Source organism: Streptomyces sp. NPDC033131 (assembly GCF_055578365.1).
Genome location: NZ_JBVIPA010000023.1, coordinates 85,710 through 143,053, shown reverse-complemented (window position 1 = coordinate 143,053; position 57,344 = coordinate 85,710). Strand labels below are relative to the sequence as shown.

Below are 57,344 nucleotides of genomic sequence, written 5' to 3'. Positions count from 1 at the left end.
GAGTGCGTGTACATGTGGAGACACTGCTAGCGGCGCAGAATGACATGGGGGTTTGCGATGCTTTTCAGCAATACGCACCGGTCGGAAAGCCGGACGCCATGAACGCCCCTCACCCTCCGAAAGTGGCTGGAATCGATTCAACGGTTCCCTCGCCAGCCCACACTGTCGCGCCCGCGCCTTCCGTCTCGGGTACCTCGGGGGTTCTCTCACCAAACGCGCCGGGCGCGCTGCTTCAGGACCGGCTCGCCGGCTGGGTCTCGGACCTCACGACGTTGCACGAACTGACCGAACGGCTGGCCCGCACGGACGCGCTGTCCGAGGCTCTGCAGGAACTGCTGCACGCCGGAGCCGCCCTGGTGGGCGCCCGCCGCGGACTCGTCGTACTGGAACCCGGCGACGGACTCGGCCCCGACACCACCCTCGGCCTGGGCCTCGCCCGCGCCGACCTCGGTCACATCGAGACCGTGCCCCGCAGCTCCCTGTCGTACGGCCGCATCCTCGACGGACTGCCCGGCGGTGACGGCGAGATCGCCCAGCCCGACCTCTTCGCGGAGGACGGGCTCGACCCCCGGCACCGGGAGGTCGCCGCCCGCCTCGGCTATGCCGCGAGCTACGCGCTGCCCCTGACCGCGGAGGCGTACAGCAAGGGCGCCGGCCGGCTCGGCGCCGCCGTGTGGCTCTACGACGAGCCCGCGGAGCCCACCGAACAGCAGCGCCACCTGGTCGGCCTGTACGCGCGTTACGCCGGCGAGCACCTGGCCCGGCTTCTGGAGGTCGAGCGCACGCGCGCGTGCATGGCGACGATCGCCGAGGAACTGCTGCCGTCCCGGCTCCCCCGCGTCGCCGGAGTACGGCTCGCCGCCCGGCACCGCACCGGGCCGCGCGGCGGCGGCGACTGGTACGACGCGCTGCCGCTGCCGGATGCCGCGCTCGGCCTCGCCGTGGGCTCGGTGACGGGGTCCGGGCCCAGCGCGATCGCCGCGATGGGACGGCTGAGAGCGTCCCTGCGGGCGTACGCCGTGATGGAGGGCGAGGACCCGGTCGCGGTCCTGTCCGACCTGGAACTGCTGCTCCGGCTCACCGAGCCGGCCCGCTCCGCCACCGCCCTGTTCGCCTATTGCGAGCCCGCGCTGCGCAAGATCACGCTGGCCGGTGCCGGGCACTGCCCGCCGCTGCTTGTCGGCGAGCGGCGCACCGAGTTCGTGGAGACCTCCGTGTCCGCGCCGCTCGGGATGCTCGCCTGCTGGGAGGCGCCGAGTGTGGAACTCCAGGCGGAGGCGGGCGAGACGGTTCTGCTCTACACCGACGGGCTGCTGCACCGCACCGGCGACCCCACGGACCGCTCCTTCGCCCGGCTGCACGCGGCGGCGGCCGGCGTGCCCAGGGCGCTGCGGCGCGACCCCGAGGCGATCGTCGACCACGTGCTGCGGAGCGTGCTGCCGGACGGGCTGGACGAGGCGGACTCCGAGGAGGACGTGGTCCTGGTCGCCGCTCACTTCGAGTAGTCGTCGGCAAAGCCGTCGGTAACAGGTCTTCCGGCCCTGGGCCCCTTCCGTACGACCGTACGATGGACGGGGTCCAGTGCCGTATCGAGGAGGATGACCGTGGCCGACGAGCTCACCCCGGAGACCCCGGAAGCTGAGTCTGAGGAGCCGATCAAGCAGCGGAAGAACGGCCTGTACCCGGGCGTCTCCGACGAGCTGGCCGAGAACATGAAGTCGGGCTGGGCCGACACGGAGCTGCGCGACCTGGAGCCGATCGCCCAGGCCGCCGAGACCGCCGCCCGCCGCGCCGCGCTCTCCGCGCGCTTCCCCGGTGACCGCCTGGTGATCCCCGCGGGCAACCTGAAGACCCGCTCGAACGACACCGAGTACGCCTTCAGGGCCTCGGTCGAGTACGCGTACCTCACCGGCAACCAGACCGAGGACGGCGTGCTGGTCATGGAGCCCGTCGCCGACGGCCACAAGGCGACGATCTACCTCCTGCCGCGCTCCGACCGCGACAACGGCGAGTTCTGGCTCTCCGGCCAGGGCGAGCTGTGGGTGGGCCGCCGGCACTCCCTCACCGAGGCCGAGAAGCTGTACGGCATCCCCGCCTCCGATGTCCGCGAGCTGGCCGACCACCTGCGCGAGGCCACGGGCCCGGTCCGGGTGGTGCGCGGGTACGACGGCGGCATCGAGGCCGCGCTGACCGACAAGGTCACCGCCGAGCGCGACGCCGAGCTGCGGGTCTTCCTCTCCGAGGCGCGGCTGGTCAAGGACGGGTTCGAGATCGGCGAGCTGCAGAAGGCGGTCGACTCGACCGTTCGCGGTTTCGAGGACGTCGTACGCGTTCTGGACAAGGCCGAGGCCACGTCCGAGCGGTACATCGAGGGCACGTTCTTCCTCCGCGCCCGAGTCGAGGGCAACGACGTCGGCTACGGCACCATCGCCGCGGCCGGCCCGCACGCCTGCACGCTGCACTGGGTGCGCAACGACGGGCCGGTGCGCTCCGGCGACCTGCTGCTGCTGGACGCGGGCGTCGAGACGCACACGTACTACACGGCCGACGTCACGCGCACGCTGCCGGTCAACGGCCGGTTCAGCGAGATCCAGAAGCAGATCTACGACGCCGTGTACGACGCCCAGGAGGCCGGCATCGCGGCGGTGAAGCCGGGCGGGAAGTACCGGGACTTCCACGACGCGGCGCAGCGGGTGCTGACCGAGCGGCTCGTGGAGTGGGGGCTGGTCGAGGGGCCGGTCGAGCGGGTGCTGGAGCTCGGGTTGCAGCGCCGGTGGACGCTGCACGGCACCGGGCACATGCTCGGCATGGACGTCCATGACTGCGCTGCCGCGCGCGTGGAGTCGTATGTCGACGGCACGCTGGAGCCGGGGATGGTGCTCACCGTCGAGCCCGGTCTGTACTTCCAGGCCGATGACCTGACGGTGCCCGAGGAGTACCGGGGGATCGGTGTGCGGATCGAGGACGACATCCTGGTGACGGAGGACGGCAACCGGAACCTGTCCGCGGGGCTGCCTCGCCGGTCGGACGAGGTCGAGGCGTGGATGGCGGACCTCAAAGGCTGAGATTCGTCGGCGGGCAGTTCGTGGCCGATCGCGCCCACGCGGCGGAGCCGCACATGTCACAGCCCCGCGCCCCTGAGGGGGTGGGGGTGGACCTGCATGTGCAGCTCCACGTCGGGGAAGGGCGTCGCGCCGGGCTGGAGCGTGCCCTGCGTGATGCCGTGCGGGACGGGCGGCTGGCGCCCGGGGCGCGGCTGCCCGCGACCCGGCGGCTCGCGGGTGAGCTGGGGGTCTCGCGGGGGACGGTGAAGGCGGCGTACGACCAGCTCGTCGCCGAGGGGTATCTGACCGCGCGGCAGGGGTCGGGCACCCGGGTCGCCCCGCTGCCCTCCGTCGACGCCGCACCTCCTCAGGCCGCCGCACGCACGCGTGTACCGCGTCTCGATCTGCGGCCGGGGAGCCCGGACGTGGGGACGTTTCCGGCGGCGGCCTGGCTGCGGGCGCTGCGGCGCGTCCTCGCGACGGCGCCCTCGCGGGCGTACGACTACGGCGATCCGCGCGGGCGGATCGAGCTGCGGACGGCGCTGTCGGGGTACCTGGGGCGGGCGCGCGGGGTGATCGCGCCGCCGGAGCGGATCGTCGTCACCTCGGGGTATGTGCAGGGGCTTTCGCTGCTCACGCGGGTGCTGGAGGGCGGCAGCGTCGCCATGGAGGATCCCGGGCTGCCCTTCCACCGGGAGGTGGTGCGGCGGGGCGGTGGGCGGGTGGTGCCGGTGCGGGTGGACGAACGGGGCGTCCTCGCCGGGGACTTGGGAGACGCCTCCGCCGTCGTGGTCACGCCGGCGCACCAGTACCCGACCGGCGTGACCCTGCATCCGGAGCGGCGGCGGGCGCTGACCGACTGGGCACGCGCGCGTGGCGGGCTGATCGTCGAGGACGACTACGACGGGGAGTTCCGCTACGACCGGCAGCCCGTCGGCGCGCTCCAGGGGATGGCGCCCGGGCAGGTGGCGTATCTGGGGACCGCTTCGAAGACGCTCGGGCCGGCGCTGCGGCTCGGGTGGATGGTGCTGCCGCCCGATCTGGTCGACGCGGTCGCCGACGCCAAGCTGCACAGCGACCATCACACCGAGTCCATCGGGCAGTTGGCGCTGGCCGAGCTGATCGGGAGCCATGCGTACGACCGTCATGTGCGCGCGTGCCGGTTGCGGTACCGGCGGCGCCGGGACCAGCTCCTGGACCGGCTGGGGCCGCGCCGGCGGGTACGCGGGATCGCGGCCGGGCTGCACGCGCTGGTGGAGGTCGACGACGAGGCGGAGGCGCTGGTGCGCGCGGCGGCGCGAGGGCTCGCCGTGGGGCACCTCGGGGAGCACTGGCACACGCCGGGCGTCGAGGGGCGGACGCAAGGGCTGGTCGTGGGCTACGGGACGCCTCGGGAGGGGGTGTACCCGGAGGCGCTGGACGTGCTGAGGAAGGTTCTGGACGGGGGCTGAGACAGCCGCTCGGCCGTCCTGGATTGGGCCACTGAAAGGCCTGCCCAGTGGGCCTGCCCAGGGATCCACCGCGCTTCTAGCGTCGCTTGCATGACGAACTCGCTCGTCCCGCCCGCGGGGCCACAACGTGTCCTGGCTCTGGCCCAGTTGGCCAACTCCGTCGGTGACGGCGCCTACTACGTGACGTCGGCGCTCTACTTCACCCACGTCGTCGGGCTCGCCCCCGCGCGCGTGGGGCTCGGGCTGACCGTCGCCTGGGCGGTCGGCTCGCTGGTGGGGGTGCCGCTCGGGCGGCTCGCGGACCGGCGCGGGGCCCGCGGCACGGCGGTGCTGCTGGCGCTGGCGACCGGGCTGGCAGTGGCGTCCTTCCTGGTCGTCCGGGACTTCGTACCGTTCGTCGTGGCGGCCTGCGCCTACGCCTCCGCCCAGTCGGGACTCGCCGCCGCCCGGCAGGCGCTGCTCGCGGGGCTGGTACCGGCCGGGGAGCGGACCGGGCTGCTCGCGCATCTCCAGGCGACGCTCAACGCCGGTCTGGCGGTGGGCGCCGGACTGGGCGGGCTCGCGCTGCACGCCGGGACGCGGACCGCGTATCTCGGGGTGTTCGCGCTGGACGCGGTGAGCTTCGTGGTGTGTGCGGGGCTGCTGGTGCGGTTGCCTTCGGTGGCGCTGGTGCGATCGCCTGCGGTGGCGCTGGTGCACAAGGGCCGGGCGAGCGGCCCTGAAGGCGGCCGGGAGCGCCGTGACCTCGGAGTGCTGCGCGACCGTCCCTACGCCCTCCTCACGCTCCTCAACACCGTGCTGCTGCTGCGCATGCCGTTGCTCAGCCTCGGGCTGCCGCTGTGGATCGCGGAGCGCACGGACGCCCCGGCCTGGCTGGTCTCCGCGCTGTTCGTGCTCAACACCGGGGCGGTGATGGTGTTCCAGGTGCGGATGGCGCGCGGGGTCACAGGCGTAGCGCCGGCCACGCGCGCGGTGCGGAGGTCGGGGTGGGTGATGCTGGCGGCGTGCGCGGTCTTCGCGCTGTCGGCGGGCGCGTCGCCATGGGTGGCGGTCGGTGCGCTGGTCCTCGGTGCAGTGCTGCAAGTGGCTGCCGAGATGGGGCAGTCGGCCGGCTCCTGGCAGCTGTCCTTCGAGCTGGCCCCGGCCGACCGCGTCGGCGAGTACCAGGGCTTCTTCGGGACCGGCGTGACCGTGGCCCGGACCCTGGGCCCGCTGGTGCTGACCTCGCTGCTGCTCGGGTGGGGGGCGGCGGGGTGGCTGCTGCTCGGCGGAGCGACGCTCGTGGCGTCGTACGCGATGGGTCCGGCGACCCGCCGGGCCCATGCCTCCCGGGCGGACGTCAGGCTGCCCGCACCGGTGAACTGACCCTCGCCGGAAGCGAGTCCAGGAACAGCGCCCCCGCCAGCAGTCCCGCACTGCCCCTCGGGCTCCACGCGCGCGCGTGGAGGTCGGCGTCGAGGGCGTACAGGGCTTCGCGGCCCGCGTCCGTCGCCGTGCCGCCCGCTTCCAGGATCCCGCGAGCGCCCGCCTGGACGTGCCGCAGGCCGGCCGGGCCCGCGGTGTACAGGAGTTCGGTGTCCTGGAGGGTGGACATCACGGTGAGCAGGGCGTCGAGTTGGGCCTCGTCCTCGCCGGCGCCGGCCGAGCGGGCGGTGGCCAGGGCGTCCAACGCCCGCCGCACGTGCGGGAATCCGGCCCGGGCCTCGCCACGCGCCCCGGCGGCGCCGTACTTCGCCGAGATCGACGAGCCGCGCGAGGGCCGTCGCGGGGCCCGGCGGTCGGGGTGCGCGGCGATCCGCTTGGCGGTCGCGGCCACGTCCTTCGCCGCGGCACGGGGTTCGAGGGCGGCCGCGGCGACCAGCAGGCCGAGCGCCCACAGGGCGCCGCGGTGGCCGCCGCCGGCGAGGCCCACCGAGTGCTCGGTGCAGCGGCCGATCGCGCCCAGATCGGTGCGGAGCCGGGGCGTGGGCTCGCCCGTGCGGCGGGCCGCGGCGGCCATCGCCGCCAGGCCGGGCGTGAGCGCCTTGGCGGACCAGCGCAGGGCGCGGTGGTCCACCCGGGTCGTCCGGGCGCCCAGGTCACGCGGGTCGGGCAGGCCGGGCTTGGGGGCGAGCGCCAGCTGCCCGGTCAGCGCGTCCACGGCGGCCCGGGCCAGTGCGTCGTCCTCGCGGCTGTTCATGCGTTACGAGGACGCCGTGGCGGACGGGGAGGCGCCGTCGCTCGGCGGGGTGCCGATCGGCGCGCCGCTCGGGGGTGTCCCGCCCTCGCCGCCACCCGCGCCCGTGTTCTCGGCGTCGGGGTCGACGCCGAGGGTGAGGGAGCCCTTGTAGCCCTTGGAGGGGTCGCTCCCGTGCACGGCCTTGAGGGTGAGCAGGCCGCTGGAGGCGCCGCCACCGTCGTAGACCATGTCGTCGGCGAGCTCGGTGTAGGTGCCGGAGTGCTTCGCGTAAGGCTCCAGCGTGAAGATCTCCTCGGCGGTCTCGTCGGCGAAGAACAGCTGGCCGGTGTAGTTGACCTTGCCGCCCTCGTAGGTGCCGTCCTCCTTCTCGCCGCCCGTGTGCACCTTGAGGTGGATGTGACAGGTGCGCGGGGTGTACCAGCCGGGGAAGATCGTCTCGAACTTGACGACCCCGTTGGCGTTGGCGATCTGGTAGCCGCGCAGATAGGTGGTGTCGTCGGCGGTCGAGCCGTCCTCGCTCTCGGCGGGCGCGGAACCGCCGGGGTTGGCGGTGGTGTACCCGGAGTAGTAGCCCCAGGCGTCGCAGTGCCAGATCTCGACGGCCGCGCCGGGCACCGGGGTGCAGCCGTCGGTGGCGTCCACGACGGTGAGGCGCAGGGTCAGCGGGACACCGCTCTTGCCCTCGGTGATGTCCTTCCGCACCAGGGCGCCGTCGAGGTAGTACGGCCCCTCGGTGACGCCGGACATCAGGGTCATGCACGCGCTGTCGGCCGAGGTCGCCGAGGCGGTGGCGGCGGTCTCGGCGGTGGTCGTCGCGTCGTCGGCGAAGGCCGACCGGTACCCGGCCACGGCGAGAGTGCCGGCCGCGACCGTGCCACCGGTCACCGCGAGGGCGCGGCGCCGGGTGATGGAGGTGTCCTTGTGGTTTCCCGTCATGCCCATGAACGTAGGAACGACGACCGTCAGGAACCTGGGCCGACGCTGTGCGCAAGCTGAGAATGCGGATCGCGCGTCGTCGGGTGTGGGGCCGGCGCTACACCGCCATCAGCGGCGCGTCCTTCTTCCACTTCAGGATCTTGTCGAAGCTCACCACCGCGCCCCGCCGGCCGGGCTTGTTGCCGATGTGGACGTGGTCGGCGAGTTCCTCGATGAGACACAGACCGCGGCCGTTCTCGTCATCCAAGGGCACCGGACGGGCCGGCGGCCGGGGCGGGGCGGCGGAGAAGCCGGGGCCCGAGTCGGCGACCTCGATGCGGCACTTCTCGCCGTCGAGGTAGGCGGTGACGCGGTACGCCTGCGAGGAATCCTCGGTGCCGCCGTCCCCGCCGTGCTCCACGGCGTTGGCGCAGGCCTCGCTGAGCGCCAGGGAGAGGTCGTAGGAGATGTCGGGGTCGACACCCGCCGTCTCCATGGTGCCGAGCAGCAGCCGCCGGGCGAGCGGAACGCTCGCGGCCTCGCGGCGCAGATGGAGTGACCACCAGATGCTCATGCTCCAGCCTCCAGGCCGCGGCTCGACATACCGTTACGTATTGCCGCGAGTGCACCGGTGTAAGCACACAGTTGACGTGATGCCGCCCATATGGGGGATGTGCCGACGACGGCCATCGGTGTATGTGGGGCGCCTTGTGGCAGAACGTGACCTTCCGGCCGTACACCGCGTACGTCATCTTGTGGACCTGCCGTATGGCGGTCATCAGGCCAGTGCGATGATGAGCCCGCCATGACTGCCCCCCACCCACGTACGGCGCGTGCCGGAGGCGACCTCCGGGTGCTGCGGGCCGCGGTGTTCGCCGCGGTCTGCGTCGTGCTGGCCGCGGCCGGTCATGCCCTCGCCTCCTGCGCCACGCTTCCGCTGTGGACGCTGGGCGCGGGTTTCCTGGGGGCCGTCCTGGTCGTGGTACCGCTCGCCGGACGCGAGCGGTCGCTGCCGGGCATAGCCGCGCTGCTCGCGGTCGGACAGAGCGTGCTGCACGTGGTGTTCGGGCTGGGGCAGCACGGGACGACGGCCGGCGCTGCGGCGGGTACGGCCTCGGCGGTGTCCGACGCCTCCCTGGTCGAGCAGGCCGCACGGCTCGTCTGCGGGACCACCGCGGCGGCGATCAGCCCCGCGCAGGCCCACAAGATCCTCGTCGACGCCCGGCTCCACCCGAGCGCGGCCGCTCCCCCGACCACGACGCACCACCCGGCGGAGGCCCTGTCCACCGCGGCGGGGTCCACCATGTCGCTGCTGCCGTCCCTGCCGATGCTGCTCGGCCACGTCCTCGCGGCCCTCGCCGCGGGATGGCTGCTGCGCCGGGGGGACATGGCGCTGCTGCGGCTCGTCGAGATGTCCGCACTGTCGGCGCACTCGGTCGCCGAGGGGGCGCTCGTACGGTCCCTGCGCGGGGCGCTCGCGCTGGTGCGCGCCCTGCGTGCCGGGCTGCCGGGCGCGCCCGCGGCCGGCCGGCGCATCCCGCGCACCGCCCTGCTCGCACCGCCCGCCCCCCGCACCACCGCACTCCAGTACACGCTGGTCCGGCGGGGCCCGCCGACCGCCGACGCGTTCCTCCTCGCCGCCTGACGCGACGCGACCAGTGCTCCACCTCCTTGTGAGGACGTGGGAAGGGCCGCCGTCGCGCGGCACGCGCGTGTGCCCGTGCTGGTGAGTCACCGCCCGTCGACGGGTGAGAGCTGACGCCCGCGCACGCGTACCCCTCTTCCTCACCGGAAACCCGGAAACCTCTCGGAGTGGAGTGCTCCCCATGAAGGCCTCTCGCCTCGCCGCCGTCGGCGCCGTCGCCGCCTCTGCCGTCGTCGTCCTGTCCTCGCCCGCGTTCGCGCACGTCAGCGTGCAGCCCGAGGGGACCGCGGCCAAGGGCGGTTACGCGGTCGTCGACTTCAAGGTCCCCAACGAGCGCGACGACGCCTCGACCACCAAGCTCGAGGTCAACTTCCCGGCCGACCACCCGATCGCCTCCGTGATGCCGGAGCCGATGGCCGGCTGGGACATCAAGGTCACCAGGTCCAAGCTCGACAAGCCCGTCGAACTGCACGGCAAGCAGATCACCGAGGCCGTCACCAAGGTCACCTGGACCGCGGACGGCAAGGGCATCGAGCCCGGCTACTTCCAGAAGTTCCCCGTCTCCGTCGGCGCGCTCCCCGAGGACACCGACGAGCTGGTCTTCAAGGCGATCCAGACGTACTCCAACAAGGAGGTCGTCCGCTGGATCGAGGAGCAGCAGGAGGGCGCGGAGGAGCCCGAGAACCCGGCGCCCGTGCTGGCGCTGTCCGCCGCCGCCGAGGACGGGCACGCGCACGGCTCCACGGCCACCGCCGAAGCCACCGACGACGCCACCGAGGAGGCCGCCGACGCGGAAGCCGCCGGCGCCGAGACCGCGGCCCCCGCCGACAGCAGCGACACGACCGCCCGCGTTCTCGGCGTGGTCGGCATCGTCATCGGCGTGGTCGGGGTGGCGTACGGCGTGCTCGCCGGGCGCCGGCGCACCGACGCCTGAGGTCCACCGTCCGGCCCGGTACCGGGGTTCGCTCGGCTCCTGTGCGACCCCGGTGCCGTCGGCACCATCACATCTGGGACATTTTTCTATGCGCAAGAAGACGTTCGCCGCGGCCGCACTGCTCGCCGCCGCCACTTTGACCCTCTCCGCGTGCGGCAGCAGTGACGACAGTGGCTCACCGGTCTCCGTGGTCTCCGAGGAGGCGGGCGCGGACAAGGCCGCCACCGTCCTCGACCAGCCGTTCGAGAAGCCGGACCTGGTCCTCACCGACACGAAGGGCAAGCCGTACGACCTCCGCAAGGAGACCGCGGGCAAGCCGACGCTCATCTACTTCGGCTACACGCACTGCCCCGACATCTGCCCGCTGACGATGAACAACATCGCCGTCGCCAAGAAGTCGCTGCCCAAGTCCGAACAGGACGAGCTGCGCGTCGTGTTCGTCACCACCGACCCGGACCGGGACACGCCCTCCGAACTCGGCAAGTGGCTCAAGGGCATCGACACCCAGTTCGTCGGCCTGACCGGCGACTTCCCCACCATCCAGGCCGGCGCCCGCACCCTCGGCATCTCCATCGAGCCGACGCACAAGGACAAGAAGGGCAAGACCGTCTCCGTGCACGGCACCCAGGTCGTCGCCTTCTCCCCGAAGACCGACGCCGGATACGTCCTCTACGGCGAGGACGCCACGGTCGACGACTACACCAAGGACCTCCCCAAGCTCGTGAAGGGTGCGAAGCCGTGAGGCTCTTCACCCTGCCCGCCGCGGTGCTGACCGGCGTCCTGGTCCTGGCCGGCTGCGGCTCGGACTCCGGCTCCGACACCGGCGGCGGCGTCTCCGTGTCCGGCGCCTACATGCCGCAGCCGGTGTCCGACGACATGGCGGCCGGCTATCTGACGATCGTCAACGACAGCGGTACGAAGGCCGAGCTGACCTCGGTCACCAGCGACATCGGCGAGGTCACCATGCACCGGACGGTCGGGGGCGCGATGGAGGAGAGCAACCGGTTCTCCATCCCCGCCCACGGTCAACTCGTGTTCAAAAGCGGTGACAACCATCTGATGTTCGACAAGCTGCAGCACAAGCCCGAACAGGGCCAGACGGTCTCCGTCGAGCTGCACTTCGCCAAGTCCGACCCGGTCGTCGTCAAGATGCCGGTCAGGTCGGCGACGTACGTCCCGAAGACCGGACACTGACGGAGGGATCACCTTGACGCCGACCATCGCCCCCCGCGTCCGGACCCTGGTGCTGCTGCTCCTGGCCGCGGCCGGGCTGCTCCTCGCCGGGGCCGCCCCGGCCTCCGCGCACGCCGCGCTGACCGGCAGCGACCCGCAGCAGGGTGTGGTGGTCGACAAGGCACCCACCCAGGTCTCACTGACCTTCTCCGAGCAGGTCTCGACGTCCGCCGACTCGCTGCGCGTGCTCGATCCCAAGGGCAAGCCCGTCCAGCGCGGCAAACCGTCCAACGTGAGCGGCACGACGTACGCCGTCCAGCTGCTCAGCGGCCTGCCCGACGGCACCTACACCGTCACCTACCAGGTCGTGTCCGCGGACAGTCACCCCGTCGCCGGCGCCTTCACCTTCTCCGTCGGCGCGCCCTCGTCCACCTCCGTCTCGGTGTCCGGCGAGACCGCGGGCGGCGGGGCCGTCGGCTGGCTGTACGGCTTCGGGCGGTACATGTCGTACGCCGGGTTCGTCGTCCTGGTCGGCGGGGCAGCCTTCGTCCTCGCCTGCTGGCAGCCCGGCTCCGGCGTCCGGGCCGTACAGCGGCTCGTCGTCTCCGGCTGGCTCACGCTCACCGCGGCCACACTCGCCCTGCTGCTCCTGCGGGGCTCCTACACCGGCTCCGGCAAGGCCGGCGACATCTTCGACCTCGACCTGCTCGGCCAGGTGCTCCAGACCAAGACGGGCGCGGCGCTGGTGTCCCGGCTGCTGCTGCTCGCCGCGGCCGCGCTGTTCATCGCGGTGCTCTTCGGGGCGTACGACAAACGCGAGGAGGACGAGAAGCGGGACCTGACCTTCGGACTCGCCATCGGCGGGACCGTGGTCGCCGCCGGACTCGCCGCGAGCTGGGCGATGTCCGAGCACGCCTCGGTGGGCCTCCAGGCCGGGATCGCGATGCCGGTCGACGTCCTCCACCTGCTGGCGGTCGCGGCCTGGCTCGGCGGCCTCACCGCCCTCCTCGTCGCGCTGTACCGGGCACCCGCGGACACGCCCGTCGACACGGCCGCCGTACGGCGTTTCTCGACCGTCGCCTTCGGCAGTGTCGTCGCCCTGGTCCTGACCGGGACCTACCAGTCCTGGCGTCAGCTCGGCTCCTGGTCGGCGTTCACCGACACGCGGTACGGACAACTGCTGCTCGTCAAGATCGGGCTCGTGGCCCTCCTCGTCGGCGTCGCGTACATCTCGCGGCGGTGGACGGCACAGCTGGTGGACACGCCGGTTCGAGGGAGCAGGCAGGCGCCCGAGAAGGAGCCGGTCAGTGCGGGCGCCGGGGACGCCAAGGGGGGGTCCGGGGCGTCCAAGGACGCCGGTGCCTCCCAGCGTGCCGCGCAGCTCGCCCGGCAGCGGGCCGCGATGGACACGGCACGCCAGAAGCGGGAGCGGGACGCCGACCCGCACCGGTTCGGGCTGCGCCGCTCGGTGCTCGCCGAGGCCGGGGTCGCCGTCGTCCTGCTCGCCGTCACCACCGTGCTCACGCAGACCGAGCCCGGCCGTACGGAACAGGACGCCAAGGCGGCCACGTCGGCCTCCTCCTCCACCTCGTCGTCCGGGGCTGTCACCCTGGACATGTCCTTCGACACCGGCGGCGAGGACGGCAAGGGCGTCGTACGCATCGATCTCGACCCCGCGCGCGTGGGCGCCAACGAAATGCACGTCTATGTGGAGCGGCCCAACGGGCGTGCCTTCGACGTCCCGGAGGTGAAGGTCGCCTTCACCCTCAAGTCGAAGGACATCGGGCCGCTGCCCGTCGTCCCCGACCACATCACCACCGGGCACTGGGCGGCGAACGGAGTGCAGATCCCCATGGCGGGCGACTGGGAGATCGCGGTGACCGTGCGGACCTCCGACATCGACCAGACGACCGTCTCCAAGAACACGCAGATCGGCTGACCACACCATGCCTGAGCAGTCCATCCCGGAGGCCCCGACTCCCACTCTCGAAGGGGGCGCTTCGGCACAGGCCCCCTCGGGGGAGGGCCTTTCGCGGCGGAAGCTGCTGAGCACCGCCGGCGCCACCGGGCTCGTCCTCGGGGCGGCCGGCGGGGCCGTCGGCTACACCGCGCGTCCGGCCGAGGCCACGCCACTCACCTCCGTGGGCGCCGATCAGGTGATGTTTCACGGGAAACATCAGCCCGGCATCACCCAGGGCCTCCAGGCCCGCGGTCACCTCGTGGCCTTCGACCTGGCGGCGGGAGCGGGCCGCAAGGAGGGCGCCGCACTGCTGCGCCGCTGGTCGCAGACGGCAGGGCGGCTGATGGCGGGGGAGGCGGCGACGCAGGACGACACGGACGTCGCCCGGGACGCCGGCCCGTCCTCGCTGACGGTCACCTTCGGATTCGGGCACGGCTTCTTCGCCCGCACCGGCCTGGAGAAGCAGCGCCCGGCCTCCCTCGATCCCCTGCCCGACTTCTCCTCCGACCACCTCGACAAGAAGCGCAGCGACGGCGACCTGTGGGTGCAGATCGGCGCCAACGACGCGCTGGTCGCCTTCCACGCCCTGCGCGCCATCCAGAAGGACGCGGGGAGCGCGGCCCGCATCCGCTGGCAGATGAACGGCTTCAACCGCTCGCCGGGCGCCACGTCCCATCCCATGACGGCCCGCAACCTCATGGGCCAGATCGACGGCACCCGCAACCCGAAGCCGGCCGAGCCCGACTTCGACCGGCGGATCTTCGTGCCGTCCTCCGGCTCGAACGACCCGTCGTGGATGGCGAACGGCTCCTACGCCGTCGTACGCCGCATCCGCATGCTCCTCGACGACTGGGAGAAGCTGCCGGTCACGGCCCAGGAGGACGTCATCGGGCGCCGCAAGTCCGACGGGGCAGCGCTGTCCGGCGGTACCGAGACGACCGAGATGGACCTGGAGAAGACCGACGCCAAGGGCGACCTCGTCGTCCCGATCAACGCCCATGCCCGCATCACACGGCCCGACCAGAACGGGGGCGCGGCGATGCTCCGGCGCCCGTTCTCGTACCACGACGGCTTCGACGGCGACGGCGTCCCCGACGCCGGCCTCCTCTTCGTCTGCTGGCAGGCCGACCCCCTGCGCGGCTTCGTTCCGGTACAGCGCAAGCTCGACCGGGGCGACGCCCTGTCCCGGTTCATCCGCCACGAGGCGAGCGGCCTGTTCGCGGTGCCGGGCGGGGCGGCGGAGGGGGAGTACGTGGGGCAGGCCCTGCTGGAGGGGTGATCCGGTCGCTCGGCGGGGTGGCTGTACCGAGACGCGGGCGCTGTGTTTCGCAAGGCCCATTAGGGTGAGGTCATGCCAGCGAGCTATGCGTATCTCGGCCCTGAGGGCACGTTCACCGAAGTGGCCCTGCGCCGGCTTCCCGAGGCGGCCACCCGGGAGTTGATCCCGTACGTGTCCGTGCAGTCCGCGCTCGACGCGGTGCGCCTCGGTGAGGCCGAGGCCGCGTTCGTGCCGATCGAGAACTCGGTCGAGGGCGGGATCACGACGACGCTCGACGAGCTGGTCGCCGGGGCGCCGCTGATGATCTACCGCGAGGTGCTGCTGTCGATCACCTTCGCGCTCCTGGTCCGGCCGGGGACCAAGCTGTCGGACATCAAGACGGTCTCCGCGCATCCGGCCGCCCAGCCGCAGGTGCGCAACTGGCTCAAGAAGAACCTCCCGGACGTCCACTGGGAGTCGGCCGCCTCGAACGCGGACGCCGCCCGCCTGGTCCAGGAGGGCCAGTACGACGCGGCCTTCGCGGGTGAGTTCGCAGCCGCCCGGTACGGCCTTCAGGCCCTGGAGACCGGCATCCACGACGCGGAGAACGCCCAGACCCGGTTCGTGCTGGTCGGCCGGCCCGCCCGGCCCGCGGCACGCACCGGCGCGGACAAGACATCCGTCGTGCTGTGGCAGCGCGACGACCACCCCGGCGGCCTGCGCGACCTGCTGGGCGAGTTCGCCACGCGGGGCATCAACCTGATGCTGCTGCAGTCCCGGCCCACCGGCGCGGGCATCGGCAACTACTGCTTCTGTATCGACGCCGAGGGCCACATCTCCGACCGCCGGGTCGCCGAGGCCCTGACGGGGCTCAAGCGGATCTGCCTCCAGGTGCGCTACCTCGGCTCGTATCCGCGCGCGGACGTCGAGGTGGCGGACGTACGCCCTCCGTTCCCGGGGACCTCGGACGACGAGTTCGTGTCGGCGGCGGACTGGGTGGCGCGATGCCAGGACGGACGTTTCTAGGACGTTTCCAGCCGCTCCTACCTGCATATCAAAGTTATCCACAGGAGTTATCCACAGGTGGGCATCTCGACCTGGGGACAAGTCGACATCCAAGCGCCACTCGGTCGACAAATCGCCCTGCAGCGCCCAAGTTCGTCCACAGTCCCGCGGGTCACTCTTCGTCCACCCGTTTCCCTCCGTCCATCCTTTGGAGCGACGCATATCCACCCGAAAGTGGATGTGACGCCGGTTTCGGGCGGGAATTCCTCGCCCCACACGCCCGACTCGGAATGATCGATTCCGACATCCACAGATCTTTCGCACAGCCTGTGGATAACTTTTCGGCACTGTGGATTCCTGTGGACGAAGGCCGGCCCAAGTCCCGTTCCCCACAAGGAAATCGAGTCAACCCGGCGCCCATCGCATGCCCCGTCCCGGGGAGTGAGACACCTTTCATTGACACGCTCGGCAATTGGCGCATAACGCAACGTAAGCCGTGATTCGGGGCAGCCCGGAATAGTGAGTCGTGAGCCGTCACCCCGCACCGGTAGCCTGGGTCGCGTGATTGACCTTCGCCTGCTCCGTGAGGACCCCGACCGTGTGCGTGCGTCGCAGCGCGCCCGTGGAGAGGATGTCGCGCTCGTCGACGCTCTCCTGTCCGCCGACGAGCGGCGCAGGTCGTCCGGCGTCCGCTTCGACGAGCTGCGCGCCGAACAGAAGGCCCTCGGCAAGCTCATCCCCAAGGCCTCCGGGGACGAGAAGGCCGAGCTGCTGAAGAAGGCGGGCCAGCTCGCCGCCGACGTCAAGGCCGCCGACGCCGAGCGCGACGCGGCCGACACCGAGACCCAGGAACTCGCCCTCCAGCTCAGCAACCTCGTGCACCCCGAGGTGCCCGTGGGCGGCGAGGAGGACTTCGTCACGCTGGAGACGCACGGCACGATCCGCGACTTCGGCGCCGAGGGCTTCGAGCCCAAGGACCACCTGGAACTGGGCACGACCCTCGGCGCGATCGACGTCGAGCGCGGCGCCAAGGTCTCCGGCTCGCGCTTCTACTTCCTCACCGGGATCGGCGCGCTGCTGGAGCTCGCCCTGGTGAACGCGGCGATCGCGCAGGCCACGGCGGCCGGCTTCACGCCGATGCTGACGCCCGCGCTGGTCCGCCCCCAGTCGATGGCCGGCACCGGCTTCCTCGGCCAGGCGGCCCAGGACGTCTACCACCTCGACAAGGACGACCTCTACCTCGTCGGCACGTCCGAGGTCGCTCTCGCGGCGTACCACATGGACGAGATCATCGACGCCGACCGCCTCCCGCTGCGCTACGCGGGCTTCTCGCCCTGCTTCCGCCGCGAGGCCGGTTCGCACGGCAAGGACACCCGGGGCATCTTCCGCGTCCACCAGTTCGACAAGGTCGAGATGTTCTCGTACGTCGACCCGGCGGACTCGCAGGCCGAGCACCAGCGCCTGCTGGCGTGGGAGAAGCAGTGGCTGACGTCGCTGGAACTGCCGTTCCGGGTCATCGACGTGGCCTCCGCCGACCTGGGCTCCTCGGCCGCCCGCAAGTTCGACTGCGAGGCGTGGATCCCGACGCAGGGCAAGTACCGCGAGCTGACCTCGACCTCGGACTGCACCGAGTACCAGTCCCGCCGCCTGTCGATCCGCGTCCGTGACGGCAAGCGGGTCAAGCCGCTGGCGACGCTGAACGGCACGCTGTGCGCCGTACCGCGCACGATCGTGGCGATCCTGGAGAACCACCAGCAGGCCGACGGTTCCGTCCGGGTCCCCGAGGTGCTCCGCCCCTACCTGGGCGGCCGGGAGATCCTGGAGCCGGTCGCCAAGTGAGTACGTCCGCCGTACCGGGCTTCCCCTACCGCCTGATCGCGACCGACCTCGACGGAACGCTCCTGCGTTCCGACGAGTCGGTCTCGCAGCGCACCCGTGACGCGCTCGCCGCGGCCACCGCGGCGGGCGCCGCCCACATCGTCGTGACGGGCCGCGCGGCCCCGTGGACCCGCCACATCCTCGACGACCTCGGCTACGACGGCCTCGCCGTCTGCGCCCAGGGTGCCCAGGTGTACCACGCCGGCGAGCACCGCCTGCTGACGTCGGTGACGCTGGACCGGCAGCTGGCCGGGGTGGCGCTGGCGAAGATCGAGGCGGAGGTCGGCCCGCTGCACCTGGCGGCGAGCCGGGACGGTCTGGAGGGCGAGGTCCTGGTCGGCCCGGGTTACGCGGTCACCGGAAAGCTCCCCTCGACCCCCTTCACGGACGCGTCCGACCTGTGGACCGCCCCGCTGAACAAGATCTACATACAGCACCCCACGCTGACGGACGACGAGTTGGCCGAAGTCTCCCGCCAGGCCGCCGGTGGCTTCGTCGGTGTCGCGATGGCCGGCGCGGGCATCGTCGAGCTGCTTCCCCTCGGCCTCTCCAAGGCGACGGGGCTGTCCCTGGCGGCCCGCCGCCTGGGCATGAAGGCCGCCGACACGATCGCCTTCGGCGACATGCCCAACGACGTCCCGATGTTCGCCTGGTCCTCCTACGGCGTGGCCATGGCCAACGCCCACGAGGAACTGAAGACGGTGGCGAACGAGGTGACGACCTCCAACGAGGAGGACGGGATCGCGGTCGTGCTGGAGCGGTTGCTGGGCTGAAGTTCCCTACTCGGCGGAGGATGCACGGATCGAACGTGCGCGGGCTTTTCAGGCCCGACCTTGGCTTAGCAAGCCAGTGCCTTACCACTCGGCCAATCCTCCGGGTGGGCGGCCTCACGTGAGCGCAGTGCGCCACGTGCTCGAAGCGGCCGCCCCGGGCAGCTCCCCGTATGGGCGGACTCGACGGAGGAGTAACTACTCCGGAGTCCGCCGCGGGCTGCCCTGCGGGGAGCTCGACGGACTGTCGTGCATGGACATCGTCGAACTCCTCCCCAGTACGTGGCGCCGGTTCGGTCCGGCGGGCTGGACATCAACCACTGTGCCCGTGCGCCGGGTTCGGCGCCACCGATTAACCGGCGGCCCCGGACTCCTTCACCGCCGCCGCCACCTGCGCCGACGCTTGCTGAAGAACCAACCCGCGGGCGGCTCGTCGGAACGCCACGGCTGTGGTTCGGGCTTCTCCTTGCGCCAGCGCTCGGTCAGCATGCGCGCCCGCGCGGACGGCTCGGCGGTCTCGGCCGAGCGTATGAAGTCCTCGTCCAGGACGAGGTCGTCCCAGCTCTCGTCCCCGGACCGTCCGCGACTGTCGTCCTGTGACGCCTCGTCCGCCACCGCCATCCCCGCCCTCCCAGCCGTGCGCCCGCCTGTGCCCAGTGTGCCCGGACCGAGGTGAAGCCCCTGTCAGTAAGCGGGGCGTCTACTCCTCGCCCGCGAGCGTCAGTGACCGCAGTTTCTGCCCCGCGTACCAGGTCGCCAGGACGGTGACCGCCACGAGCAGGACCGTCGCCGTCGTCAGCCCGACGTCGGAGGTCACCAGGTCCCCGCCGGCGACCTTCTGGGCCACCGCCAGCGACCACTGCTGAACGCTGAGCGTGCGCGCTCCCGCGACCAGGGAGCCGAACAGGGCCTCCCAGACGAGCGCGTAGACGAGTCCGAAGACGACCGCGTGCCGGGACACCGTGCCGAGCAGCAGGAAGAGTGCCGCGTAGGCGATGGAGGCGACCAGCGCGGCCACCGTGTACGCGACGGCGATCTGCTGGCCGTTGCCGTTGAGGATGAGGCCGGCGATCAGGGTGGGTACCGCGGAGAACACCATCGTCACGGCGATCGCGACGATCAGCTTGGTGAAGATGATCGTGGGCCGTTTGATCGGCTTGGACAGCAGGTAGACCACGGAGCCGTCGTCGATCTCCGGGCCGATCGCTCCCGTGCCGGCGATGACGCCGATGATCGGCACCATGGTGGCGAGCGCGAGCCCGCCCAGCAGGTCGGACGCCGTCTGGTCGTCGGCGCCGGCCAGACCGCGCACCACGACGGAGATCGCGATCAGCAGCAGGGGCAGCGCGCCCAGGATGAGGGCCCGGCGCCGGCCGAGCAGGGCGCGGTAGGTGAGTCGGGCGACTGTGGGGTCGTACATCTTGGCCTCCTACGCCGCGACGAGATACGAGAAGACGGACTCGAGGGACTCGTCGGACGGCGAGACCGTGAGCAGGCGGATGCCGTGGTCCCTGGCCACCCTCGGCAGCAGGGCCGTGAAGCGGCCGAAGTCGACGGCCTGGATGCGCAGCGCGCCCTCCGCCAGGTCGACTTCGATGCCGGACGTCGACGGGTCGGCGATCAGCGCGGCCGCGAGGGCGCGGTCGTCGCTGGAGCGCACCAGGTAGCGGTGCGGGCGGTCGGTCATCAGGCGGCGGATCTTGCGGAAGTCGCCGCTGGCCGCGTGCCTGCCTGCGACCACCACCTCGATGTGCCGGGCGAGTTGTTCGACCTCTTCGAGGATGTGGGACGAGAACAGCACGGTGCGGCCCTCGTCGCCCATGCGCCTGAGCAGGTCCATGAGCTGCATGCGCTGGCGCGGGTCCATGCCGTTGAAGGGCTCGTCCAGCAGCAGCAGCGAGGGCTCGTGGACGAGCGCGCTGGCCATCTTCACACGCTGGCGCATGCCCTTGGAGTACGTCGAGATCTTGCGGTCCTGGGCGTACTCCATCTCGACCGTGGCCAGCGCCTTGTGGGCCGCCTTGGCGCCCAGGCCGTGCAACTCGGCGTTGGCCACGACGAATTCGCGCCCGGTGAGGAAGTCGTACATCGCCTCCCGCTCGGGGACGATGCCGATGTGCTTGTAGATGTTCTCGTTGCGCCACACCTGCACGCCGTCGAGGGTGACGGTGCCGGTGGAGGGGGCCAGGAAGCCGCCCATCATGTTGATGAGGGTGGACTTTCCGGCGCCGTTGGGGCCGAGCAGGCCGGTGACGCCGGGGCCGATCGTCATGGTGATGTCGTTGACGGCGACCACGTTGCCGAACCAGCGCGAGACGTGGTCGATGTTGAGCGTGGTCACAGTCCGACCTTTCGGTAGCGGCGCATCATGAGGCCGTAGCAGGCGGCGATCAGGCCGAGGGTGACGAGGACGTAGACCACGCCCTCCCCGTTCGTCGGGCCGACCCCTCCGGGAAACGCCGAGCTCGCGCCCAGGAACGCGGACTGCACTCCGTCGATGAGCGTGATGGGCGAGAACAGACCGATCCAGGCGATGGACCCGGTGCTGCTCTGCGCTTCGGCGATGGCCTGCAGCGTGGACACGGCGCCGTAGGAGATGGTCAGGACGGCGATCACGGCGGCGATGCCGAAGCCGCGGCGCGGGGTGACCGACGCGATGACCAGGCCGAGGCCTGCGAAGAGCAGCGAGAGCAGTGCCACGGAGACCAGCCCCTGTGCGAATCCCTTGGTCTGGTCGGTGAAGTCGAGCTTGGCCAGCAGAGCGCCCACGTAGAGCACCAGCAGCGGGGCGGCGGTGAGGATGAACAGCGCCGATGCCAGGGCCGCGAACTTCGCGCGGACGTAGTCGGCGGTCTCGATGGGCCGCGAGAAGTACAGCGGTACGGTCTTGAAGCGCAGGTCGCGCGAGACGGACTGGGGTGCCTGCGAGGCGACGTACAGGCTGATGACGGCCTGCATGACGATCGCGTAGCGCGTGTAGTCGAGCGGCAGGTCCTTGGCCTTGGTGGCGACCGCGACGGCGACCATGATGGCCGCGGGCACGCACATCACCACGAACAGCAGCATCGGCAGCACCTTGGACTTGACCGAGCGGCCGAGGCCGTAGGAGCCGCGCAGGGACTGCGAGTACAGGGAACGGGTGGCGTAGGAGCGGCCCAGGCGCGGGCCGTCGTAACTGCGGTAGCCGATGTTGTGGATGCGGGTCTGGTCACCGGACGGTGCCGCCGGTGTCCGCATGGGCTGTTCAACCGCCATGACCGACGGCCTCCTTCCGCTGCTCGTCCTCGTTCGTGAAGACCTCGGAGATGTGGTGCCGGCGCTGTTCCATGCGCACCAGGCCGAGGCCGAGGTCGGCGACCACGTCGCGGACCAGGTCGTACGTCTCCTCGCCCTGCGCGGTGAGCAGCAGTACGTGGCCGGCACCCGGCAGGCCCGCGCCGCTGTCGAGGATGTCCATCCCGCGCGAGTGGAGCGCGTCGCGCACCGCGCGGGTGCCGTCCGGGTGCTCGTCGGTGTCGGTGACCTCGATCGCGAGGGTGGTCGTGATCTGGGTGAAGTCGGTGGTGGAGCTGGATCGCAGGAGTTTGCCGCCGTCGACGACGACCACGTGGTCGCAGGTGCGCTCCAGCTCGCCGAGGAGGTGGGAGGTGACCAGGACGGAGATGCCGAAGTCGGTGTAGATGCGGCGGATCAGGCCTAGCATCTCGTCGCGGCCGACCGGGTCGAGGCCGTTGGTCGGCTCGTCCAGGAGGACCAGTTGCGGGTCGTGGACGAGGGCTTGCGCGAGTTTCACTCGCTGCTTCATGCCGGTGGAGTAGCCGCCGATGGGGCGGTAGCGCTCCTCGTACAGTCCGACGTGCCGCAGCGTGTCCGCGGTGCGTTCGCGGGCGGCGGTGGGCGGCAGGCCGGACATGCGCGCCATGTGCACGACGAACTCGGTGGCCGAGACGTCGGGCGGCAGGCAGTCGTGCTCCGGCATGTAGCCGACCCGCTCGCGGATGGCGGCTCCCTTGGTGGCGACATCGAGTCCGAGCACTTCGGCGCGGCCCTCGGTGGCGGGGGACAGACCCAGCAGGATCTTGATCAGTGTGGACTTGCCGGCTCCATTGGCTCCGACGAGTCCGGTCACACCGGGCCCGACGTCCACGGAGAGCCGGTCAAGCGCGGTCACCCGGGGGAACCGCTTGCTCAGGCTTTCGGTCGCGATGACAGTCACGGCTATGACGGTAGTGACCCGGACCACGCCGGTCGTCACTCCGCAGGGTCGTCTTGGTCTCAGACTCCAGGCGTACGGATCCCTAAGGGTCCCCCTCAGGTCGAACAACGTATCCCGGCTGTCCACATCCGCGGAGTTGTCCACAGCCCGCGCCCTCCTATTGACGCAATCTCTAACGACTGTCACATTCGCCAGTGTCACGTGACGAGCACGTACCGCGGTCGACGGGGACGAGTGGGGCGTTCGCACCTGGGCCTGCGGGGTACGGGGGCGAGGTCCGAGGAGGTCCTGGTCGCCGCCCTCCCGGGATCCCGGGCAGGACGCCTTCTGGCTGGACGACGATCTGCCGCACGTGCGGCGCTGGGCGGAGGACAAGTGACGTTGCCGACGGGTGCGCGGGAGCGCCGGGTGCGGACCGGCGGGGTCGAGCTGTGCGTCGCCGAACTGGGGGACCCCTGCGGGCCGACGGTCGTCCTGGTGCACGGCTATCCGGACAGCAAGGAGGTGTGGTCGGCGGTCGCGTCCCGGCTGGCCGAGCGCTTCCACGTGGTGCTGTACGACGTACGCGGCCATGGCCGCTCCACCGCACCGCAGCCGTTGCGCGGCGGGTTCACGCTGGAGAAGCTGACGGACGACTTCCTGGCCGTCGCCGACGCGGTCAGCCCGGAGAAGCCCGTGCACCTGGTAGGGCACGACTGGGGCTCGGTACAGGCCTGGGAGTTCACCACGGTCAAGCGCACCGAGGGACGGATCGCCTCCTTCACCTCCCTGTCCGGACCGTCCCTCGACCACCTCGGCCACTGGATCCACAAGCGCGTCAAGCGCCCCACCCCACGCCGGATCGGCCAACTGCTCGGCCAGGGCGCCAAGTCCTGGTACGTCTACCTGCTGCAGATGCCCGTGCTGTCCGAGCTGGCCTGGCGCGGCCCCCTCGGCAGGCACTGGCCGAGGATCCTGGAGCGCCTCGAGCAGGTCCCGGGCGGCGGCTACCCGACCTCGTCACTGCCGGCGGACGCGGCACACGGGGCCTGGCTGTACCGGGACAACGTACGGTCCCGGCTGCGCCGTCCCCGTACGGACGCGTACGCGCACGCGCCCGTGCAGCTCATCACGCCCCTGGGTGACGCCTTCCTCTCGGAGAAGCTCTACGACGAGCTGGAGCTGTGGGCTCCGCGGCTGACCCGGCGCACGATCTCCGCCCGGCACTGGGTCCCCCGCTCCCGGCCCGGCCAACTGGCGGTCTGGATCTCACAGTTCGTGACGTCGGTGGAGGGCGGAAAGCCGGATGCGGTGAAGGCGACGGGGAAGTACGCCGACCGCTTCGGCGGCCGGCTCGTGCTGGTCACCGGTGCCGGCAGTGGCATCGGGCGGGCCACGGCGTTCGCGTTCGCCGCGGCCGGGGCGCGTGTGGTGGCCGTCGACCGGGACACCGAGGCCGCCGTGCGCACGGCGGAACTGTCCCGGCTGGCCGGAGCGCCCGAGGCCTGGGCGGAGACGGTCGACGTCTCCGACGAGCAGGCCATGGAGAAGCTCGCCGAGAAGGTCGCCGACGAGTACGGCGTGGTGGACGTCCTGGTGAACAACGCCGGCATCGGCCTGTCCGGCTCCTTCTTCGACACCACTCCTGCGGACTGGAAGAAGGTCCTCGACGTCAACCTGTGGGGCGTGATCCACGGCTGCCGCGTCTTCGGCAAGCAGATGGCCGACCGCGGACAGGGCGGCCACATCGTGAACACCGCGTCGGCGGCGGCGTACCAGCCCTCCAAGGCCCTGCCCGCGTACAGCACCTCCAAGGCGGCCGTGCTGATGCTGAGCCAGTGTCTGCGCGCGGAGCTGGCCGGCCGGGGCATCGGCGTGACCGCGGTCTGTCCCGGCTTCGTCAACACCAACATCACCTCGACCGCGCACTTCGCCGGCGTCGACGCCGCCGAGGAGAAGCGGCGCCAGAAGCGGACCGCCCGCCTGTACGCCCTGCGGAACTACCCGCCGGAGAAGGTCGCCGACGCGATCCTGCGGGCGGTGGTGCGGAACGCGGCGGTGGTTCCGGTGACGCCCGAGGCGCGCGGCGCCCACCTCCTGTCCCGCTTCGTGCCCAGGGCGGTGCGGGCGATCGCACGGCTGGAGCCACGCCTGTGAGCGCACGGACCGGCCCCCGCACAGTCGCCTTCGGCTGGCTGCGCACGCCGCTGCACCGGCCCCCGGCGAGCCGACCGCGCCCCTTGGGGGCACGGCCCACCTGATACGCCACGCCCCGCGGCTCGCGGGCCGCCTGCGCGGACCGGCCGCGAGGGCGGCCTCGTGACGGACGGCTCCAGGGTTCCGGCCGCAGAGCCGAGAAGTTGGCGCACCAGGCCGAGGCTCCCGCCCCCGCCTACCGGATCGAGGGCCTGGCGCACCTCGGCGGCACCACGGTCCGCACCATCCGTGCCCACCAGGACCGCGGGCCGCTCCCCCGCCCCGAGCGCCACGGCCGCGCCGACATCTACGCCGACACCCGTCTCGTCCGGCTGCGTCAGATCGCCGACCTCCTCGACCGCGGCTACGGCCTGGCCTCGCCTCCGTCAAGGAGCTTCTGGAGGCGTGGGGCGCAGGCCGTGTCCTGGGGGGAGTGCTGGGCCTGGTCGCCGAGGTGGACGGTCCGTGGACCGACGAGGAGGCGGTACGGATCTCGCGGGCCGAGCTGCACGAGCGGTTCGGCGGTGTCCCGACGACACGGCGGTCGCCGGGGCAGGCCGGCTGGGTGTGCTGGAGCCGGTGGCGGGCGACGACGACGCCTTCCTCGTGCCGAGCCCTCAACGGCGCGTGGTGGCCGTCGAGTTGCATGCGGCGGGGCTTGTGCTGTCCGCGATCCCGGGCCACCTGCGGGAGTTGAGGGGCCGGGCCGAGCACATTGCGGCCCAGCCCCTGGAGTTCACGACCGGGCAGCTCTTCGCCCGGTACCGGGGCGGACCGCGGCGTCCGAGGGACGCGGACGCGGCAGAAGCAGACTCTCTCGTACGACGGCTGCGACCGCTTGCACAGCAGACGGTGAACGCCGAACTCGCGCGCGCCATGCGTCCGTTGGCGGTCCGGCAGCTACAGGAGCACCTAGGTACGGGTGACGTCCCGACGTCACCTGAGCGACGCGTGACGTGGCGATCCACGTGGAGACAATGCGGGCTGTGGAGAGGCTGGTCGGAGCGGAGAACACAGCCGCGCTCATCGCGCCGACCGCCGAACGGGAGTCGCGTGCGCGGCCCTTGGAGCGACTCGCCGCAAGTCATGGCGCACCAGGCGAACTTGGCGAAACATCCTGAGGTGCAAGGTGGTTGTCCACAGAATCGCCAATTCCCCTGTGGATAACCGTACTTGGTTGTGGATCAAACATCAGGAGCAAAATCATTCGCGTGATTCACGTCTCGCGCGGCACGCTGGCGGGGTGGATGAAAGACGCACCGTGAAGGTGTCCAAGTATCTGTCGAAGCACCTGCGCCATCAGCCGGAGCGGATCGGACTGATCCTCGACGACGCCGGCTGGGTGGAGATCGACACCCTGATCGCGGCCGCCGCCGCCCACGGCTTCCGGTTCACTCGCGAGGAACTCGACCACGTGGTCGTCGCCAACGACAAGCGGCGCTTCGCGGTCGACGGCAGCCGGATCCGCGCCAGCCAGGGCCACAGTGTCGACGTGGACCTCCAACTGCCGCCGGCCACCCCGCCGGGGCACCTCTACCACGGGACCGTGGCCCGCTCCCTGGATGCGATCCGGGCCGAGGGCCTGCGGCCCATGAACCGGCACGACGTCCACCTCTCGCCCGACCGGGAGACCGCGACCCGCGTCGGCGCCCGCCGTGGCCGTCCCGTCGTGCTGTCGGTGGACGCGGGCGCCATGCACCGCGATGGCCATGTCTTCCACGTCAGCGCGAACGGGGTGTGGCTGACGAAGGCGGTCCCGCCACGGTATCTGCGGTTTCCGGAGCGCCGTGACGATGCCGGGATCGACGTCAGTCCATGATGGAGGCCCGGCCCATGACTGAGGCTCGGCCCATGGCCGAGAGGCCACGTGCGATGACCGTCGGTGACGGTTTCACGTGAAACACGTTCGTCCGCATACGCTCGGACCCATGAGTCTGCGTCTGAGTACCGTGATCCTCCCGTACCGCCGCTGGCACGAAGGCAGCCGTTCGGCATGGACACGCGCCGAGCAGCTCGGCTTCCACACCGGATACACGTATGACCACCTGTCCTGGCGGAGCTTTCGGGACGGACCCTGGTTCGGTGCCGTGCCGACGCTGACCGCCGCCGCGGCCGTCACCGACGAGCTACGCCTGGGCACGCTGGTGACCTCGCCGAACTTCCGGCACCCGGTGACCCTCGCCAAGGAGCTGATCTCCCTCGACGACATCTCCGGCGGGCGGGTGACGCTGGGTATCGGTGCGGGCGGCACCGGCTTCGACGCCACCGCGCTCGGGCAGGAGCCGTGGACCCCGCGCGAGCGGGCCGACCGGTACGCCGAGTTCATGCAGCTGCTGGACCGGCTGCTGAGCGAGGACGGCCCCAGCGGAGTCTCGTACGAGGGCGACTACTACTCGGCGCACGAGGCCCGCAACATCCCCGGCTGCGTACAGCGCCCCCGGCTGCCCTTCGCGGTGGCCGCCACCGGACCACGCGGGCTGAAGCTCGCCGCACGCTACGGACAGGCGTGGGTGACCACCGGCGACCCCAAGCTGTACGAGAACGGCACTCCCGAACAGTCGGTTCAAGCCATTCGCGGACAGGCCGAGAAGCTGGCCGACGCATGCGCCGCGATCGGCCGTGACGCCGGCTCGCTCGACAAGATCCTGCTCACCGGCTTCACCCCGGACCGCGCCCGGCCGCTGAAGTCCCTGGACGCGTTCGTGGACTTCGCGGGCCGGCATCAAGAGCTCGGGTTCACCGAGATCGTGATCCACTGGCCCATCCCCGGCTCGGACTTCGAGTCGGACGAGAAGGTCTTCGAGCAGATCGCCATGGAGGCGCCGGGACAGCTGCGCTGACCTGGAAGACCAGCCGTCTGTGCCTCGTCGGATCCTCATCTGTGCGGACCGCCGCACGGGCGTGCACGCACATGCGGGAGAATGGCCGGGTGACCTCAGCGACTCGACAGCCCGAGACCCCGGCCGCCGCCCTCCCGACCCGGCTGATCGCCACCGACCTCGACGGCACCCTGCTGCGTGACGACAAGTCAGTGTCCCCGCGCACGGTCGCGGCCCTCGCCGCCGCCGAGGAGGCGGGCATCGAGGTCTTCTTCGTCACCGGCCGCCCCGCGCGCTGGATGGACGTCGTCAGCGACCACGTCCACGGCCACGGCCTGGCGATCTGCGGCAACGGCGCCGCGGTGGTCGACCTGCACGGCGGCCCCGGCGCCCACCGGTTCGTGAAGGTCCGCGAGCTGGCACGGGACAACGCCCTGGACGCCGTGCGGCTGCTGCGTGACGTGGCTCCAGGCACGGTGTACGCGGTCGAGCAGACGTACGGCTTCTACCAGGAGCCGGACTATCCAGAGCTGCACATGGAGATCCCGGACACGCTCGCGCCGGCCGAGGACCTGCTGGCGCCGGACGCCCCCGGAGCCGGCGAGCCGGTCCTGAAGATCCTCGCCTTTCACCCCGAGATCGACCCGGACGCCTTCCTCACGCTCGCCCGCCTCGCGATCGGCGAACGGGCCAACGTCACCCGCTCCAGTCCCAGCGCCCTGCTGGAGATCAGCGGTCCCGGCGTCTCCAAGGCCAGCACACTCGCCCTGTGCTGTGCCGAGCGCGGCATCTCGCACGAGCAGGTCGTCGCCTTCGGGGACATGCCCAACGACGTCGAGATGCTGACGTGGGCGGGACGGTCGTACGCGATGGGCAACGCGCACCCGGACGTACTCGCGGCGGCGTCCGGGCAGACCGTCGCCAACAACGAGGACGGGGTGGCCGTCGTGATCGAGCGGCTGCTGATGGAGCAGGACCGCTGATCCGCTCGAGCGGGCGGAGGTCCACGGCTAGCTGAGGCTCACTCCACGTGACGACAGCCATGGCCCCGGGTCCACCGCCGAACCCGTCTCCGGGGTGACCCGCACCTCGAAGTGCAGGTGCGGGCCGGTGGAATTGCCGCTCGTGCCCGACTGCCCGACCCACTGCCCGGCAGCCACGCGCTCGCCCTGGTCGACGGCGACGGCGGCGAGGTGGGCGTACTGGGTGTAGTAGCCGTCCGCGTGCTGGACCACGACCTCGATGCCGAACGGGCCTCCGCACGACACCTTCACCACCCGGCCCGCGCCCACCGCCCGCACCGGCGTGCCGATCGGCACCGCGAAGTCCTGCCCGGTGTGCCGGTTCGCCCACCGCGCACCGCCGCTCCCGAACGCCGCGGACAGCTCGTACGTCTCCACCGGCGCCACCCATGCGCTCGTGGCACCCGTGTGCGGCTGGTCGAGTCGGACGGCGCCCCGGCACGATCCGGCTGCGACGGAGGCGTCGGCCTGGCCCTGCAACTGCCACCGCGCCTGTTCGAGCTTCGCATCGATGTCCTTCTTCAGATCGGCGAGTTCGGTGTTCCGCCGGTCCAGCTGCTGCCAGGCCGCCGCGGCCTTCGCCTCGTCCGCGGCGAGCCGCGCCTCGGCCCGGCTGCTCTTGCCGATCGCGTTGTTGAGGGCGAGATCGGCCTGCCAGACGGCCCGCTGACCACGCATCAGGTCATCGGGATCGTCCGCCAGGATCATCTGCGCCGTGATCGGAAGACCCCCGCCGGTGCGGTACTGGGCGCGCGCGATCCGACCCAGGTCCTCGTGCAGGACGGCGATCCCCTGCCGCTCCCGGTCCAGCAGCGCTTCCAAGCGCTGGGCCTGCGCCCGCTGCACCTCGGCCTCCTGCCGAGCCGCCTCGTACTGCTGCGTCGCCACGGCCGCGTCCTCGTACAGCCGGACCACCTGCGCGCTGATCCCGGCGTCGGCGCCGCCGTGTGTGTCCTCGCCCTCGTCGGCGGCACCGGAGATGCCCGTCGGGCCGGCCGCTAGCACGGCGAAGGCACACAGCAACACCGGCACGAGCAGCGGATGGCGGCAGGGGAAGCGCATATCAGCGATCCTGGACCGCCCCGCGGCCCAAGGCCTGTTCACGTCGTACGGCTGGGGGACGGGTTGCTGCGGATGGGCTAGAACGGCGTCACCGGGAGGAGCCTCCAACCCCCAAGAGGGGGGTGGTGCGCGCCCGACCGACTACCGCACCCCCACCAGCAGATCCGCCTGTTCCTCCCGTTCCAGCATCCGCCGCAACGGCCCCTGCACGGAGGCCAGTTCGGCATACGCGCCCCGCTGCACCACACGCCCCGCGTCCAGCACCACCACTTCGTCCACCGCTTCCAGACCCGCCAGCCGGTGCGTGATCAGCAGCGTCGTACGGCCCTCGGTGGCGGCCAGCAGATCGGCGGTCAGCGCGTCCGCCGTCGGCAGGTCCAGATGCTCGGCGGGCTCGTCGAGCACCAGGACGGGGAAGTCGGCCAGCACCGCACGGGCCAGTGCGAGCCGCTGGCGCTGCCCGCCGGACAACCACGCCCCGTGTTCGCCGACGAGCGTGTCCAGCCCGTCGGGCAGTCCGTCGGCCCAGTCGAGCAGCCGGGCGCGGCGCAGCGCGTCACGCAACTCGTCCTCGGTGGCGTCCTTCTTGGCGAGCAGGAGGTTCTCCCGCACGGAGCTGTCGAAGAGGTGCGCGTCCTGCGCGCACAGTCCGACGAGCCGCCGTACGTCGTCGCCGTCCAGGGCGTGCGCGTCCACGCCTCCCAGCGTGTAGGAACCGGCGTCCGCGTCCAGGAAGCGCAGCAGCACCTGCGCGAGCGTCGACTTACCGGACCCGGAGGGTCCGACCACCGCGATCCGACGGCCCTCCGCCAGGTTCAGGTCGACTCCGGCGAGCGCGTCCCGGTTCTGCCCGGCGTGACGGGCGGCAAGTCCCTTGACCGCGACGGGGAAGGGCGATGCGGGCGCCTGCCGGGGCCGCTCCGGTTCCCGTACGGGCTCGGGCGCGTCCAGCACCTCGTACACGCGCTCCGCACTCCTGCGCACCCGCTGCCGGTACTGCACGGCGAGCGGCAGGCCCAGCACGGCCTCGAAGGCGGCCAGCGGAGTGAGCACCACGACGGCCATCACCACGCCGCCCAGCCTGCCGTCGACGACCGCCTGGGCGCCCACGAGGGCGGTGGCGGCGACGGTCAGACCGGAGAGCAGCGCGGTGAGTCCGTCGCCGAGCGCGGTGGCGGTGGCGGCGCGTGAGGCGATCCGGGTGAGCGTCCCGTCGGCCCGCCGCGCCTCGGCGGTACGGGCGGGCAGGGCGCCGGCGACGGTCAACTCGGCGGTCCCCGTGAGCAGATCGGTCACGCGCGTGGCCAGCACGCCGCGGGCGGGGGCCAGCCGGTGCTCGGCCCGTCGCGCGACGGCGCCGGTGACCAGCGGGACACCTGCCCCGGCCATCAGCAGGCCGACGGCGAGCACGGCGCCGGCCTCCGGCAGCAGCCAGGTCGTGAAGCCGACGGAGGCGGCGGACACGACCACGGCGGCACCGGCGGGCAGCAGCCAGCGCAGCCAGTAGTCCTGCAGGGCGTCCACGTCGGCGACGAGCCGCGACAGCAGGTCACCCCGGCGGGTCTGCCGAAGTCCCGCGGGCGCCAGCCGCTCGAGACGCCGGTACACCGCGACCCGCGCGTCGGCCAGCATCCGCAGCACGGCGTCATGGGAGACGAGCCGCTCGGCGTAGCGGAAGACGGCCCGTCCGATCCCGAAGGCCCGCGTCGCCGTCACGGCCACCATCAGATAGAGCACGGGCGGCTGCTGCGAGGCCCGCGAGATGAGCCACCCGGAGGTGGCCATGAGCCCGACGGCGCTGCCGAGCGCGAGGCTCCCGAGCAGCAGGGCGAGCACGATCCTTCCACGCCGGGCTCCGGACATGGAACGGACGCGGGCAAGGACACCGCGCCTGTCCGCCGCCGGGAGCGTCGTCTCTGGTGCCTCGGAAACTTCGAAAACCTCGAAAGCTGCGAAGGCTTCGGCAGGGAGATCCGGTTCAGCCCCGGCCGGGCGGACCGGAGCCGTCCCGGGCATGACCTCCCGGTGGGCGGGGGACACCGGCTCGGCCAGCCGCACCACCCGGTCCGCCACCGACAGCAGCGCCGGCCGGTGCACCACGAGCAGGACCGTCCGGCCCACCGCCAGCCGCCGCACCGCCTCCACGACCTCGGCCTCGGTGGCCCCGTCGAGCGCCGCTGTCGGCTCGTCGAGCAGCAGCACGGGCCGGTCGGCGAGGAACGCCCGGGCCAGCGCGAGCCGCTGCCGCTGCCCGGCGGACAGGCCGGCCCCCTCCTCACCGAGCACGGTGTCGGCGCCCAGGGCCAGCGCGTCGACGAACTCGAGCGCGCCGGCGTCCGTCAAGGCCCGGCGTACGGCCGTGTCGTCGGCGTCGGGCCGGGCGAGACGTACGTTCTCGGCGATCGTCCCGGCGAACAGATGCGGCCGCTGGGGCACCCACGCGATCCGTGCCCGCCACTGCTCCAGGTCGGCTTCGGTGAGATCGACTCCCCCGGCCAGCACCCGTCCCTCGCTGGGCCTTACAAAGCCCAGCAGCACGTTCAGCAGCGTGGACTTGCCCGCCCCGCTCGGCCCGACGAGAGCGACCGTCTCCCCGGTCTCCACCGCGAAGGACACCTCCGACACGGCGTCCTCGGAGCGTCCCGGGTAGCGGACCGTGACTCCCTCGAAGGACAGTCCCCCCGACGGCACGGTGGCGGAACCCACTGCCGGCACCGGCGTCTGAAGCACCGAGAAGATCTCCTCGGCGGCCGCGAGTCCCTCCGCCGCCGCGTGGTACTGCGCTCCCACCTGGCGCAGCGGCAGATACGCCTCCGGCGCCAGGACGAGGATGACCAGGCCGATGTACAGGTCCATGTCGCCGTGGACGAGCCGCATGCCGATCGTCACGGCGACGAGGGCCACCGACAGCGTGGCGAGCAGTTCCAGCGCGAAGGAGGAGATGAAGGCGATGCGCAGCGTCCGCATGGTCGCCTGCCGGTACTCGCCGGTGATCCGCCGGATCGAGTCGGCCTGTGCCTTGGCCCGCCCGAACACCTTCAGGGTCGGCAGGCCGGCGACGACGTCCAGGAAGTGCCCGGAGAGCCGGGACAGCAGCCGCCACTGACGGTCCATCCGGGACTGGGTGGCCCAGCCGATCAGCATCATGAAGACCGGAATGAGCGGCAGGGTGCCGACGATGATGGCCGCCGACACCCAGTCCTCGGTGACGATCCGCGCCAGCACCGCCACCGGTACGACCACCGCGAGCCCCAACTGCGGGAGGTAGCGCGAGAAGTAGTCGTCGAGGGCGTCCACACCGCGAGTGGCGAGGGCGACCAGCGAGCCGGTCCGCTGTCCGCTCAGCCACCCGGGGCCCAGGGCCACGGAACGCTCCAGCAACCGCCCGCGCAGTTCCGACTTCACCGCCGCACTCGCACGGTGGGCCGCGAGTTCGGTCAGCCAGGCGACCACGGCCCGGCCGACCGCGACGGCCGCCAACAGCAGCAGGGGAGTGGCGAGTTCGTCCACCGCCATGCCGTGCTGGAAGGCACCCACCACCACTTCGGCGATGAGCATCGCCTGGGCGATGACCAGCACCGCACCGACGGCACCCAGACCGACGACGGCCACCAGGAAGAGCCGGGTGGCACGGGCGTACCGGAGGAGTCGCGGATCAATCGGTTTCACGTGAAACATGCCCTTCGGTCCAGGGCGCGCGTTTCACGTGAAACATCGTGAAACGCGCTTCCCTGTCGGACTCAGTGAACGGCGTCGGCGGCCAGGTGCTGCGTGCCGATCCGCTTGCGGAACACCCAGTAGGTCCAGCTCTGGTAGAGCAGGACGATCGGTGTGGCGATGCCCGCACACCAGGTCATGATCTTCAGGGTGTAGGGGCTCGACGAGGCGTTGGTGACCGTGAGGTTCCACTCGGCATTGAGCGAGGACGGCATGACGTTCGGGAAGAGCGTCAGGAAGAGCATCGCCACAGTGGCGACAATGGTGATGCCGGACAGCGCGAACGACCATCCCTCACGTCCGGCCTGGTTCGCCCCGAGTGCCACGACCAGCGCGGCGACCGCCACGACGAGCGCGACCAGGCTCTTGCCGTCACCGCTGTCGACCTGCGTCCACGCCAGGAAGACCAGCGCCAGCACGGCGGCGACGAGTCCCACCCCCAACGCCAGCTTCCGTGCCCGCTCCCGGATCTCTCCGACGGTCTTGAGTGCCGTGAACACGGATCCGTGGAAGGTGAACAGGGTCAGCGTCACCAGACCGCCGAGCAGCGCGTAGGGGTTGAACAGGTCCCAGAAGGTGCCGACGTAGTTGAAGCTCTGGTCGATCTTCACGCCGTGCACGATGTTGCCGAAGGCCACACCCCACAGGAAGGCCGGGATCAGCGAGGTCCAGAAGATCGCGTGCTCCCAGTTGCGCTGCCAGTTCTCCTCGGGCCGCTTCACCCGGTACTCGAAGGCGACACCCCGGACGATCAGGCAGACCAGGATCATCAGCAGGGGCAGGTAGAACCCGGAGAACAGCGTGGCGTACCACTCGGGGAAGGCGGCGAAGGTCGCGCCGCCGGCCGTGAGCAGCCATACCTCGTTGCCGTCCCAGACCGGGCCGATGGTGTTGATCAGCACGCGCCGCTCGGGCCGGTTTCGGGCGAGCAGCTTGGTGAGAATGCCGACCCCGAAGTCGAATCCCTCCAGGAAGAAGTATCCGGTCCACAGGAGGGCGATGAGGACGAACCAGACGTCGTGAAGTTCCATGACTGTGCAGCTCCCTCGGCCTAGTACGAGAAGGCCATCGGCTTGTCGGCGTCACGGGAGTCGCCGCCGATCTTCGTGGGCGGATTGAGGTCGGCCTCGGTGAGTTCGGGCGGGCCGGCCTTCACGTACTTCGCGAGCAGCCTGACCTCGATGACGGCCAGGACGGCGTACAGCGCGGTGAAGGTGACCATCGAGATGATGATCTCGGTCTGGGAGACGCCCGGGGAGACCGCGTCGCGGGTCTGCATCACGCCGTAGACGACCCAGGGCTGTCGTCCCATCTCGGTGAAGATCCAGCCCCACGAGTTGGCGATCAGCGGGAACGCCATCGTCCAGACCGCCAGCAGCCAGTACAGCCGGGTGAGCCGCGATCCGAGAGGCTTCTTCAGCAGCACCAGGTGCGGTACCTCGTCCTCCCCGGTCCGCAGGGACGCCGGCAGCAGGAACCTCTTCCGGGTGAGCCACAGCCCCAGCAGGCCGAGGGAGAAGGACGCCATACCGAAGCCGATCATCCAGCGGAAGCCCCAGTAGGCGACGGGGACGATGGGCTTGTAGTCACCGGGCCCGTACTTCTGCTGCTCGGCCTTGTTGGTGTCGTTGATGCCGGGCACGTAGGAATCGAAGTCGCTGTGGGCGAGGAAGGACAGCAGCCCGGGTATCTCCAGGGCCACCTTGTTGTGCCCCTCGTCGACGTCCCCGTACGCGAACACGGAGAAGGGCGCCGGTTCCTCGCCGTCCCACAGCGCCTCCGCGGCGGCCATCTTCATCGGCTGCTGCTCGTACATGACCTTGCCGAGGGTGTCCCCGCTGATCGCGGTGAACAGACCGCCGACCGCCAGGGTGACCAGGCCGAGCCGGAGCGAGGTCCGCATCACCGGGATGTGCTTCTTGCGCAGCAGGTGGAAGGCCGCGATGCCCACCATGAAGGCGCCACCCGTCAGGAAGGCCGCCGAGAAGCTGTGGAAGACCTGGTTGAGCGCGGTGTTCTGGGTGAGGACCTGCCAGAAGTCGGTGAGTTCGGCGCGGCCCTTCTCCTTGTTGATCCGGTAGCCGACGGGGTGCTGCATCCAGGAGTTGGCCGCGAGGATGAAGTACGCCGACAGCAGCGTGCCGAGCGAGACCATCCAGATGCAGGCCAGGTGGATCTTCTTCGGCAGCTTGTCCCAGCCGAAGATCCACAGACCGATGAAGGTCGACTCGAAGAAGAAGGCGATCAGCGCCTCGAAGGCGAGCGGGGCGCCGAAGACGTCACCGACGAAGCGAGAGTAGTCGGACCAGTTCATGCCGAACTGGAACTCCTGCACGATGCCGGTGACGACACCCATCGCGATGTTGATCAGGAAGAGCTTGCCCCAGAACTTGGTGGCCCTGAGGTACTTCTCCTTCTCCGTGCGCACCCAGGCCGTCTGCAGGCCGGCCGTGAGAGCGGCCAGCGAGATCGTCAGGGGAACGAACAGGAAGTGGTAGACGGTGGTGATGCCGAACTGCCAGCGCGCCAATGTCTCCGGCGCCAGAGCCAGTTCCACGTCGTCACTCTCCTTACATCGCCGTGTCACAGCGGCGGTTTGCCCCTTACGCCCCCCCACATCGCGGGAGTAACCGGGACACGCTTGTGAACGCGTTCACATTCACAAGCAATTATGGCGCACCCGTTTTCGAAGCACGATGGGGGGTCCCCCTTTTTCCGGGAGACCCCCCTCACAACACGCCGGTGCCGGGACCTAGAGCTCCTTGCGGAAGCCCTCCGCCACCTTCAGGAAGATGTCGTTCGCCTCGTTCTCCCCGACCGTGACCCGCACGCCCTCGCCCGGGAACGGTCTGATCACCACGCCCGCCTGCTCGCACGCCGCGGCGAAGGCGACCGTGCGCTCCCCCAGCCGCAGCCACACGAAGTTGGCCTGGGTCTCGGGCACCGTCCAGCCCTGGCCGCGCAGCGCCTCGACCACGCGCGTGCGCTCGCACACCAGGCAGCCGACCCGGCCGAGCAGTGCGTCCTCGGCCTGCAGCGAGGCGATCGCCGCGTCCTGCGCGAGCTGGCTCACACCGAAGGGCACCGCCGTCTTGCGCAGCGCCGCCGCGACCGGCTCGTGGGCGATCGCGAAGCCGACACGGAGACCGGCCAGGCCGTACGCCTTGGAGAACGTCCGCAGGACACAGACGTTGGGCCGCTCGCGGTACAGCTCCACGCCGTCCGGCACCTCGACGTCGCGGATGAACTCGCGGTACGCCTCGTCCAGCACCACCAGCACGTCGCTCGGCACCCGGTCGAGGAACCGTTCCAGCTCGGCCCGCTTCACGACGGTGCCGGTCGGGTTGTTCGGGTTGCAGACGAAGATCAGCCGGGTCCGGTCGGTGATCGCGTCCGCCATGGCGTCCAGGTCGTGCACGTCACCCGTCGTCAGCGGCACCTGCACCGACGTCGCCCCGCTGATCTGCGTGATGATCGGGTAAGCCTCGAAGGACCGCCAGGCGTAGATCACCTCGTCGCCGGGGCCGGAGGTCGCCTGGACCAGCTGCTGGGCCACGCCGACCGAGCCGGTGCCGGTGGCCAGGTGGGAGAGGGGGACGGCGAAGCGCTCGGACAGCTCGTTCATCAGGCCCGTGCACGCCATGTCCGGGTAGCGGTTGAACGAGGAGGCCGCGGCCATCACCGTCTCCATCACGCCGGGCAGCGGTGGATACGGGTTCTCGTTGGAGGACAGCTTGTAGGCCACCGGGCCGTCGGCCGCCGCGGGCTTGCCCGGCTTGTAGGTGGGGATCCCCGCCAGCTCGGCGCGCAGCTTCGGGCTCGTCTCGCTCACCGCAGTCCTCCTCGCGACCGCCGGCGGCCCGTCATCACCGCCCGGCTTCCCATACTCCTCACCTTATGAGGATTCCGTTCGGCTGCGTACAGGTCGGAGCCGACCTCATCCGTCACACCGGCATCAGGGGCATCACCATACGAAGGCGCACGAAACCAGGGGGCGCGGTCACATATATCTATGCGCCGGTGGCTCACGCCGTGGCGCGCATCCCTCGTAGAGGTGAGTTGAGACCTCTTCGAAACATGGACCACTTGGCAGGCCTGCACGGGCCGACACGTCACGTCCTGACATGGAGTGACCCAAGTCCCTTGCTTTCCAAGGTATTTGGCGACAAGTGACCTTGCAGAAACGTGCCTGTCAACGCGTGCATATGCGTCCGCCCTACCCCACCGCATGAGCCCTACTATCGGCTCGCCATGACAGCAGCAGGGAAGCACCAGGTGAGCCGCGCGGAAACCTCTCGTCGGGGAAATCGGCCGGGCCGGGCAGGCATCAGAGACGTCGCCGCCGCCGCCGGAGTCTCGATCACGACCGTCTCCGACGCCCTCAACGGCAAGGGCAGGCTCCCCGACGCCACCCGACGCCACGTCCGCGAGGTCGCCGACCGGCTGGGCTACCGCCCGTCGGCCGCCGCCCGCACACTACGCACCGGCAAGTCGGGTCTGATCGGCCTGACCGTGACGACGTACGGGGATGAACCTTTCACCTTCACCGAGTTCGCGTACTTCGCCGAAATGGCGCGCGCCGCCACCTCGGCCGCGCTCGCCCGCGGCTACGCGCTCGTCATCCTCCCCGCGACCTCCCGCCACGACGTGTGGTCGAACGTCGCCCTGGACGGCACGGTCGTCATCGACCCGTCCGACCAGGACCCGGTCGTCAGTGAACTGGTCCGGCAGGGTCTCCCGGTCGTCTCCGACGGCCGCCCGGCCGGCACACTGCCGGTCACCGCCTGGGTCGACAACGACCACGAGGCTGCCGTACTCGGCATCCTCGACCATCTGGCCGCCGCCGGCGCCCGCCGCATCGGCCTGCTGACCGGGACCACGACGGACACGTACACCCACCTGTCGACCACCGCGTACCTGCGCTGGTGCGAGCGCGTGGGCCAGGATCCGGTGTACGAGGCCTACCCGGCGCACGACCCGTGCGCGGGCGCCGTCGCCGCCGACCGGCTGCTCGCCCGTCCCGACCGGCCCGACGCCGTGTACGGACTGTTCGACCCGAACGGCACCGACCTGCTCGCCGCCGCCCGCCGCTACGGTCTGCGCGTGCCGGACGACCTGCTGCTGGTCTGCTGCAGCGAGTCCACCGTGTACGCCAGCACCGAGCCGCCCATCACCACGCTCTCCCTGAAGCCGCGCCGCATCGGTACCGCCGTGGTCCAGCTCCTCATCGACGCCATCGAGGGGGTCGAGTCGGACCGACCGGTCGAGCAGGTGATACCGACCGAACTGATCGTGCGTACCTCGTCCCAGCGACGTTCTCCGCGTACGACCGTCAGCCCGCCGCGATCGCCCGAAGAGAAGTAATCCGAGGGCGGCCGCCCCGAGAAAGCGCGTTCTCCGATGCGGGGCAAGGGCGGTTGCCCGGAGGGCGAAGCCCTGCCCAATCGGGGCGAAAGCCGCGGTGAACCGGGCTCCTGCTCCGATTCACCACCCCTGGGTCATCACACGGCGCGATCCGCATTCCTATGATGGGCCCACGACACCGCGGGCCGCTGCGACCAGGCAGTCCGAAGCGGTGCAGATGCGGCGTGATGGTGGAGGGGTCGGATGACTCAGGGGGCCGGTCAGGGACCCGAGGTGGAGCGGACGGCGACGTTGCGCGACTTCCGGGTGCCCGCGTACGTCCACGAGACCGGTCCGTACCCTCCCGCCGCCTCCACCGGCGAGGGCGTCAGACCGGTCGAGGAAGCGGTGGAGCACCCCGAGGGGTACACGCCGACCGAGCGCGACCTGCCGGTCATCAACCGGGGTGACACTCTTCAGGTGCGCATCGACCCCGTGGCCGTACCGGACCCGCAGCCGACGAGCGGACCCGGGCCGCTCTACGTCGTCGGAGACGTGCACGGATATCTCGACGAGCTGGTGGCCGCCCTCCAGGAGAGGGGCCTCGTCGACAGCGCCGGGAACTGGTGCGCGGGCACGGCCCGACTGTGGTTCCTGGGCGACTTCACCGACCGCGGCCCGGACGGCATCGGCGTCATCGACCTCGTGATGCGGCTGTCCGCCGAGGCAGCCGCGGCCGGCGGCTACTGCAAGGCCCTCATGGGCAACCACGAGCTGCTGCTGCTCGGGGCCAAGCGGTTCGGCGACACCCCCGTCAACTCCGGCGCGGGCACTGCCACCTTCCAGGCCGCCTGGCTGCTCAACGGCGGCCAGAAGAGCGACATGGACCGTCTCCAGGACCACCACCTCCAGTGGATGGCCCGCCTCGACGCCGTCGAGGAGGTCGACGGTCATCTGCTCGTCCACTCCGACACCACCGCGTATCTCGACTACGGCCGCTCCATCGAAGAGGTCAACGACACCGTCCGCGAGACGATCACCCGCAACGACGCGGACGAAGTGTGGGATCTGTTCCGCAAGTTCACCAAGCGGTTCTCCTTCCGCGACGAAGGCGGCGCGGACGCCGTACGCTCCCTGCTCGATACGTATGGCGGCACCCGCATCGTTCACGGGCACAGCCCCATTCCGTATCTCCTCGGCGACGTCGGCACCGAAGAGGGCGAGGACCCGGCAACTCCGCTGGTCGAGGGGCCGCACCTCTACGCCGACGGACTCGCCATCGCGATGGACGGCGGAGTGACCATGGCCGGAAAGCTGCTGGTCCAGCAACTTCCCCTGGATATCTGAGGGTTCTCAGGGCAGGCGTTTGCCCATGACGGACTGAGCGCCGGCCGCCCTGGCCGGAGGGCATTTTCGGTAAACCCCCTGTCACCGCGTACCGACATCGCTCTACCATCGGCTTATCCGTAGCAGGCTCCCCTCCGTTTCTGCCCGACGGCTCGTCAGCGTGCGAGCCCCAAGCCCTACGGAGCATCGGGGGATGCACATGAACAGCGTTCCGCAGCACCTGCTGAGCGAGGACCGCCAGGAATACGAGCGGATCCTCGATGAGGCGCTGCGCTCCGCCCCACACCGTCCTGAACTGGCCGCTGTCGGTCAGCGGCTCAACACCGAACAACTGCGCACCATGGCACTCAACGCCACCGCCCTCATCACGGCGGCCGCGGCGACCGAGTACCAGCACTATGTGAAGGTCCGCGAGGAACTGCGCCAACCGGCGCCGTCCCCCTCGTCGTCCACGCGCGAGACCGGCTCCCCGGAGCCGGGCACGAGCACGATGGGACTCGCCACCACCATGGGTGAGGTCGCCGAGACCGCCGGCGCGGGCGCCATCGCCATCGTCGCGGTCCTGGCACCCGTCCTCGCCGGAACGGCCGCGGCGATCTTCCTGCTCGTGGGCTACATCCTGAAGATGCTCAACCCCGAGCCGGCGTTCGCCCAGACCATGCTCACCACCGGGTGGGTGTTCGGCGCCATGACCGCGGCCGCGATCCTCGTCGCCGCCGTCGGACTGCTGCTCACCGCGCTGCGCAACCAGCCCTCGCTCGAAGCGGGGCCGTACGGCGTGATGAGCGAGGAGGTGGCCCGGGCCAAGGAAGCCTGGCGTGAGGCCCTGCTGGAGCGCGGCATCCTGCCGTTCCTCCGGGAGGCGCTCGCCACCCCCGGCAGTGCCGCACTGCACCGTACGACACCGCCGGCACCGACCAGCCGCATCCCGCACCTCGGCTACGACCGGCCGGGCTTCAGCAGCCCGGACGAAGGCACCCGGGGTCCCCGCCCGAGCTTCACGAGCCCGGACTACACCAGTCCGGACTTCGGGGGGCCGGAACACCAGCCGGAATAGCCGGAACGGCCCCTCGGCTTGCGCCCCCACCAGGGGAGCGCAAGCCGAAGACCCGGCCCCGACCGGGGGCAGAACGGCCTCAGTCCGCGAGGGGCAGGTACACACGGTTGCCCGCCGCCGCGAACTCCTTGGACTTCTGTGCCATGCCCTCCTCGATCTCCTCCTGATTCCCGCCGTGCCGGCGGCGGATGTCCTGGGAGATCTTCATCGAGCAGAACTTCGGACCGCACATCGAGCAGAAGTGCGCCGTCTTGGCAGGCTCGGCCGGCAGCGTCTCGTCGTGGAACTCCCTTGCCGTGTCCGGGTCGAGAGCCAGGTTGAACTGGTCCTCCCACCGGAACTCGAACCGGGCGTCCGACAGCGCGTCGTCCCACTCCTGCGCACCGGGGTGCCCCTTGGCGAGGTCGGCCGCGTGGGCTGCGATCTTGTAGGTGATGACACCGGTCTTCACGTCGTCACGGTTGGGCAGGCCCAAGTGCTCCTTGGGCGTGACGTAGCAGAGCATCGCCGTGCCCCACCAGGCGATCATCGCGGCACCGATGCCGGAGGTGATGTGGTCGTACGCGGGCGCGACGTCCGTCGTCAGCGGGCCGAGCGTATAGAACGGAGCTTCATCGCAGATCTCCTGCTGAAGGTCGATGTTCTCCTTGATCTTGTGCATCGGGACATGTCCCGGGCCCTCGATCATGGTCTGTACGTTGAAACGCTTCGCGATTCGGTTGAGTTCCCCGAGCGTGCGCAACTCGGCGAACTGCGCCTCGTCGTTGGCGTCCGCGATGGAGCCCGGCCTGAGGCCGTCACCCAGCGAGTACGTGACGTCGTAGGCGGCGAGGATCTCGCAGAGCTCCTCGAAGTTCTCGTACAGGAAGCTCTCCTTGTGGTGCGCGAGGCACCAGGCGGCCATGATCGAGCCGCCGCGCGAGACGATGCCGGTCTTGCGGTTCGCCGTCAGCGGTACGTACGGCAGACGGACGCCCGCGTGGACCGTCATGTAGTCCACGCCCTGCTCGGCCTGTTCGACGACCGTGTCCTTGTAGATCTCCCAGGTCAGCTCCTCGGCGCGCCCGTCGACCTTCTCCAGGGCCTGGTAGAGCGGCACCGTGCCGATGGGGACGGGGGAGTTGCGCAGCACCCACTCGCGGGTGGTGTGGATGTTGCGGCCGGTGGACAGGTCCATGACTGTGTCGGCGCCCCAGCGGGTCGCCCAGGTCATCTTCTCGACCTCCTCCTCAATGGAGGACGTCACCGCGGAGTTGCCGATGTTGGCGTTGACCTTCACCAGGAACCGCTTGCCGATGATCATCGGCTCGATCTCCGGGTGGTTGACGTTGGCCGGGAGCACAGCCCTGCCTGCGGCGATCTCCTCGCGGACGACCTCCGGCGAAACGTTCTCCCGGAGAGCGACGTACTCCATCTCCGGTGTGATCTCGCCGCGGCGGGCGTAGGCGAGCTGCGTGACCGCGTTGGCGTCGCGGCTGCGGCGCGGCAGGCGCGGCCGTCCCGGGAAGACCGCATCGAGGTTGCGCAGGCCGCCCCTCGGTGAGGTGTGCTTGACCCCGTCGTCCTCGGGGCGGACGGGCCGGCCCGCGTACTCCTCGGTGTCGCCGCGGGCCACGATCCAGTTCTCGCGCAGGGGCGGCAGCCCCCTGCGGACATCGGTTTCGGTGAGTGGATCGGTGTACGGGCCCGACGTGTCGTACAGCGTGACCGACTGCCCGTTGGTGAGGTGCACCTGACGGACCGGCACCCGCAGATCGGGGCGTGAGCCCTCGACGTACGCCTTGTGCCAGCCGATGGACTTCCCGCTCTCCTCGCCCTCACTGAGCTCGTTCTGCGTGGAGGCAGGCGTGCGTGCGTCCTTGTTGGTCATGAGACCTAGCTCCCTACGCCGGCATTACCCGGTAACAGGTTCGGCGGTCGACGCAGCGAATTCCGTGTGCCGTTGTTTCGTGTGAAACATCACTCGCTTCAGGTGATGTTTCATGTGAAACATGGCAGGGACGGAGGTCAGCGCCCTCTCAGCCCGGTGCTCCGAGCTCCCGCGTGTACAAAGGTGGCTCCACGCTAGCGTCAATTCGGGCGCGGTGAACAGAGGGCCCCTGGCGTTCTTGCGATGATCGGTCGGTGACCACGACACAGCAGTTCCCGTTTCCGCCATCCGAGCCGCCGCGCAGGCCGGGGGGCGGGAACGGTGACGGAGGCGATGACGGACGTGGAGACGGGCGCGGCGACAGCCTTGGCGGGGGCCATGGGGGCGGCCGTGGCGGTAGCCATGACTTTTTCGGTGCCGGGGTCGACGGGCGAGCCGGGCTGGCCCATGGGGCCGGAGTCGGTGACGGGCACGGTGGCGGTCGTGGGTCCGGCCATGGCGACGAGCACGGTCATGGCTCGGGTGGCGGCGACGGTCACGGCGACGACGGTTCCGGCGGGGGGCAGGGGCACGACGGTCCCGGCGGCGGACAGGGGCACGACGGTCCCGGTCCTGGCGGCGGGCACGGCCACTCCCACAGTCACGGGCCCGCGACGCCCGTCTCCAAGCATCTGCGCAAGGTCATCGCGGCGATCCTGATCCCGTTCGCCGCGGCCGTCCTGGTGGGGCTCGCGGTGTTGTGGCCGGGGGGCGCCCCGGGGCACGCGCGCACGGGGGTCGGCTTCGACCGGCAGACCCAGCAGGCCACGGTCACCCAGGTCGAGAGCGTGAGTTGCTCGTCGGTGAACGCCTCCGGGGAAGCCCCGACCGGCGACACCTCCACCGCCGAGGGCTCGTCCGCGCAACAGCAGGCGAACGGCACCTGCAAGAAGGCGACGATCCGGGTCGACACCGGCGAGGACAAGGGCCGTACCTTCACGGAAATCGTCCAGCCTGACCAGTCACGCCAGTTGCACGAGGGCGAGAAGGTCGTCGTCGCCTACGAGCCCTCGGCGCCGAAGGACCTGCAGTACTCGGTCACCGACGTCAACCGTCGCCTCCCGATGGCGTTGCTCGCGGGCATTTTCGCGCTCGCCGTCGTGATCGTGGGGCGGCTACGGGGCGTGATGGCACTGGTCTCACTGGCCATCAGTTTCCTGCTCCTGAACTTCTTCGTCCTGCCCGCGATCCTGCAGGGCTCGAATCCGCTCGTCGTGGCGGTGGTCGGATCGAGCGCCATCATGCTGATCGCCCTGTACCTGTGCCACGGCCTGTCGGCCCGAACGTCCGTGGCGGTGCTCGGCACACTGATCTCGCTGTTGCTGATCGGAGTGCTGGGCTCGCTGTTCATCGGATGGGCCGCGCTCACCGGTAACACGGACGACAACACCGGTCTGATCCACGGTCTGTATCCGTCGATCGACATGAGCGGTCTGCTGCTCGCCGGCGTCATCATCGGTTCGCTCGGTGTCCTCGACGACGTGACCGTCACCCAGACGTCGGCGGTCTGGGAACTGCACGAAGCCAATCCGACGATGGGCTGGCGCGGGCTGTACCGCGCGGGCATACGGATCGGCCGTGACCACATCGCGTCCGTCGTCAACACGCTCGTCCTCGCCTACGCGGGCGCCGCGCTGCCGCTGCTGCTGCTCTTCTCGATCGCACAGAGCAGCATGGGGACGGTCGCCAACAGCGAACTTGTCGCAGAGGAGATCGTGCGCACGCTGGTGGGCTCCATCGGCCTGGTCGCCTCGGTACCGGTCACCACGGCCCTCGCGGCCCTGGTGGTCTCGGCCGACCGGACGGGGGCGGGGGCCCCTGCGACGGCAGGGATGCCGGGAGCGCCGGCGCTGGAAACGGCAGCGACCGGTGGGCGTCCGGCTCCGGCACGCGGCGGGAAGGGACGGCGGCGCAGGCGCTGAGGCAGGAGGCCTGGCTGCCCTGCCCGCCCTGTCTGCTGCCCGCCCGTCTGCCTGTCTGCCTGTCTGCCTGTCTGCCTGTCTGCCTGTCTGCCTGTCTGCCTGTCTGCCTGTCTGCCTGTCTGCCGCGGCTTACCCGACCGATCGACCGGATCCGAGCCGGGCGGCACTGGCCGCCTCAGCATCCGCCTCGCCGCCACGCCACCTTGCGCCTTGCTTCGCGTCGCCTCGCGTCGCCTAAGCACCCGAGCTCACGCCTGGCCTCCTGCATGACGGCTCCCGCGTCGCCTCACGCATCACGCTTGACTGACGAAGTCACGGCTCACGCGGAAGCCTTGCAGCGCAACCCGCCGCCCCAGGCGAAGCGTTCCGCCACCTTGCTGACGAAGCGCTTCAGCCCGCGCTCTGCTCCTCCGCCAGGATGCGGTCCAGAGCCTCGTCGAGGTGAGCGTCGAAGTCGGCGTGCGCCCCTTCCTGACCCAGCGGCACCAGCTTGTCGGTGCGGTCCAGGAAAGCGATGAGCGGCGCCGTCGACGAGCGGAACAGCGCCTGGTCGCTGCCGACCTGCAGCCGGATCAGCACGTCGCCGAGCGAGTCGGGATCGGCGGGCGAGACCCGCACGTCCCCGTCCCCGCACGGCCGCCCCACACCGTCGATCAGCAGCTCGCGACCGAAGGCCCAGGTCACCGGGGCATCTCCCGGCAAATGGAAGGTCAGCCGGACGGCGTACGGATCGCAGGTCTCGTAGCGCAGCTCCACCGGGATTCGGAAGGAGAGCTCCTCGGAAACGAGAAAGCTCATCATGACCTCTGCTTGCACGGACTCGCGCATCGCCTACCCCGTCACTTGCCGTCGACTGGCTGGGAACCATCCTTCAGACACTGAGGGAATCTTGCTGAAAGTACACGAGAGATCACAAGGAGTGAGTTTTCAGATACTGATAGAGATCGCGAGTGACCCCAGCAGCAGCCCCAGCGCGTCCTGCAACTGCTGTGTCGCCGACTGCAGCCGGTCTGCCTGATGGGCGGGCAGAGAAATGGCCATCGTCGCGGCCGAGTTACCGACCGTGATCGGAATGGCCGCGCACACCGTCCCCAGCGCGTACTCCTGCCGCTCGGTCACCGGATCCGCCCGCCGCATGCGTTCGAGTCGCCGCAGCATGGTGTGGCTGTCGCGCACCGTGTACGGGGTGATGGACTGAACGGGATAGCGGTCGAGGTGGTCGCGGCGGGCCTCGTCGTCCAACTGGGCCAGCAGACACTGCCCGATGGCGTGCGCGTGCCCGGTTTCGCGGAAATCGGCCCACTCCTCGACCGCCGGGTTGCCCGGGGTGTCGGAGACGCACATGACCTCGATCTCGCCGTCGCGGTACATCGCGTAGTACACCGGTACGCCGATCGCGTCGCGCCAGTGTGCGAGTGTCTCCGCGACCGTGCTGCGACGTTTCTGCCGGGCTCCGCTGCTGCCCAGCCGCTCGGCCGCCTCACCGAGGAAGAACAGCCCCTTGTCGCGGCGCAGATAGCCCTCGTGCACGAGGGTGCGCAGCAGGTGGTAGGCCGTGGGGAGCGCCAGGCCCGTCTCGCGGGCGAGTTGCTTGGCTGGGGCGCCGTGTTCGTGCTCGGCGACGGCCTCGAGCAGGCGCATCGCGCGTTGCACGGATCCGATGAGGGTCGCGGACTGTGGCGACGCGGACGACGAGGTCGCCTGCCGCTGCGTCGGCGGTGTCGTGGGGCGCGGCCGCGCCGACGGTGCGGCGGGCTGCTCGGGCGGTCGGATGTGCGCTCCCGGCGGCGGGAGCGCGGCTCGGCCGGCCGCTGCGGGCGCATGGGGCGCAGCCGCCGCGGCGGCTGCCTGGGGCTGGGCGGGTGCGGAGGGTACGTGGGATTGGACAGGTGGGGTGTCAACCGTGGCCAAGGGTCACTCCCGGAGCGCGAGGGGGCAGCCCGTGCGGGGAACACGGGAGGGGGTGTACGCCGCTCGCGGGGTCGTCTCCCCGCGTCGAGTTCCGGACTCTAATCGTCCGTCACCGCTCGCAGACCGCCTCGCCGGGAAACTTCCCTCCCCCGAGGGAACCGGTGATTCCTGTTACCGACCGCCGGTTGCCCCGAGTTGACGGCTCACCAGTCGCCGCGGGACGAGGAGCTCGTCGTGAACTTCCGTACGACGTAGATCAGTCCGCCGACCAGAGCCACGAAGACCAGCAACTTGAAGAGCAGGCCGATGACGAAACCCACGACGCTCGCTATCAGCCCGCCGAACACGACCAGGGCGATGACCGGCACCGCGACCCACTTCACCCACCACGGCAGTCCCATGAAGATCTCTCGCATCGCCCCAACCTCTCTGTGCCCGGCACCTGTGCTGCCGGATCTTCTGACGTCGTGCACTCGATGCTAGGGCCGGGAGGGGTCCCGGCGGGGGCCTCGCATCCCTTGTCCGCCCCTGACTGATCCCCTAGGGAACCCCGAGGTCGCAGCTCAGCTCTCGGGCGGAGAGAACACCACCATCACCCTCAGGTCCTCGCTGATGTGGTGGAACTTGTGCGCCACACCGGCCGGTACGTACACGACGCTGCCGCGCGCCACCTGGGTGGTCTCCATGCCCACGGTGATCGCGGCGCGACCACTCACGACGAAGTAGACCTCGTCCTGGTTGTGCGGCTGCTGTGGGTCGTGCGCGCCCGCATCGAGCGCGTACAGGCCGACCGACATGTTCCGCTCCCGCAGGAACTGCAGGTAGGCGCCGTCGTTGGCGGCACGCTCCGCCTCCAGTTCATCCAACCGGAATGCCTTCATCGACTTTGTCCGCCCTCGCCCGTACTCGTAATCGATCTCGTCTGTCACGATCAGACACATGAAGAATTTCGTAGTCAAGACGATCGCCAACGCGGGCGCCCTGGCGGTCGCCGTATGGCTGCTCGACAAGATCACCCTCACCGGCGACAGCACCGGCAAGAAGGTCTGGACGCTCATACTCGTCGCCCTGGTCTTCGGAGTGGTGAACTTCCTGGTCAAGCCCATCGTGAAGGTTCTCACCTTCCCGCTGTTCATCCTGACCCTCGGCCTGATCACCCTGGTGGTCAACGCCCTGATGCTGCTGCTGACCTCCTGGCTCGCCGACAAGCTCGACCTGAGCTTCCACGTCGAGGGCTTCTGGACCGCCGTCCTGGGCGGCCTGATCATCTCGATCGTGTCCTGGGCGCTCCACGTCGTCCTGCCCGACGAGGACTGAGCACACCATGACCTACCGGGTCTGCTTCGTCTGCACCGGCAACATCTGTCGTTCCCCGATGGCCGAATCCGTCTTCCGCGCCCGCATCCGGGAGGCCGGCCTCGACGGCCTGGTGGAGGTCGACAGCGCCGGAACGGGCGGCTGGCACGAAGGAGACGGTGCCGACCCGCGCACGGTCACCGTCCTCGAGAACAACGGCTTTGACGGTGCTCACACGGCCCGCCAGTTCCAGCCGTCATGGTTCGCCCGCCTCGACCTCGTCATCGCCCTCGACGCCGGTCACCTCAAGGCCCTGCGCCGCCTCGCACCCACCTCGGGGGACGCGGAGAAGGTCCGGCTGCTGCGCTCCTACGACCCGACCGCGGGCGGCGACCTCGACGTACCGGACCCGTACTACGGGGGCCTGGACGGCTTCGAGGAGTGCCTTGAGATGGTGGAGGCGGCGAGTGAGGGTCTGCTCGCCGCGGTACGCGAGGACGTGGAGGGACGAGGGGCATGAGCGCTACGAGCGGGCAGGGACTGCCGGTGGACAGTGGTGACGGCACGCGCGCGGTGCGGGCAGGGCTGCCCGAGCCGGTCAAGCACGAGCCGACCCTGCCCGGTCCGGTGTTCGCCGCCCACTTCCACCTGCCGGGCGAGGTGACGGGTCCGTACGGCTACGGCCGAGATGACAACCCGACCTGGACCCTGCTGGAGCGCGCCATCGGCGAGCTCGAAGCGCCCGGGCAGGACGACGCCGAGACGCTCGTGTTCGCCTCCGGCATGGCCGCCATCTCCTCGGTGCTCTTCTCACAGCTGCGGACCGGCGACGCGGTCGTCATGCCCAGCGACGGCTACCAGGCGCTGCCCCTGGTGGGCACCCAACTGGAGGCGTACGGCATCGAGGTGCGCACCGCGCCCACCGGCGACGACGCCCAGCTGGACGTCCTCGACGGCGCGAAGCTGCTGTGGATCGAGACGCCGTCGAACCCCGGGCTCGACGTGTGCGACGTACGGCGGCTCGCCGAGGCGGCACACGCGCGCGGCGCCCTGGTCGCGGTCGACAACACGCTCGCGACACCTCTCGGGCAGCGTCCGCTGGAACTCGGTGCCGACTTCTCCGTGGCCAGCGGCACCAAGCAGCTCACCGGGCACGGGGACGTCCTGCTGGGATACGTCGCCGGCCGCGACGCCGAGGCCATGGCCGCCGTACGGCGCTGGCGGAAGATCGTCGGGGCGATCGCGGGGCCCATGGAGGCCTGGCTCGCCCACCGTTCTATCGCCACGCTCCAACTGCGGGTCGACAGGCAGAACGCGACTGCCCGGACTCTCGCGGAGGCGCTGCGGGAGCACCCCGAGGTGACCGGGCTGCGCTACCCCGGCCTGCCCGGCGACCCCTCCCACAAGGTCGCCTCGCAGCAGATGCGGCGCTACGGATGCGTGGTCTCCTTCACGCTGCCCACGCGCGCGCGTGCCGACCGTTTTCTCGACGCACTGCGGCTCGTCGACGACGCGACCAGCTTCGGCGGGGTGCGCTCGACGGCCGAACGCCGCGGGCGCTGGGGCGGAGATGCCGTGCCGGACGGGTTCATTCGCTTCTCGGTGGGTGCGGAGGACCCCGAGGACCTGGTGGCGGATGTGCTGCGCGCGCTGGACGAATCGTCCCGGTGACGCCCTCGCGCCCGCTCCGGGCAGTGTGCGGCTCCGTACGACGGACGGTCCGAGCCTCCCCCCTCGTGGCTCGGACCGTCCCGGTTCTGCGCGCGAAGAACCGCGCGAACAAGGCTAGTTGACTCTGTGTCAGTGTCCAATCACAGTAGCGACAGAGACCTATCGACATATTTATAGTTGGGCCCTGCCTCGGGGCCGGGAGAAGGGCAGGGAAGAGGAGGCGTCGCCATGGATCTGGCCTTGCTGCGCACCTTTGTGACGGTGCACCGGGCCGGTTCCTTCACCCGCGCGGCCGCGCTGCTCGGCCTGTCGCAGCCGGCCGTCACCTCGCAGATCCGCACCCTGGAGCGACAGCTGGGGCGGCCCTTGTTCCTGCGGCAGGCCCGGGGCGTGACACCTACGACCATCGGCGACGAGCTCGCCCACAAGGCGGCCCCGCATCTCGACGCCCTGGTGGAGATAGCCGAGACCGGGCTCGACGACGATTCGTCCTTACGGACACTGCACCTCGCAGGGCCGCCCGAGTTCACCGCCGAGCGGGCGCTGCCCGCGCTCACCCTGCTGACCGGCGAGGACGGCCAGGGCTTCGCCCTGCGTGCTTCCTTCGGCAACGCCGAGGAGGTTCTGGAAGGGCTGGCCGCCGGACATCATGATCTGGCCATCTGCCCGGCCCGCCCACGCGGCGCCCTGCTCACGGCGACTGCGCTCTGCGACGAGGAGCACGTCCTGGTCGCCGCCCCGCGCTGGGCCGAACAGCTCGGCTCCGGGAAACCACGCCGCAAAGGGGCACGGGTCCTGGAGAACGTCACATCTGCCAAGGGGAGACGGGCGGCGGAGAACATCTCAGGGCCCAGGGGAAGGCGGGCATCGGACAACCCCTCCGGGTCCACGGGAAGACGGGCGTCGGAATCCGCCTCCGTGGCCAGGTCGGCTCCCGCGCTGGAGAACGTCCCGGTGGTCGAGGTGCACGAGTCGCTGCCCTTCGTGTCCCGCTACTGGGCTTCGGTCTTCGACTCCCTCCCGGCCGCCCCGGGAACCGTGATCGTTCCCGACCTGCGCGCGGTTCTCGCGTGCACGGTGGCAGGCGCCGGGCTCGCCGTGCTGCCCCGCTATCTGTGCGCCTCCGCCCTCGAGCGCGGGAAGGTCGTCGCACTGCACGATCCGGCGGTTCCGCCCCTGCGGACGTACTTCCTGGTGGTCCGCACCGGCACCCTGGCGATGCCGCACATCGCGCGCGCTCATGAGTGGCTGCTGCAGGCGGCCGGCGACTGGTGCTGAGGCCCGCATTTCGGCTGGTCACACGGTGAGACCATTCGGTGGCCTGCGCGATGTTTCACGTGGAACCAGCGGGGCCACATTTCTCCCATGACCGTCCGACCTGTGGTCAAGCGCACCGCCCGCGCCGTTCTGCTGGACGGTGACGACCTGATCCTGATCAAGCGCACCAAACCCGGCATGGATCCCTACTGGCTCACGCCCGGCGGTGGGGTCGAGCCGGACGACACGACCGTCGTCGACGCCCTGCACCGCGAGGTGTACGAGGAACTCGGCGCCAAGATCACCGATGTGGTGCCCTGCTTCGTCGACACCGTCGAACACATCGGCGCGGACGCCAGCGCGACCGGCGTGAAGGTGCAGCACTTCTTCGTCTGCCATCTGGAGTCCATGGACCCGTCCCTGCGGCACGGTCCAGAGGTGGACGAGCCCATCGGCGAGTACGAGATCGTGCGGGTGCCGTTCACCCGCGTCGGGATCGCCTCCGTCCACCTCGTACCGCTGTCGCTGCGGCACTACCTCGACGGCAACATCGAGGGTGTACGCGCCATGCACGCCCCGGACCTCGGCTGACGTCCGACAAAGGATCACTGGGCGGCGGTGACGAGCTCCTCCACCGAGTCGTGGCGTATGCGTGCCGACGGGATACCGATGTCCCTGAGCGCGTCCACGCCGCTGCGGATCATTCCGGGCGGGCCGGAGAGATAGGCGTCGTACTCGTTCCACGGGCCGTAATCGCGTATGGCGTCCGGGAGCTGGAGGTGCGCCTGCTGATCGATGACCGCGCGGACCGAGAGCCAGGAGTGGCTCTGCTGGAGCCGGAGCATGGTGTCGATGTCGTAGAGGTCGTGATCGGTCCGGGCGCCGTAGAACACCTCGACCGGGCGCCGTTCGCCGTGCTCGGCGACGTCCTCGACGAGTGCCTTGATGGGCGCTATGCCGGTCCCGCCGCCCAGACAGAGCAGTCCACTGTCGGTGGTGTGGTCGACGGTCATCGAGCCGGCGGGCGGGCCGAGCCGGATGATGTCGCCCGGCCGGGCGCGGTGCACCAGAGCGTTGGAGACCCAGCCCGCGGGGACGGCCTTCACGTGGAACGACAGCAGACCGTCCGAGCGGGGCGCTGAAGCGAAGGAGTAGTGCCGCCAGATCCGCGGCCACCAGGGCGTCTCCACGCTCGTGTACTGACCGGCGAGGAAGGGATAGGGCTGATCCGGGCGGACGGTGACCACCGCGACGTCCGGCGTTCTGAGATCGTGCGCCACGACTTCCGCGTGCCACCAGGCCGGGGCGCGTAGTTCGTCCGCCGCCGCCGCGTCGATCATGACCTGCGAGATCGTCGTGTACGCCCGGACCCAGGCTGCCTCCAGCTCGGGGTTCCAGATCCCGGCGGCGTACTTGCTCAGGGCGCCGATCAGGCACTCGCCGACCGCCGGGTAGTGCTCGGCCCGCGTGCCGTACTTGCGGTGGCCGCGGCCGAGGTTCTGCAGGTACTCGACGAGGACCTCGGTGTTGTCGATGTGCTCGGCCGCCGTGAGCAGCGCCTTGAGCAGGCGGTCCCGCTGGGTGTCCATCGCGGCCGGGAACAGTGACCGCAGATCGGGGTGGCGCACGAAGAGCAGCGCGTAGAAGTACGAGGTGACCTTGTCGGCCACCGGGCCGACCTCGGCCATGGTCCGGCGGATGAGAACGGCGTCCGGGGAGGCGTCCTGCTGCGGGGCGGAGCGCTGGGCGGGCACTCGCTGTTCGGTCGGTGAGGCTTGGGCGGGCGCGGCCTGGGTGAGGAGGGAGGAGCCGGCGAGCGGGGCCTGAGGGGGCGGAGCTGGGACGCTGGTCGGCCTGAGGGCCGATATCGAGGGCGATATCCCGGGGGCCTGTATCGCGCCCGGCCTTCCGGATGCGTCGGCGGCCGGGACAGCGTGGGCTGCGCCGGACGCTGGGTCATCCGTGGTGGCGGGCTCGGAGTCGGTTGTCTCCCCTGGAGGGGGTGCGCCGGCTGCCGTCGCTGCGGGCGGTGTGTCGTCCGTAGCTTCCGGGGGCTGCGGTGCTCCGCCGGTTGTCATGGCGGGCGGCGCGGCGTCCGGCGTCGGTGGGGCCGTGCCGGTTCCTGTCGCGGTCCTGCCCACCGGGCGCATCGCTGCCAGGCGACGGCCGTCGGCGCTCTCCGGTTCGCCGCCAGGAGGGGTCTCCGGCTGCTTGTGCGGCGTGAACCAGCCGCTCCCGCCGCCGGAAGTGCCGTTGTCGGCCGACGTGGTGGTCGGAGCGTCCATGGTGTGCCTCGCCTCGAACATCTCTCGGTCGGTCTGCGCACTTCCCTGGTCGGAAGTTGCCTGCTTTCCCCCGCAGACGGCTTGCTCTCTTGTGGCCGGTGCCGCGGCCGGCGCGGCCAATTCAACCCGTGTTCCGGCCACGTACGGACAAGTAGGGCGAGAGTGTGACATTGGCCGCAGTACTTCATCGCAGCGTCTCACCCGTGTGGATGCCCCGGCCGTATACCCGGAATTGCCGTCTTTTGATCTCTCCGTCACGTTAGGCTGGATTGCCCTGCTCTCGGCCCCCTCGGACCTGCAGGAGGGGCTCCTCAGCCGGACAGGAACCGGAGTCGACCATACCGGCCGCCGCTCCCCACACAAGTCCCCCCTCCTGCTCCACGATTGCGACGGACTCGAACCGTCAATTCCCGCAATTACCGTGTGTGTCGCACCAATTCATAGGCTTCCCACAGGTCCCGGCCCCTGTAGGAGTGAGTCGAGATATCGGCCAGATGACTGTCCGCGTTGACCGCCACAGAGATCGGCACCGCACCGAACAGGTCTCTGTCCGACAGCGAGTCGCCATAAGCGATGCAGTCGGCCCGCGCCACGCCGAACTCCTCGCACAGCCGGTCGGCGATGCGGACCTTGGCAGCAGCGCTGAGCACTCCGGCCGGGTCCACGGGCTCGGTGAAAGGCAAAGCGGGAAAGACAGACCCGTGCGCCGCGTGTGCGCCCCAGCCGATGAGCCGCTCCACGAAGAAGGAGGGCGAGAGCGACACAACAGCGCAGTAATCGCCGCCCTCCCTTATTTCCGCCCAGACCTCACGGATACGCGCCAGCCACGGGGCACCTTCGAAGGCCGCTGCCACATGCGCTTCAGTGAGCTCCGCCCAGAGCGTGTACACCTCCGCCGCGTATTCGGGCGGGCCTATCAGCCCCGCCCCGATCGCCTGGTCGAGCGCCACCGCCTCGGCTTCCAGCCCGAGCTGCCGGGAGATCTCCACTGGCGCGGTACTTCCGTGCAACAACGTGCCGTCGAGGTCGAAGAGATGAAGTCTGGCCATGCCGCCGAGGCTAGCGGGATGCCTGGCCCGGCTTGCGAAGGGGCCGTCGGACAGCAGTCGTTCGCCGATGTTTCACGTGAAACACCCAGCGGCTGCTCGCGGCCTGTGCAGTTGGCCATGACATGGCCAAAAGCTCGTGCCAGCTCCCGGAAACGGGTGGACGTCGAGGGTGCCCGTCCGACAGCCTGACCTGCGTGCCGACTCCTTCCCCTTCCCTCACCGCTCTGCCCATCCGCCGTCTGACGCGTCGCGATCTCACCGCCTGCGCCGACTTGTCCGAGGACCGGGGGTGGCCACGCGAGGAGCACAAGTGGGGCTTCCTCCTCACAGCCGGGAAGGGTTATGGCATCGACGACCCCGACGGCGGACTCGTCAGCGCCTGCGTGGTCACCGAGTACGGACCGCAGGAGCGGCCCGAGCTCGGAGCCGTCGGCATGGTGCTGGTCGCCGAACGGCATGCCCGCCAGGGCATCGGACGCCGGCTGATGCGCCACGTGGCCGCCGCGATGGGCACCACACCGCTGACTCTGCACGCGACGCCGAACGGTAGCCCGCTCTACGAGGAGCTCGGCTTCAAAACCACCGGCCGGGCCGAGATGCTGAGCGGTCACTTCACACCGGACAGCTCGATTCCCGAGGTCGCCACCCGCACGGCCACCGCCGAGGACCTCACCACCATCCTGCGGCTCGACGAGGAGGTCTTCGGCGCCGATCGCACGCACATCATCACCCGACTGCCTGCCTTCGCTGACCAGTTGCGCGTCGCCGAGGAGGACGGCCGGATCATCGGCTACGCGGCCGCCTGGCCCAACATGGACACACACGTCGTGGGTCCGTTGATCGCCCGCGACACACGGACGGCGAAGGCGCTGATCGCCTCCCTGGCCGCCCACACCGCTCGCCCCCTGCGCACCGACATCGACGTACGGCACGAGCAACTGCTGGCGTGGGCGAAGGATCACGGTCTGACCTCCGTCGCCTTCAACGCCGTCATGACGTATGGCATCGCGGAACTCCCCGGGGACTGGAGCCGTCGGTTCGCGCCACTGACGGTGGCGGCGGGCTGAGGCCGGGCGGGCGAGTTCCGATACGGCGCCGCCGGCTCCCGGCGGATCCGGGAACCGGCGGCGCCGTACAGCTCGCGGTCGGGGGCAGCCGCCCGGTTCAGTGGGTCACAGCAGCTCGCTGTTCCGTCGGCACGCCCTCCGCGACCACCGTGCTGGGCGCGCTGTCCCGGCGTTCCAGGGCGGCCGAGAGGAAGGCCAGGAGCAGGGCGGCCGCGGCGAGGACGGCGCCGACCCAGTTGGGGGCGGTGTATCCGAGGCCGGCCGAGATGACGAGACCGCCGAGCCAGGCGGAGAGCGCGTTGCCGAGGTTGAAGGCACCGATGTTCACGGCCGACGCGAGTGTCGGGGCTCCCTGTGCCTGGTCGAGGACCCGCTTCTGCAGCGGCGGCACGGTGGCGAAGCCCAGGGCACCGATCAGCGCGATCGTGACGGCGGCCAGGGCCTTGTGGTCGGCGGTGAGCGTGAAGAGAGCAAGCACCACGGCAAGGGCGCCCAGAGAGACGTAGAGCATGGGCATCAGGGCGCGGTCGGCGTACTTGCCACCGACGAGGTTGCCGCCGACCATGCCGAGGCCGAAGAGGACCAGGAGCCACGTGACCGAACCGTCGGCGAAACCGGCGACCTTGGTCATCATCGGCGCGATGTAGGTGATGGCCGCGAAGACGCCACCGAAGCCGAGGACGGTCATCGCCATGGCGAGCAGGACCTGCGCGTTCTTGAAGGCGGCCAGTTCGTGTCGCAGGCTCACTCCTTCCGCCCTGGGCATCTCGGGGACGAGCTTGGCGATGCCGAGCAGACCGATCACGCCCAGGGCCGCGACGATCCAGAAGGTGACACGCCAGCCGACGGACTGCCCGACCAGCGTGCCGAGCGGGACGCCGACCACGTTGGCGACCGTCAGTCCGGTGAACATCATCGCGATGGCTCCTGCCTTCTTGTCAGGCGCGACCAGGTCGGCCGCGACGACCGAGCCGATGCCGAAGAAGGCCCCGTGGGCGAGTGAGGCAATCACGCGGCCGGTCAGCATGACGGCGAAGGCGGGTGCGACGGCGGACAGCAGGTTGCCGACGATGAACAGCCCCATCAGCAGCATCAGCATCCGCTTCCGGGAAATCCTGGTACCGAGCACGGTCATCAGCGGAGCGCCGAACATGACACCGAGCGCGTAGCCGGTCACCAGGAAGCCGGCGGTGGGGATGGAGACCCCGAAGTCACCCGCGACCTCGGGCAGCAAGCCCATGATCACGAACTCCGTCGTACCGATTCCGAAGGCCCCGATCGCAAGGGCGAGAAGCGCGAGCGGCATGGGGATGACACCTTCCCAGATGGTTGCATGGGCGCGTTACGCAGAAACACATTAATTGCAGACGCTCTATATATGTAAACGCTTGATATTTTGCCCGCCCGGCCGCTGCATAGGGTTCGGCCATGGGAGATATCGAGATACGGCCCGCCATGGCGGAGGACCTTCCCGCGATCGTCGCCATGCTCGCCGACGACCCCCTGGGTGCCCGGCGTGAGTCACCGGACGACCTGATCCCCTACCTGACGGCACTGGACCGACTCTCGACCGACCCCCACCAGCATGTGATGGTCGCCGTCCGTGAACGTCGGGTCGTGGGAACGCTCCAGCTCACGATCATTCCCGGGCTGTCCCGGCGCGGCTCCACGAGGTCGATCGTCGAAGGCGTGCGCATTCACGCCGACGAGCGTGGCAGCGGCCTGGGGACGCAGCTCATCGAGTGGGCTATCGAGGAATCCCGGCGGCAGGGCTGCCAGTTGGTCCAGTTGACTTCGGACAACACCCGCACGGACGCCCACCGCTTCTACGAGCGGCTCGGATTCACCGCCTCGCACGTCGGCTTCAAGCTCCAGCTGTGAGGTGAAGCCCCGAGCGCCATGACGCTCCGGTTGCGGGGGGGGGGGGGGGGGGGGGGGGGGGGGGGGGGGGGGGGGGGGGGGACGGAGGAATAGGGAGGTGCGACGGCGGCACACACAAACGGCGAG

General features: G+C 70.5%; 49 protein-coding genes, 1 tRNA gene and 2 pseudogenes (1 of these 52 only partly in view). 30 read left to right on the top strand and 22 right to left on the bottom strand.

The window, feature by feature from the left end:
* From ACZ5XS_RS27285 to ACZ5XS_RS27270, 4 genes are all read left to right on the top strand, one after another.
* Positions 1–1,505, top strand: the 3' portion of a protein-coding gene (locus ACZ5XS_RS27285; protein ID WP_468655580.1) for a PP2C family protein-serine/threonine phosphatase. The gene continues 19 nt to the left of window position 1, outside the view; 1,505 of the gene's 1,524 nt are visible here — the last part of the coding sequence; its start codon lies beyond the left edge, outside the window; the stop codon is at positions 1,503–1,505.
* 93 nt (positions 1,506–1,598) lie between these two features.
* Positions 1,599–3,065 carry an aminopeptidase P family protein gene (locus ACZ5XS_RS27280; protein WP_468655578.1) on the top strand — a complete coding sequence of 489 codons (1,467 nt, stop codon included), beginning with the start codon at positions 1,599–1,601 and terminating at the stop codon, positions 3,063–3,065.
* A gap of 53 nt (positions 3,066–3,118) precedes the next feature.
* Positions 3,119–4,495: a MocR-like pyridoxine biosynthesis transcription factor PdxR gene (gene pdxR / locus ACZ5XS_RS27275; protein WP_468655576.1), complete on the top strand. Its 1,377-nt coding sequence runs from the start codon at positions 3,119–3,121 to the stop codon at positions 4,493–4,495.
* 90 nt (positions 4,496–4,585) lie between these two features.
* Complete coding sequence (locus ACZ5XS_RS27270; RefSeq protein ID WP_468655574.1) at positions 4,586–5,860, top strand: MFS transporter; 1,275 nt, start codon at positions 4,586–4,588, stop codon at positions 5,858–5,860.
* Here the strand turns inward: ACZ5XS_RS27270 and ACZ5XS_RS27265 are convergent.
* From ACZ5XS_RS27265 to ACZ5XS_RS27255, 3 genes are all read right to left on the bottom strand, one after another.
* Complete coding sequence (locus tag ACZ5XS_RS27265) at positions 5,835–6,674, bottom strand: triphosphoribosyl-dephospho-CoA synthase (protein WP_468655572.1); 840 nt, start codon at positions 6,672–6,674, stop codon at positions 5,835–5,837. The genes ACZ5XS_RS27270 and ACZ5XS_RS27265 overlap by 26 nt on opposite strands.
* 3 nt (positions 6,675–6,677) lie before the next feature.
* Positions 6,678–7,610, bottom strand: a complete 933-nt coding sequence (locus ACZ5XS_RS27260; protein WP_468655570.1) for an intradiol ring-cleavage dioxygenase — start codon at positions 7,608–7,610, stop codon at positions 6,678–6,680.
* 97 nt (positions 7,611–7,707) lie between these two features.
* Positions 7,708–8,163, bottom strand: a complete 456-nt coding sequence (locus ACZ5XS_RS27255) for an ATP-binding protein (RefSeq protein ID WP_468655568.1) — start codon at positions 8,161–8,163, stop codon at positions 7,708–7,710.
* A gap of 231 nt (positions 8,164–8,394) precedes the next feature.
* Between ACZ5XS_RS27255 and ACZ5XS_RS27250 the strand changes: the two genes are divergently transcribed.
* The 9 genes from ACZ5XS_RS27250 to ACZ5XS_RS27210 all read left to right on the top strand — a co-directional run bounded on the left by ACZ5XS_RS27250 (position 8,395) and on the right by ACZ5XS_RS27210 (position 18,215).
* The gene (locus ACZ5XS_RS27250) at positions 8,395–9,234 is read left to right on the top strand and encodes a hypothetical protein (protein ID WP_468655566.1); all 840 of its coding nucleotides are present in this window, start codon (positions 8,395–8,397) and stop codon (positions 9,232–9,234) included.
* A gap of 181 nt (positions 9,235–9,415) precedes the next feature.
* Complete coding sequence (locus ACZ5XS_RS27245) at positions 9,416–10,168, top strand: YcnI family copper-binding membrane protein (RefSeq protein WP_468655564.1); 753 nt, start codon at positions 9,416–9,418, stop codon at positions 10,166–10,168.
* An 88-nt stretch (positions 10,169–10,256) separates the two neighbouring features.
* Complete coding sequence (locus ACZ5XS_RS27240; protein ID WP_468655562.1) at positions 10,257–10,910, top strand: SCO family protein; 654 nt, start codon at positions 10,257–10,259, stop codon at positions 10,908–10,910.
* Entirely contained in the window at positions 10,907–11,362 is a 456-nt protein-coding gene (locus ACZ5XS_RS27235) for a copper chaperone PCu(A)C (protein ID WP_468655560.1), read from the top strand. Before ACZ5XS_RS27240 ends, ACZ5XS_RS27235 begins: the two co-directional genes overlap by 4 nt.
* Positions 11,363–11,375: 13 nt before the next feature.
* Positions 11,376–13,280 (top strand): copper resistance CopC/CopD family protein, encoded by a 1,905-nt coding sequence (locus ACZ5XS_RS27230; protein WP_468655558.1) that lies wholly within the window; start codon positions 11,376–11,378, stop codon positions 13,278–13,280.
* Between the two features lie 7 nt (positions 13,281–13,287).
* The gene (gene efeB, locus ACZ5XS_RS27225; RefSeq protein WP_468655556.1) at positions 13,288–14,580 is read left to right on the top strand and encodes an iron uptake transporter deferrochelatase/peroxidase subunit; all 1,293 of its coding nucleotides are present in this window, start codon (positions 13,288–13,290) and stop codon (positions 14,578–14,580) included.
* 72 nt (positions 14,581–14,652) lie between these two features.
* The gene (pheA, locus tag ACZ5XS_RS27220; protein ID WP_468655554.1) at positions 14,653–15,585 is read left to right on the top strand and encodes a prephenate dehydratase; all 933 of its coding nucleotides are present in this window, start codon (positions 14,653–14,655) and stop codon (positions 15,583–15,585) included.
* 540 nt (positions 15,586–16,125) lie between these two features.
* Complete coding sequence (gene serS / locus ACZ5XS_RS27215; protein WP_468655552.1) at positions 16,126–17,403, top strand: serine--tRNA ligase; 1,278 nt, start codon at positions 16,126–16,128, stop codon at positions 17,401–17,403.
* On the top strand, positions 17,400–18,215 hold the full coding sequence (locus ACZ5XS_RS27210) for an HAD family hydrolase (protein ID WP_468655550.1): 816 nt from the start codon (positions 17,400–17,402) through the stop codon (positions 18,213–18,215). The genes serS and ACZ5XS_RS27210 overlap by 4 nt, the downstream gene beginning before the upstream one ends.
* 14 nt (positions 18,216–18,229) lie before the next feature.
* Here ACZ5XS_RS27210 and ACZ5XS_RS27205 read toward each other — a convergent pair.
* The 6 genes from ACZ5XS_RS27205 to ACZ5XS_RS27180 form a co-directional block, all read right to left on the bottom strand.
* A tRNA-Ser gene (locus ACZ5XS_RS27205) sits at positions 18,230–18,317 on the bottom strand.
* A 270-nt stretch (positions 18,318–18,587) separates the two neighbouring features.
* The gene (locus ACZ5XS_RS27200) at positions 18,588–18,833 is read right to left on the bottom strand and encodes an SGM_3592 family protein (RefSeq protein WP_468655548.1); all 246 of its coding nucleotides are present in this window, start codon (positions 18,831–18,833) and stop codon (positions 18,588–18,590) included.
* Between the two features lie 79 nt (positions 18,834–18,912).
* Positions 18,913–19,632, bottom strand: coding sequence for an ABC transporter permease subunit (locus ACZ5XS_RS27195; RefSeq protein WP_217234926.1), 720 nt, complete (start codon positions 19,630–19,632; stop codon positions 18,913–18,915).
* A 9-nt stretch (positions 19,633–19,641) separates the two neighbouring features.
* Positions 19,642–20,553 carry an ABC transporter ATP-binding protein gene (locus tag ACZ5XS_RS27190; RefSeq protein WP_468655546.1) on the bottom strand — a complete coding sequence of 304 codons (912 nt, stop codon included), beginning with the start codon at positions 20,551–20,553 and terminating at the stop codon, positions 19,642–19,644.
* Positions 20,550–21,467, bottom strand: coding sequence for an ABC transporter permease (locus ACZ5XS_RS27185; protein ID WP_217234924.1), 918 nt, complete (start codon positions 21,465–21,467; stop codon positions 20,550–20,552). The genes ACZ5XS_RS27190 and ACZ5XS_RS27185 overlap by 4 nt, the downstream gene beginning before the upstream one ends.
* A complete protein-coding gene (locus tag ACZ5XS_RS27180; protein WP_468655544.1) occupies positions 21,457–22,467 on the bottom strand; it encodes an ABC transporter ATP-binding protein in 1,011 nt (336 codons plus the stop codon). The genes ACZ5XS_RS27185 and ACZ5XS_RS27180 overlap by 11 nt, the downstream gene beginning before the upstream one ends.
* A gap of 207 nt (positions 22,468–22,674) precedes the next feature.
* On the opposite strand from ACZ5XS_RS27180, the pseudogene ACZ5XS_RS27175 reads away from it, so the two are divergent.
* From ACZ5XS_RS27175 to ACZ5XS_RS27150, 6 genes and pseudogenes are all read left to right on the top strand, one after another.
* Positions 22,675–22,807: pseudogene (locus ACZ5XS_RS27175) on the top strand (M24 family metallopeptidase); the annotation flags it as partial.
* Positions 22,804–24,564, top strand: coding sequence for an SDR family oxidoreductase (locus ACZ5XS_RS27170; protein WP_468655543.1), 1,761 nt, complete (start codon positions 22,804–22,806; stop codon positions 24,562–24,564). The pseudogene ACZ5XS_RS27175 and the gene ACZ5XS_RS27170, both read left to right, overlap by 4 nt.
* Before the next feature lie 203 nt (positions 24,565–24,767).
* Positions 24,768–25,724, top strand: a pseudogene (locus tag ACZ5XS_RS27165) (MerR family transcriptional regulator).
* Positions 25,725–25,846: 122 nt separating this feature from the next.
* Entirely contained in the window at positions 25,847–26,422 is a 576-nt protein-coding gene (locus ACZ5XS_RS27160; RefSeq protein ID WP_468655542.1) for an RNA 2'-phosphotransferase, read from the top strand.
* Positions 26,423–26,531: 109 nt separating this feature from the next.
* Entirely contained in the window at positions 26,532–27,443 is a 912-nt protein-coding gene (locus tag ACZ5XS_RS27155) for an LLM class flavin-dependent oxidoreductase (RefSeq protein ID WP_468655541.1), read from the top strand.
* A 71-nt stretch (positions 27,444–27,514) separates the two neighbouring features.
* Complete coding sequence (locus ACZ5XS_RS27150) at positions 27,515–28,405, top strand: Cof-type HAD-IIB family hydrolase (RefSeq protein WP_468655540.1); 891 nt, start codon at positions 27,515–27,517, stop codon at positions 28,403–28,405.
* A gap of 27 nt (positions 28,406–28,432) precedes the next feature.
* Here the strand turns inward: ACZ5XS_RS27150 and ACZ5XS_RS27145 are convergent, their stop codons facing one another.
* The 5 genes from ACZ5XS_RS27145 to hisC all read right to left on the bottom strand — a co-directional run bounded on the left by ACZ5XS_RS27145 (position 28,433) and on the right by hisC (position 37,055).
* On the bottom strand, positions 28,433–29,506 hold the full coding sequence (locus tag ACZ5XS_RS27145) for a M23 family metallopeptidase (RefSeq protein ID WP_468655538.1): 1,074 nt from the start codon (positions 29,504–29,506) through the stop codon (positions 28,433–28,435).
* Between the two features lie 141 nt (positions 29,507–29,647).
* Entirely contained in the window at positions 29,648–33,184 is a 3,537-nt protein-coding gene (gene cydD, locus ACZ5XS_RS27140; RefSeq protein WP_468655536.1) for a thiol reductant ABC exporter subunit CydD, read from the bottom strand.
* A gap of 62 nt (positions 33,185–33,246) precedes the next feature.
* The gene (gene cydB, locus ACZ5XS_RS27135) at positions 33,247–34,254 is read right to left on the bottom strand and encodes a cytochrome d ubiquinol oxidase subunit II (RefSeq protein ID WP_468655534.1); all 1,008 of its coding nucleotides are present in this window, start codon (positions 34,252–34,254) and stop codon (positions 33,247–33,249) included.
* A gap of 20 nt (positions 34,255–34,274) precedes the next feature.
* The gene (locus ACZ5XS_RS27130) at positions 34,275–35,780 is read right to left on the bottom strand and encodes a cytochrome ubiquinol oxidase subunit I (RefSeq protein ID WP_468655532.1); all 1,506 of its coding nucleotides are present in this window, start codon (positions 35,778–35,780) and stop codon (positions 34,275–34,277) included.
* A gap of 195 nt (positions 35,781–35,975) precedes the next feature.
* Positions 35,976–37,055, bottom strand: a complete 1,080-nt coding sequence (gene hisC, locus ACZ5XS_RS27125) for a histidinol-phosphate transaminase (protein ID WP_468655530.1) — start codon at positions 37,053–37,055, stop codon at positions 35,976–35,978.
* Between the two features lie 419 nt (positions 37,056–37,474).
* On the opposite strand from hisC, the gene ACZ5XS_RS27120 reads away from it, so the two are divergent.
* From ACZ5XS_RS27120 to ACZ5XS_RS27110, 3 genes are all read left to right on the top strand, one after another.
* On the top strand, positions 37,475–38,587 hold the full coding sequence (locus ACZ5XS_RS27120) for a LacI family DNA-binding transcriptional regulator (protein ID WP_468655528.1): 1,113 nt from the start codon (positions 37,475–37,477) through the stop codon (positions 38,585–38,587).
* Between the two features lie 243 nt (positions 38,588–38,830).
* On the top strand, positions 38,831–39,913 hold the full coding sequence (locus tag ACZ5XS_RS27115) for a metallophosphoesterase (RefSeq protein ID WP_468655526.1): 1,083 nt from the start codon (positions 38,831–38,833) through the stop codon (positions 39,911–39,913).
* Between the two features lie 193 nt (positions 39,914–40,106).
* Positions 40,107–40,970, top strand: coding sequence for a hypothetical protein (locus ACZ5XS_RS27110; protein ID WP_468655525.1), 864 nt, complete (start codon positions 40,107–40,109; stop codon positions 40,968–40,970).
* Between the two features lie 79 nt (positions 40,971–41,049).
* On the opposite strand, the gene thiC is transcribed toward ACZ5XS_RS27110, so the two are convergent.
* Positions 41,050–42,840: a phosphomethylpyrimidine synthase ThiC gene (gene thiC / locus ACZ5XS_RS27105; RefSeq protein WP_254400610.1), complete on the bottom strand. Its 1,791-nt coding sequence runs from the start codon at positions 42,838–42,840 to the stop codon at positions 41,050–41,052.
* 440 nt (positions 42,841–43,280) lie between these two features.
* On the opposite strand from thiC, the gene ACZ5XS_RS27100 reads away from it, so the two are divergent.
* Positions 43,281–44,801 (top strand): YibE/F family protein, encoded by a 1,521-nt coding sequence (locus ACZ5XS_RS27100; protein WP_468655605.1) that lies wholly within the window; start codon positions 43,281–43,283, stop codon positions 44,799–44,801.
* Between the two features lie 390 nt (positions 44,802–45,191).
* Here ACZ5XS_RS27100 and ACZ5XS_RS27095 read toward each other — a convergent pair whose 3' ends face one another.
* The 4 genes from ACZ5XS_RS27095 to ACZ5XS_RS27080 all read right to left on the bottom strand — a co-directional run bounded on the left by ACZ5XS_RS27095 (position 45,192) and on the right by ACZ5XS_RS27080 (position 47,593).
* Complete coding sequence (locus ACZ5XS_RS27095) at positions 45,192–45,629, bottom strand: SsgA family sporulation/cell division regulator (RefSeq protein WP_383862380.1); 438 nt, start codon at positions 45,627–45,629, stop codon at positions 45,192–45,194.
* 99 nt (positions 45,630–45,728) lie between these two features.
* The gene (locus ACZ5XS_RS27090; protein ID WP_468655603.1) at positions 45,729–46,463 is read right to left on the bottom strand and encodes an IclR family transcriptional regulator; all 735 of its coding nucleotides are present in this window, start codon (positions 46,461–46,463) and stop codon (positions 45,729–45,731) included.
* Positions 46,464–46,915: 452 nt separating this feature from the next.
* On the bottom strand, positions 46,916–47,128 hold the full coding sequence (locus ACZ5XS_RS27085) for a DUF5326 family protein (RefSeq protein ID WP_468655523.1): 213 nt from the start codon (positions 47,126–47,128) through the stop codon (positions 46,916–46,918).
* 147 nt (positions 47,129–47,275) lie between these two features.
* Positions 47,276–47,593: a cupin domain-containing protein gene (locus tag ACZ5XS_RS27080; RefSeq protein ID WP_383862510.1), complete on the bottom strand. Its 318-nt coding sequence runs from the start codon at positions 47,591–47,593 to the stop codon at positions 47,276–47,278.
* 58 nt (positions 47,594–47,651) lie between these two features.
* Between ACZ5XS_RS27080 and ACZ5XS_RS27075 the strand changes: the two genes are divergently transcribed.
* From ACZ5XS_RS27075 to ACZ5XS_RS27055, 5 genes are all read left to right on the top strand, one after another.
* Positions 47,652–48,029, top strand: coding sequence for a phage holin family protein (locus ACZ5XS_RS27075; protein WP_468655521.1), 378 nt, complete (start codon positions 47,652–47,654; stop codon positions 48,027–48,029).
* 7 nt (positions 48,030–48,036) lie between these two features.
* A complete protein-coding gene (locus ACZ5XS_RS27070) occupies positions 48,037–48,528 on the top strand; it encodes a low molecular weight protein-tyrosine-phosphatase (protein WP_468655519.1) in 492 nt (163 codons plus the stop codon).
* Positions 48,525–49,679: a cystathionine gamma-lyase gene (locus ACZ5XS_RS27065; RefSeq protein WP_468655517.1), complete on the top strand. Its 1,155-nt coding sequence runs from the start codon at positions 48,525–48,527 to the stop codon at positions 49,677–49,679. The genes ACZ5XS_RS27070 and ACZ5XS_RS27065 overlap by 4 nt, the downstream gene beginning before the upstream one ends.
* Positions 49,680–49,907: 228 nt before the next feature.
* Positions 49,908–50,957 carry a LysR family transcriptional regulator gene (locus ACZ5XS_RS27060; protein ID WP_468655516.1) on the top strand — a complete coding sequence of 350 codons (1,050 nt, stop codon included), beginning with the start codon at positions 49,908–49,910 and terminating at the stop codon, positions 50,955–50,957.
* 87 nt (positions 50,958–51,044) lie between these two features.
* The gene (locus tag ACZ5XS_RS27055) at positions 51,045–51,527 is read left to right on the top strand and encodes an NUDIX domain-containing protein (RefSeq protein WP_468655514.1); all 483 of its coding nucleotides are present in this window, start codon (positions 51,045–51,047) and stop codon (positions 51,525–51,527) included.
* 14 nt (positions 51,528–51,541) lie between these two features.
* Here the strand turns inward: ACZ5XS_RS27055 and ACZ5XS_RS27050 are convergent, their stop codons facing one another.
* Both ACZ5XS_RS27050 and ACZ5XS_RS27045 read right to left on the bottom strand, forming a co-directional pair.
* On the bottom strand, positions 51,542–53,242 hold the full coding sequence (locus ACZ5XS_RS27050; RefSeq protein ID WP_468655512.1) for a globin domain-containing protein: 1,701 nt from the start codon (positions 53,240–53,242) through the stop codon (positions 51,542–51,544).
* Between the two features lie 395 nt (positions 53,243–53,637).
* Entirely contained in the window at positions 53,638–54,270 is a 633-nt protein-coding gene (locus ACZ5XS_RS27045; RefSeq protein WP_468655510.1) for an HAD family hydrolase, read from the bottom strand.
* Between the two features lie 194 nt (positions 54,271–54,464).
* Between ACZ5XS_RS27045 and ACZ5XS_RS27040 the strand changes: the two genes are divergently transcribed.
* Complete coding sequence (locus tag ACZ5XS_RS27040; RefSeq protein WP_468655508.1) at positions 54,465–55,337, top strand: GNAT family N-acetyltransferase; 873 nt, start codon at positions 54,465–54,467, stop codon at positions 55,335–55,337.
* Between the two features lie 97 nt (positions 55,338–55,434).
* On the opposite strand, the gene ACZ5XS_RS27035 is transcribed toward ACZ5XS_RS27040, so the two are convergent.
* A complete protein-coding gene (locus ACZ5XS_RS27035; RefSeq protein ID WP_468655506.1) occupies positions 55,435–56,643 on the bottom strand; it encodes an MFS transporter in 1,209 nt (402 codons plus the stop codon).
* Positions 56,644–56,765: 122 nt separating this feature from the next.
* On the opposite strand from ACZ5XS_RS27035, the gene ACZ5XS_RS27030 reads away from it, so the two are divergent.
* Positions 56,766–57,218: a GNAT family N-acetyltransferase gene (locus ACZ5XS_RS27030; protein ID WP_468655505.1), complete on the top strand. Its 453-nt coding sequence runs from the start codon at positions 56,766–56,768 to the stop codon at positions 57,216–57,218.
* Positions 57,219–57,344 lie beyond the last annotated feature (126 nt).

Coding starts and splice junctions, on each gene's coding strand:
- cydB (WP_468655534.1), bottom strand. CDS start 34,254: ATGGAACTTCACGACGTCTGGTTCGTCCTCATCGCCCTCCTGTGGACC.
- ACZ5XS_RS27085 (WP_468655523.1), bottom strand. CDS start 47,128: ATGCGAGAGATCTTCATGGGACTGCCGTGGTGGGTGAAGTGGGTCGCG.
- ACZ5XS_RS27270 (WP_468655574.1), top strand. CDS start 4,586: ATGACGAACTCGCTCGTCCCGCCCGCGGGGCCACAACGTGTCCTGGCT.
- pheA (WP_468655554.1), top strand. CDS start 14,653: ATGCCAGCGAGCTATGCGTATCTCGGCCCTGAGGGCACGTTCACCGAA.
- thiC (WP_254400610.1), bottom strand. CDS start 42,840: ATGACCAACAAGGACGCACGCACGCCTGCCTCCACGCAGAACGAGCTC.
- ACZ5XS_RS27115 (WP_468655526.1), top strand. CDS start 38,831: ATGACTCAGGGGGCCGGTCAGGGACCCGAGGTGGAGCGGACGGCGACG.
- ACZ5XS_RS27070 (WP_468655519.1), top strand. CDS start 48,037: ATGACCTACCGGGTCTGCTTCGTCTGCACCGGCAACATCTGTCGTTCC.
- ACZ5XS_RS27050 (WP_468655512.1), bottom strand. CDS start 53,242: ATGTTCGAGGCGAGGCACACCATGGACGCTCCGACCACCACGTCGGCC.
- ACZ5XS_RS27150 (WP_468655540.1), top strand. CDS start 27,515: ATGCGGGAGAATGGCCGGGTGACCTCAGCGACTCGACAGCCCGAGACC.
- ACZ5XS_RS27035 (WP_468655506.1), bottom strand. CDS start 56,643: ATGCCGCTCGCGCTTCTCGCCCTTGCGATCGGGGCCTTCGGAATCGGT.
- ACZ5XS_RS27155 (WP_468655541.1), top strand. CDS start 26,532: ATGAGTCTGCGTCTGAGTACCGTGATCCTCCCGTACCGCCGCTGGCAC.
- ACZ5XS_RS27120 (WP_468655528.1), top strand. CDS start 37,475: ATGACAGCAGCAGGGAAGCACCAGGTGAGCCGCGCGGAAACCTCTCGT.
- ACZ5XS_RS27055 (WP_468655514.1), top strand. CDS start 51,045: ATGACCGTCCGACCTGTGGTCAAGCGCACCGCCCGCGCCGTTCTGCTG.
- ACZ5XS_RS27260 (WP_468655570.1), bottom strand. CDS start 7,610: ATGACGGGAAACCACAAGGACACCTCCATCACCCGGCGCCGCGCCCTC.
- ACZ5XS_RS27240 (WP_468655562.1), top strand. CDS start 10,257: ATGCGCAAGAAGACGTTCGCCGCGGCCGCACTGCTCGCCGCCGCCACT.
- ACZ5XS_RS27095 (WP_383862380.1), bottom strand. CDS start 45,629: ATGCGCGAGTCCGTGCAAGCAGAGGTCATGATGAGCTTTCTCGTTTCC.
- ACZ5XS_RS27200 (WP_468655548.1), bottom strand. CDS start 18,833: ATGGCGGTGGCGGACGAGGCGTCACAGGACGACAGTCGCGGACGGTCC.
- ACZ5XS_RS27075 (WP_468655521.1), top strand. CDS start 47,652: ATGAAGAATTTCGTAGTCAAGACGATCGCCAACGCGGGCGCCCTGGCG.
- pdxR (WP_468655576.1), top strand. CDS start 3,119: ATGTCACAGCCCCGCGCCCCTGAGGGGGTGGGGGTGGACCTGCATGTG.
- ACZ5XS_RS27145 (WP_468655538.1), bottom strand. CDS start 29,506: ATGCGCTTCCCCTGCCGCCATCCGCTGCTCGTGCCGGTGTTGCTGTGT.
- ACZ5XS_RS27110 (WP_468655525.1), top strand. CDS start 40,107: ATGCACATGAACAGCGTTCCGCAGCACCTGCTGAGCGAGGACCGCCAG.
- ACZ5XS_RS27255 (WP_468655568.1), bottom strand. CDS start 8,163: ATGAGCATCTGGTGGTCACTCCATCTGCGCCGCGAGGCCGCGAGCGTT.
- ACZ5XS_RS27080 (WP_383862510.1), bottom strand. CDS start 47,593: ATGAAGGCATTCCGGTTGGATGAACTGGAGGCGGAGCGTGCCGCCAAC.
- ACZ5XS_RS27245 (WP_468655564.1), top strand. CDS start 9,416: ATGAAGGCCTCTCGCCTCGCCGCCGTCGGCGCCGTCGCCGCCTCTGCC.
- ACZ5XS_RS27060 (WP_468655516.1), top strand. CDS start 49,908: ATGGATCTGGCCTTGCTGCGCACCTTTGTGACGGTGCACCGGGCCGGT.
- cydD (WP_468655536.1), bottom strand. CDS start 33,184: ATGTTTCACGTGAAACCGATTGATCCGCGACTCCTCCGGTACGCCCGT.
- ACZ5XS_RS27280 (WP_468655578.1), top strand. CDS start 1,599: ATGACCGTGGCCGACGAGCTCACCCCGGAGACCCCGGAAGCTGAGTCT.
- efeB (WP_468655556.1), top strand. CDS start 13,288: ATGCCTGAGCAGTCCATCCCGGAGGCCCCGACTCCCACTCTCGAAGGG.
- ACZ5XS_RS27195 (WP_217234926.1), bottom strand. CDS start 19,632: ATGTACGACCCCACAGTCGCCCGACTCACCTACCGCGCCCTGCTCGGC.
- ACZ5XS_RS27045 (WP_468655510.1), bottom strand. CDS start 54,270: ATGGCCAGACTTCATCTCTTCGACCTCGACGGCACGTTGTTGCACGGA.
- ACZ5XS_RS27030 (WP_468655505.1), top strand. CDS start 56,766: ATGGGAGATATCGAGATACGGCCCGCCATGGCGGAGGACCTTCCCGCG.
- ACZ5XS_RS27250 (WP_468655566.1), top strand. CDS start 8,395: ATGACTGCCCCCCACCCACGTACGGCGCGTGCCGGAGGCGACCTCCGG.
- ACZ5XS_RS27265 (WP_468655572.1), bottom strand. CDS start 6,674: ATGAACAGCCGCGAGGACGACGCACTGGCCCGGGCCGCCGTGGACGCG.
- ACZ5XS_RS27185 (WP_217234924.1), bottom strand. CDS start 21,467: ATGGCGGTTGAACAGCCCATGCGGACACCGGCGGCACCGTCCGGTGAC.
- ACZ5XS_RS27065 (WP_468655517.1), top strand. CDS start 48,525: ATGAGCGCTACGAGCGGGCAGGGACTGCCGGTGGACAGTGGTGACGGC.